The 53,739-nt window shown below is 44.4% G+C and carries 54 protein-coding genes; 9 read left to right on the forward strand and 45 right to left on the reverse strand.

What is annotated here, in order from left to right; translation table 11 throughout:
- Positions 1-246 precede the first annotated feature (246 nt).
- The 20 genes from ftsZ to D4N35_RS11965 all read right to left on the reverse strand — a co-directional run bounded on the left by ftsZ (position 247) and on the right by D4N35_RS11965 (position 23,250).
- Positions 247-1,383 (reverse strand): cell division protein FtsZ, encoded by a 1,137-nt coding sequence (gene ftsZ / locus D4N35_RS11870; protein WP_120073858.1) that lies wholly within the window; start codon positions 1,381-1,383, stop codon positions 247-249.
- 37 nt (positions 1,384-1,420) lie between these two features.
- Complete coding sequence (gene ftsA / locus D4N35_RS11875; protein ID WP_120073860.1) at positions 1,421-2,713, reverse strand: cell division protein FtsA; 1,293 nt, start codon at positions 2,711-2,713, stop codon at positions 1,421-1,423.
- A gap of 383 nt (positions 2,714-3,096) precedes the next feature.
- On the reverse strand, positions 3,097-3,852 hold the full coding sequence (locus D4N35_RS11880; protein ID WP_120073965.1) for a cell division protein FtsQ/DivIB: 756 nt from the start codon (positions 3,850-3,852) through the stop codon (positions 3,097-3,099).
- Between the two features lie 424 nt (positions 3,853-4,276).
- Positions 4,277-5,197: a UDP-N-acetylmuramate dehydrogenase gene (gene murB / locus D4N35_RS11885; RefSeq protein ID WP_120073862.1), complete on the reverse strand. Its 921-nt coding sequence runs from the start codon at positions 5,195-5,197 to the stop codon at positions 4,277-4,279.
- A 13-nt stretch (positions 5,198-5,210) separates the two neighbouring features.
- Positions 5,211-6,314 (reverse strand): undecaprenyldiphospho-muramoylpentapeptide beta-N-acetylglucosaminyltransferase, encoded by a 1,104-nt coding sequence (gene murG / locus D4N35_RS11890; RefSeq protein ID WP_120073864.1) that lies wholly within the window; start codon positions 6,312-6,314, stop codon positions 5,211-5,213.
- Positions 6,315-6,462: 148 nt separating this feature from the next.
- Positions 6,463-7,563, reverse strand: a complete 1,101-nt coding sequence (gene spoVE, locus D4N35_RS11895; protein WP_120073866.1) for a stage V sporulation protein E — start codon at positions 7,561-7,563, stop codon at positions 6,463-6,465.
- Positions 7,564-7,612: 49 nt separating this feature from the next.
- A complete protein-coding gene (gene murD / locus D4N35_RS11900; protein ID WP_120073869.1) occupies positions 7,613-8,974 on the reverse strand; it encodes a UDP-N-acetylmuramoyl-L-alanine--D-glutamate ligase in 1,362 nt (453 codons plus the stop codon).
- 1 nt (position 8,975) lies between these two features.
- On the reverse strand, positions 8,976-9,950 hold the full coding sequence (gene mraY / locus D4N35_RS11905) for a phospho-N-acetylmuramoyl-pentapeptide-transferase (protein WP_120073871.1): 975 nt from the start codon (positions 9,948-9,950) through the stop codon (positions 8,976-8,978).
- Between the two features lie 2 nt (positions 9,951-9,952).
- Complete coding sequence (locus tag D4N35_RS11910) at positions 9,953-10,393, reverse strand: hypothetical protein (RefSeq protein WP_120073873.1); 441 nt, start codon at positions 10,391-10,393, stop codon at positions 9,953-9,955.
- Positions 10,387-11,847 carry a UDP-N-acetylmuramoyl-L-alanyl-D-glutamate--2,6-diaminopimelate ligase gene (locus D4N35_RS11915; RefSeq protein ID WP_120073967.1) on the reverse strand — a complete coding sequence of 487 codons (1,461 nt, stop codon included), beginning with the start codon at positions 11,845-11,847 and terminating at the stop codon, positions 10,387-10,389. The genes D4N35_RS11910 and D4N35_RS11915 overlap by 7 nt, the downstream gene beginning before the upstream one ends.
- A gap of 351 nt (positions 11,848-12,198) precedes the next feature.
- Complete coding sequence (locus tag D4N35_RS11920) at positions 12,199-14,112, reverse strand: stage V sporulation protein D (protein ID WP_120073875.1); 1,914 nt, start codon at positions 14,110-14,112, stop codon at positions 12,199-12,201.
- Positions 14,113-14,194: 82 nt separating this feature from the next.
- Positions 14,195-16,426 (reverse strand): penicillin-binding protein, encoded by a 2,232-nt coding sequence (locus D4N35_RS11925; protein ID WP_120073877.1) that lies wholly within the window; start codon positions 16,424-16,426, stop codon positions 14,195-14,197.
- Positions 16,401-16,757 carry a cell division protein FtsL gene (gene ftsL / locus D4N35_RS11930; protein ID WP_120073879.1) on the reverse strand — a complete coding sequence of 119 codons (357 nt, stop codon included), beginning with the start codon at positions 16,755-16,757 and terminating at the stop codon, positions 16,401-16,403. The genes D4N35_RS11925 and ftsL overlap by 26 nt, the downstream gene beginning before the upstream one ends.
- A 33-nt stretch (positions 16,758-16,790) precedes the next feature.
- Positions 16,791-17,723 (reverse strand): 16S rRNA (cytosine(1402)-N(4))-methyltransferase RsmH, encoded by a 933-nt coding sequence (gene rsmH / locus D4N35_RS11935; protein WP_120073881.1) that lies wholly within the window; start codon positions 17,721-17,723, stop codon positions 16,791-16,793.
- Positions 17,724-17,768: 45 nt separating this feature from the next.
- On the reverse strand, positions 17,769-18,200 hold the full coding sequence (gene mraZ, locus D4N35_RS11940) for a division/cell wall cluster transcriptional repressor MraZ (RefSeq protein ID WP_120073883.1): 432 nt from the start codon (positions 18,198-18,200) through the stop codon (positions 17,769-17,771).
- Between the two features lie 141 nt (positions 18,201-18,341).
- The gene (bshC, locus tag D4N35_RS11945; RefSeq protein ID WP_120073885.1) at positions 18,342-19,970 is read right to left on the reverse strand and encodes a bacillithiol biosynthesis cysteine-adding enzyme BshC; all 1,629 of its coding nucleotides are present in this window, start codon (positions 19,968-19,970) and stop codon (positions 18,342-18,344) included.
- Positions 19,971-20,060: 90 nt separating this feature from the next.
- Complete coding sequence (locus D4N35_RS11950) at positions 20,061-20,504, reverse strand: DUF3397 domain-containing protein (RefSeq protein ID WP_235870378.1); 444 nt, start codon at positions 20,502-20,504, stop codon at positions 20,061-20,063.
- Positions 20,467-21,360, reverse strand: a complete 894-nt coding sequence (locus D4N35_RS11955) for a 2-dehydropantoate 2-reductase (protein ID WP_120073889.1) — start codon at positions 21,358-21,360, stop codon at positions 20,467-20,469. Before D4N35_RS11955 ends, D4N35_RS11950 begins: the two co-directional genes overlap by 38 nt.
- Before the next feature lie 113 nt (positions 21,361-21,473).
- Complete coding sequence (locus tag D4N35_RS11960) at positions 21,474-23,012, reverse strand: acyl-CoA carboxylase subunit beta (RefSeq protein ID WP_120073891.1); 1,539 nt, start codon at positions 23,010-23,012, stop codon at positions 21,474-21,476.
- A 25-nt stretch (positions 23,013-23,037) separates the two neighbouring features.
- The gene (locus D4N35_RS11965; protein ID WP_120073970.1) at positions 23,038-23,250 is read right to left on the reverse strand and encodes an acetyl-CoA carboxylase biotin carboxyl carrier protein subunit; all 213 of its coding nucleotides are present in this window, start codon (positions 23,248-23,250) and stop codon (positions 23,038-23,040) included.
- A 167-nt stretch (positions 23,251-23,417) separates the two neighbouring features.
- Here D4N35_RS11965 and D4N35_RS11970 point away from each other — a divergent pair, with 167 nt between their 5' ends.
- Both D4N35_RS11970 and D4N35_RS11975 read left to right on the forward strand, forming a co-directional pair.
- Positions 23,418-23,897, forward strand: a complete 480-nt coding sequence (locus D4N35_RS11970; protein WP_120073893.1) for an N-acetyltransferase — start codon at positions 23,418-23,420, stop codon at positions 23,895-23,897.
- A 66-nt stretch (positions 23,898-23,963) separates the two neighbouring features.
- The gene (locus D4N35_RS11975; protein WP_120073895.1) at positions 23,964-24,395 is read left to right on the forward strand and encodes a DUF4064 domain-containing protein; all 432 of its coding nucleotides are present in this window, start codon (positions 23,964-23,966) and stop codon (positions 24,393-24,395) included.
- A 173-nt stretch (positions 24,396-24,568) separates the two neighbouring features.
- On the opposite strand, the gene D4N35_RS11980 is transcribed toward D4N35_RS11975, so the two are convergent.
- The 4 genes from D4N35_RS11980 to D4N35_RS11995 form a co-directional block, all read right to left on the reverse strand.
- Positions 24,569-25,135 (reverse strand): RsfA family transcriptional regulator, encoded by a 567-nt coding sequence (locus D4N35_RS11980; protein WP_120073897.1) that lies wholly within the window; start codon positions 25,133-25,135, stop codon positions 24,569-24,571.
- A 74-nt stretch (positions 25,136-25,209) separates the two neighbouring features.
- Positions 25,210-25,968: an enoyl-CoA hydratase/isomerase family protein gene (locus D4N35_RS11985; protein ID WP_120073899.1), complete on the reverse strand. Its 759-nt coding sequence runs from the start codon at positions 25,966-25,968 to the stop codon at positions 25,210-25,212.
- Positions 25,969-26,581: 613 nt separating this feature from the next.
- A complete protein-coding gene (gene rpmF / locus D4N35_RS11990) occupies positions 26,582-26,755 on the reverse strand; it encodes a 50S ribosomal protein L32 (RefSeq protein WP_120073902.1) in 174 nt (57 codons plus the stop codon).
- Positions 26,756-26,785: 30 nt separating this feature from the next.
- Positions 26,786-27,340: a YceD family protein gene (locus D4N35_RS11995; protein ID WP_120073905.1), complete on the reverse strand. Its 555-nt coding sequence runs from the start codon at positions 27,338-27,340 to the stop codon at positions 26,786-26,788.
- Between the two features lie 235 nt (positions 27,341-27,575).
- Here D4N35_RS11995 and D4N35_RS12000 point away from each other — a divergent pair, with 235 nt between their 5' ends.
- A complete protein-coding gene (locus D4N35_RS12000) occupies positions 27,576-27,803 on the forward strand; it encodes a hypothetical protein (RefSeq protein WP_120073907.1) in 228 nt (75 codons plus the stop codon).
- Between the two features lie 91 nt (positions 27,804-27,894).
- A complete protein-coding gene (locus D4N35_RS12005; protein ID WP_120073909.1) occupies positions 27,895-29,106 on the forward strand; it encodes a nucleotidyltransferase in 1,212 nt (403 codons plus the stop codon).
- On the opposite strand, the gene D4N35_RS12010 is transcribed toward D4N35_RS12005, so the two are convergent.
- Positions 29,103-29,894 (reverse strand): patatin-like phospholipase family protein, encoded by a 792-nt coding sequence (locus tag D4N35_RS12010; RefSeq protein WP_120073911.1) that lies wholly within the window; start codon positions 29,892-29,894, stop codon positions 29,103-29,105. The two genes, D4N35_RS12005 and D4N35_RS12010, sit on opposite strands and share 4 nt — an antisense overlap.
- Positions 29,895-29,986: 92 nt before the next feature.
- On the opposite strand from D4N35_RS12010, the gene spoVV reads away from it, so the two are divergent.
- Positions 29,987-31,198, forward strand: coding sequence for a dipicolinic acid transporter SpoVV (gene spoVV, locus D4N35_RS12015; protein ID WP_120073913.1), 1,212 nt, complete (start codon positions 29,987-29,989; stop codon positions 31,196-31,198).
- Position 31,199: 1 nt separating this feature from the next.
- Here spoVV and coaD read toward each other — a convergent pair whose 3' ends face one another.
- The 10 genes from coaD to D4N35_RS12065 form a co-directional block, all read right to left on the reverse strand.
- Positions 31,200-31,685, reverse strand: coding sequence for a pantetheine-phosphate adenylyltransferase (gene coaD / locus D4N35_RS12020; RefSeq protein ID WP_120073915.1), 486 nt, complete (start codon positions 31,683-31,685; stop codon positions 31,200-31,202).
- Positions 31,651-32,253, reverse strand: coding sequence for a 16S rRNA (guanine(966)-N(2))-methyltransferase RsmD (rsmD, locus tag D4N35_RS12025; protein WP_120073917.1), 603 nt, complete (start codon positions 32,251-32,253; stop codon positions 31,651-31,653). Before rsmD ends, coaD begins: the two co-directional genes overlap by 35 nt.
- 288 nt (positions 32,254-32,541) lie before the next feature.
- Positions 32,542-33,939, reverse strand: a complete 1,398-nt coding sequence (locus D4N35_RS12030; protein WP_120073919.1) for a hypothetical protein — start codon at positions 33,937-33,939, stop codon at positions 32,542-32,544.
- Positions 33,940-33,987: 48 nt separating this feature from the next.
- Positions 33,988-34,263, reverse strand: a complete 276-nt coding sequence (locus D4N35_RS12035; protein WP_120073921.1) for a YlbG family protein — start codon at positions 34,261-34,263, stop codon at positions 33,988-33,990.
- A 32-nt stretch (positions 34,264-34,295) separates the two neighbouring features.
- Positions 34,296-34,742 (reverse strand): YlbF/YmcA family competence regulator, encoded by a 447-nt coding sequence (locus D4N35_RS12040; protein WP_120073923.1) that lies wholly within the window; start codon positions 34,740-34,742, stop codon positions 34,296-34,298.
- 51 nt (positions 34,743-34,793) lie between these two features.
- On the reverse strand, positions 34,794-35,177 hold the full coding sequence (locus D4N35_RS12045; RefSeq protein ID WP_120073925.1) for a hypothetical protein: 384 nt from the start codon (positions 35,175-35,177) through the stop codon (positions 34,794-34,796).
- An 89-nt stretch (positions 35,178-35,266) separates the two neighbouring features.
- Complete coding sequence (locus D4N35_RS12050; RefSeq protein ID WP_120073927.1) at positions 35,267-35,500, reverse strand: YlbE-like family protein; 234 nt, start codon at positions 35,498-35,500, stop codon at positions 35,267-35,269.
- An 18-nt stretch (positions 35,501-35,518) separates the two neighbouring features.
- A complete protein-coding gene (locus tag D4N35_RS12055) occupies positions 35,519-35,929 on the reverse strand; it encodes a YlbD family protein (RefSeq protein WP_120073972.1) in 411 nt (136 codons plus the stop codon).
- 75 nt (positions 35,930-36,004) lie between these two features.
- Positions 36,005-37,048, reverse strand: coding sequence for a CAP domain-containing protein (locus D4N35_RS12060; protein ID WP_120073929.1), 1,044 nt, complete (start codon positions 37,046-37,048; stop codon positions 36,005-36,007).
- 465 nt (positions 37,049-37,513) lie between these two features.
- Positions 37,514-37,948: a CBS domain-containing protein gene (locus D4N35_RS12065; protein WP_120073932.1), complete on the reverse strand. Its 435-nt coding sequence runs from the start codon at positions 37,946-37,948 to the stop codon at positions 37,514-37,516.
- Positions 37,949-38,146: 198 nt separating this feature from the next.
- Here D4N35_RS12065 and D4N35_RS12070 point away from each other — a divergent pair, with 198 nt between their 5' ends.
- Together D4N35_RS12070 and ytvI are read left to right on the forward strand one after the other, a co-directional pair.
- Complete coding sequence (locus D4N35_RS12070; RefSeq protein ID WP_120073934.1) at positions 38,147-38,506, forward strand: YugN family protein; 360 nt, start codon at positions 38,147-38,149, stop codon at positions 38,504-38,506.
- Between the two features lie 107 nt (positions 38,507-38,613).
- Entirely contained in the window at positions 38,614-39,669 is a 1,056-nt protein-coding gene (gene ytvI, locus D4N35_RS12075; protein WP_120073937.1) for a sporulation integral membrane protein YtvI, read from the forward strand.
- A gap of 37 nt (positions 39,670-39,706) precedes the next feature.
- On the opposite strand, the gene D4N35_RS12080 is transcribed toward ytvI, so the two are convergent.
- The 7 genes from D4N35_RS12080 to cyoE all read right to left on the reverse strand — a co-directional run bounded on the left by D4N35_RS12080 (position 39,707) and on the right by cyoE (position 46,235).
- Positions 39,707-40,168 carry a DUF420 domain-containing protein gene (locus tag D4N35_RS12080; protein ID WP_120073939.1) on the reverse strand — a complete coding sequence of 154 codons (462 nt, stop codon included), beginning with the start codon at positions 40,166-40,168 and terminating at the stop codon, positions 39,707-39,709.
- Positions 40,169-40,223: 55 nt separating this feature from the next.
- On the reverse strand, positions 40,224-41,132 hold the full coding sequence (ctaG, locus tag D4N35_RS12085; RefSeq protein WP_120073941.1) for a cytochrome c oxidase assembly factor CtaG: 909 nt from the start codon (positions 41,130-41,132) through the stop codon (positions 40,224-40,226).
- A 172-nt stretch (positions 41,133-41,304) separates the two neighbouring features.
- Entirely contained in the window at positions 41,305-41,637 is a 333-nt protein-coding gene (gene ctaF / locus D4N35_RS12090) for a cytochrome c oxidase subunit IVB (protein WP_120073944.1), read from the reverse strand.
- Positions 41,638-41,640: 3 nt separating this feature from the next.
- Positions 41,641-42,270 (reverse strand): cytochrome c oxidase subunit 3, encoded by a 630-nt coding sequence (locus tag D4N35_RS12095; RefSeq protein WP_120073946.1) that lies wholly within the window; start codon positions 42,268-42,270, stop codon positions 41,641-41,643.
- Positions 42,270-44,138, reverse strand: coding sequence for a cytochrome c oxidase subunit I (gene ctaD / locus D4N35_RS12100; protein ID WP_120073948.1), 1,869 nt, complete (start codon positions 44,136-44,138; stop codon positions 42,270-42,272). The genes D4N35_RS12095 and ctaD overlap by 1 nt, the downstream gene beginning before the upstream one ends.
- Positions 44,139-44,166: 28 nt before the next feature.
- A complete protein-coding gene (coxB, locus tag D4N35_RS12105; protein WP_120073951.1) occupies positions 44,167-45,234 on the reverse strand; it encodes a cytochrome c oxidase subunit II in 1,068 nt (355 codons plus the stop codon).
- 95 nt (positions 45,235-45,329) lie between these two features.
- The gene (cyoE, locus tag D4N35_RS12110) at positions 45,330-46,235 is read right to left on the reverse strand and encodes a heme o synthase (RefSeq protein WP_164876357.1); all 906 of its coding nucleotides are present in this window, start codon (positions 46,233-46,235) and stop codon (positions 45,330-45,332) included.
- Between the two features lie 498 nt (positions 46,236-46,733).
- Between cyoE and D4N35_RS12115 the strand changes: the two genes are divergently transcribed.
- A complete protein-coding gene (locus tag D4N35_RS12115) occupies positions 46,734-47,714 on the forward strand; it encodes a COX15/CtaA family protein (RefSeq protein WP_120073955.1) in 981 nt (326 codons plus the stop codon).
- Between the two features lie 45 nt (positions 47,715-47,759).
- Here D4N35_RS12115 and pyc read toward each other — a convergent pair whose 3' ends face one another.
- The 3 genes from pyc to D4N35_RS12130 form a co-directional block, all read right to left on the reverse strand.
- A complete protein-coding gene (gene pyc, locus D4N35_RS12120) occupies positions 47,760-51,197 on the reverse strand; it encodes a pyruvate carboxylase (protein ID WP_120073957.1) in 3,438 nt (1,145 codons plus the stop codon).
- Between the two features lie 28 nt (positions 51,198-51,225).
- On the reverse strand, positions 51,226-52,455 hold the full coding sequence (locus D4N35_RS12125) for an FtsW/RodA/SpoVE family cell cycle protein (protein ID WP_120073959.1): 1,230 nt from the start codon (positions 52,453-52,455) through the stop codon (positions 51,226-51,228).
- 190 nt (positions 52,456-52,645) lie between these two features.
- Complete coding sequence (locus tag D4N35_RS12130; protein WP_390614825.1) at positions 52,646-52,921, reverse strand: Fpa/YlaN family protein; 276 nt, start codon at positions 52,919-52,921, stop codon at positions 52,646-52,648.
- Between the two features lie 252 nt (positions 52,922-53,173).
- Here D4N35_RS12130 and D4N35_RS12135 point away from each other — a divergent pair, with 252 nt between their 5' ends.
- Entirely contained in the window at positions 53,174-53,671 is a 498-nt protein-coding gene (locus D4N35_RS12135; RefSeq protein ID WP_120073963.1) for a molybdopterin-binding protein, read from the forward strand.
- Positions 53,672-53,739: the final 68 nt, after the last annotated feature.

Genomic DNA, 53,739 nt, shown 5'->3' on the forward strand with positions numbered 1-53,739 from the left:
AGCCGGACAACACGCGTAGCGGAACGATGTTGACTTATCGTAGGAAGAAGCGTGAAGTCTGCTAGTCGATAGGCGCTGGCCGCCTTAAAGCGCCACGTCCTGTGGCGCCGGCGGCACTAGGACCTCCTGTCCGTCGGAGCCAGACGCAGGACAAAAAGATAATGAATTATCAACAACCTAAGCGCTTTATAATTTCCTATACCACAAAAAACCAGGTGGGATTCACCTGGTTTAAAAAATGCGAAATTATCTTCTTCTATTTCTATTTCTAAGAAATGTCGGGATATCCAATGTATCTTCAAGAGGTTGCTGTTGGCCGGTTCTTGCCGGTTCTTGCGCCTCTTCCCTTTTTTGCTCACGGTTCGGAACCTGGTTTTGCTGAGTCCTCACTTGGCCGAACAATGGAGTTTGCTGCTTAGGCTGCGCCTGGACTTCATCAAATCCGGTTGCAATGACTGTAACCACGATTTCGTCCTTTAAGTTATCGTTAATAACGGATCCGAAAATCATGTTTACTTCCTGATCGGAAGCTGTTGCAACAATATCAGCAGCTTCCTGAACCTCATAAAGGCTCAAGTTCGTTCCACCGGTAATATTCATCAGGACACCTTGGGCCCCATCAATGGAAGTTTCAAGCAGCGGGGAAGAGATGGCCTTCTTTGCAGCTTCGGCAGCCCTGTTTTCTCCTGTGGCCACACCGATTCCCATCAAAGCGGAACCTTTATTGGTCATGATTGTTTTAACATCGGCAAAATCCAGATTGATCAATCCCGGAACGGCGATTAAGTCGGAGATACCCTGGACACCTTGTCTTAAGACGTTGTCAGCTTCCCTGAATGCTTCCAGCATCGGTGTGCTTTTATCAACGATTTCCAAGAGCCTGTCGTTCGGAATGACGATTAACGTATCAACTGACTCTTTCATGGCTTCAATTCCGCCGCTTGCCTGGGTTGCACGCTTTCGTCCTTCAAAAGTGAACGGCCTTGTTACCACTCCGACCGTCAGCGCCCCCAAGTCCTTTGCGATTTGAGCAATCACCGGTGCAGCACCCGTTCCGGTACCTCCGCCCATTCCAGCCGTGACAAAAACCATGTCGGCTCCTTTTAGGGCCTCTTCAATTTGTTCCTTGCTCTCTTCGGCAGCTTTTTTTCCGACCTCGGGATTGGCACCTGCTCCCAGTCCTCTCGTCAGCTTTGCGCCGATTTGCATTTTTATTTCAGCCTTGGATAAGTTCAAAGCCTGGGCATCTGTATTTACAGCGATAAATTCAACACCCTGCACTTCATGTTCAATCATGCGGTTAACAGCATTGTTTCCGCCGCCGCCAACTCCGATTACCTTTATAGTTGCCAAAGAATCAACACTCGTATCGAAATCCAACATGATATGTCCTCCTGTTCGTTTTATTCAACCGGATGGCCTATTCGAAAAAGTAGCCAAAAAACTTTTTAACTTTAGTGGATATTTTCTTATCCGGGTCTTTTTCAGGCTTTTGCCTTCCCGACTGGTGTGCGTCTGGAGCTGCCCCGTGATCGTGTTCATCTGTTACATGGACCGGGGACGCGCTAACGCTTCTCCCTTGCAATCTGGCATTCTGGTAGGAATACTTGATTAATCCTACAGCAGTCGTATACTGAGGCTCACGGACACCGATATAATCCGGGATGGCTACCCTGACCCGGCTTTGGAAAATCATTTGTGCGAGCTCAACGACACCGGACATGTTTGCCGAGCCCCCGGTCAACACAAAGCCTCCCGGAAGGTCAGTGATTCCCATTCTTTTCAATTCATTCTGGACCAATTCAAAAATCTCTTCCATCCTGGCTTCAATGATATCCGAGAGCTCCAATTGATTGAATTGCTGATGCTGGTCACTGCCAATTATGGGCACACTGAAAACTTCATCTTCCGAAGCATGATCATAAAATGCATGTCCATATGTAATCTTGATTTTCTCTGCATCTTCCGTAGCTGTCCTGAGGCCGATAGAAAGGTCTTTTGTAATATGTTCACCGCCTACCGGGATGACACTCACATCCTTGATGCTGCCGTTTTCGAATATAGAGAGCGTTGTTGATCCGCCACCCATATCAATTAATGCAGTACCAAGCTGCTGCTCATCCTTTGAAAGGGCTGCTGCAGCCGCTGCAAGCGGTTGAAGCACAATATCGGTAATACTCAATCCTGCCCGTTCAACACAGCGCAGCGTATTATGTAAAATGGTCTTGGCCCCGGTGATGATAGTTCCTTCCATTTCAAGCCTGACCCCAATCATTCCGCGGGGATCAGTAATTTCATCCAATCCGTCAACAATAAATTGCCGCGGGATTACATTGATGATTTCTCTTTCCGGCGGGATGGAAATGACTTGTGCCGCATCCATTACCCTGGCTACATCGTCATTCGTAATTTCCCGATTTTGGCTTGATACGGCCACCACTCCATGGCAAGGCTGTAAAGCGACATGGTTGCCGGCAATCCCGACAATCACGTCATTGATTTTCATTCCAATCATTCTCTCTGCCTGCTCGACCGCACTTTTAATCGAATGAACCGTTTCATCTATATCAACTATGGAACCTTTCCGAATTCCTTTGGCACTTACATTTCCAACTCCAATTACGTCCAAGGAATCGCTGCCCATGGAACCTATGATCACCTTTACGGTGGATGTTCCTATATCGAGACTCACATACATCTCGCTATTGTTCATTCCGCGGCACCTCCTTCAACTCTCTCTTTATACTGAACTTGATATATCGAAATTTCATAAATAATCATCCTTGACATGGCAATTACTTTTATGTATTCGGCAAATTCAGGTAATTTCCTTTTAATCTATCGAATTATTTGTGAGTTTCATTCGTTAATTTTCTCCGCCGCCGGCCTCTTCATTCCACAATATTCTATGTTTTACGCTATATTTTTTAAAGAGGCTGTAAAAAAACAGCCACTAAATATAAGTCTACACTAAGATTGCGCCCTAGAAAAGCCAAACTTGCGATAAGGAAAATATTATCGGGCAATTATAATAAAATCATGTAGAACTTTGTCACCAAAATTGAATAAGAATTCTTGCGGCTTCCCTGCCCCTTTCTATTCTTTGGTTTCATATGCTTTGAAGAATGAACCGACTTCCATATCTATGACACCTTTGACCTTTGGGTCCAGCTGGCTGACGATAGACGGGTAATGCACCATCTTTTCTGAGAAAGTCAAAATGGTTGCACTCACTTCGAATCCGTCATTCATAAAAAGAGTGATGTGGTACTTGTCCGTATTTTTCGGTGTATAATGGACTTCAGAGATAATATTTACAATTTCCGGAGGCAGTTCCTTCAATTCCCTTGCCATATTTTCCAAAATCTCATCTTCATTGAAATTGGATAATATTGGCGCATTGACCGGCACTGCGCCTTCTAGGCTATTTTTTACAATCAGCCCGTTCTCCAGTATCGGATGAAAATCCGTTCCTGTGGAGACGTAAGCAATAGTCTCATATTCCTGAATTTGCAATTTCACGGTATTGGGAAAACCGATTTTGACTTTTGCATGTTTCACTTCCTCATGGTTCTCCAGCTTTTGGATCACTTTCTTTTTGTCCAATTTCCAAATGTTGGCCCCCTTCTTAAGACCGCTTTTGTCAATTATTAATTGATCCGGGACCGATTCATTGCCTTGAACTGTAATCTCGTTCACATGGCTTAAAGGGGATTGAAAATAAATCACTAGCATGATCAGGAGAAAAAACAAGGAAATGAGGAAAATAAGCCGCCTGTTCGCTTTCCGCTTTCTATGTTCTTTTATTTTGGGAATCCTGTCTTCCAGGGATAAAACTTTCCTTTGATTCACGGCTTTCCCCCCTTCTCCAATTTTCTCCGGACTTTTCATCGATAAACAGGCGCTTGCGTTTTTCAAATGTCCAGCTCCGGGCTCTAGCGACTAGCAGACTTCCTCCTCTAGGTGCTCCAAGGTATAGTATATTCGAGAAGCTATGTTACCTTGTCGTAAAGCTGCTTGAAGTTTACTCGAGGAAGTTTTACACGATGTTATTGAAGTCAGCAGCTTTCCTACGATAAGTCAACATCGTCTCGCTTTTGGCTTCGCCGTGTTTCCTTTATCTCGTCAGGAGTCGTCCAGTCTAGCTACAGACGGCAGGGGCTCGAGGTCGCTTCGGTCCAACCAATGAAGTCAAAGAACGACTTCACTGGCTGGCCCTCCAGCGCTTGTCGCCCCTAGGCAGCCGCCTTCCGCTTTTCGCTCAGTCTGTACGTCGCTAAGCGTCGCCCTTTGCTTTTCTTTCTACTATCTCGACTTCTGTATGCATTTCAATGCCGTTTCTTTCCAGAACCGTTTCTTTCATATGTCTGATCAGCGCCAAAACATCCGCTGCTTTTGCCGATCCGTTATTGACGATAAAGTTTCCGTGGAGCTCGGATATTTGTGCCCCGCCAATGGAATATCCCTTCAGGCTGGCGTCCTGGATCAGCTTTCCTGCATGCTCCGGCAGCGGATTGCGAAATACACTGCCGCAGCAAGGTTTAACAGGCTGGGTATCGCGGCGGTAGGTCCGGTGCTTTTTCATTTCAGCCGCAATCACCTCGCGGTCTCCTTCCTCAAGGTCAAATACAGCCTCCAGAACAATTCCCGGGCGCTTCTTTTGAAGAACAGAAGTCCGGTATGAATATTCCATTTCTTCATTGGTCAGCCATTCCACAGTCCCATCCGGGAACAGTACCCGCGCTTTTTCCAATATCTTTGAAATATCAGAGCCGTGTGCACCGGCATTCATATATACGGCGCCTCCGACGGATCCCGGTATACCGCCTGCAAACTCAAAGCCGCTTAATCCTTTTCTCCCCAAGGCGTTGGCCAGAACGATGAAGGAATACCCTGCACCGACCCGGACTTTTGTTCCATCTATTTCAAGATGGTCAATGCCTTTTCCAAGTTTGATGACCACTCCCGCAATTCCTTCATCAGATACGAGAAGATTGGACCCTCGGCCGATCACCCTCCAAGGCAATTGATATTTCTGGACAATATCCATTGTCTTTAATAATTTATCTATAGAATCAGGCTCTACAAAAATTTCCGCCGGCCCTCCAACTTTTATCGTTGTATGATTGGATAGCGGTTCATTTTCCTTTACCTTTCCAACACCGTTGGCACGCAGTTCCTCAATAATCTTTTTCATTTTCATGCCCCTTTCAATTCCTGCCGCGTTCAATCATGTCTAAAAGTACATTATATAACCGGTCTGATGCATCGGGCATCCCCAGTTTCATCGAAGCCTCGCCCATGTTTTTCCTTTTTTTATCATCCAAAAGGATATCATCAAGCGCGGCAATCAGCTTTTGGCCGGACAAATCCTTTTCCGGCAGCATGATGGCTGCACCTGCAGACGTAAGCACCGAAGCATTCTTTTCCTGATGATTGTTCGTTACGTACGGACTCGGAATAAGTATTGACGGAAGCCCAAGCGCCGTGATCTCCGCAAGCGACGTAGCTCCAGCCCTTCCTACAACAACATCTATCTCTGCAAGCACTTCTTCCATATTATGAATAAATGGAACGACCGCTACATTCGGAGAGTCTCCGATCAGCGCCACTTCTTTCTTTACATCATCGAAATGAACCTCTCCGGTTATGTATAAAACTTGGTACGGTTTATTGGCAAGCTGTGCCAATGACTTTATTACAGCTTCATTGATCGGCCTCGCGCCTCTGCTTCCTCCCGTTATAAGGGCTGTAGGAATATTTTCCTTTAAGCCCAGCCTGGCCAATTCACCGCGGCCTTCTTTTCCGGCCACTTCCGAAGCGCGCGGATTTCCTGTGAGTATGACTTTTTGAGCAGGGAAAAACTCCTTGGCAGATTCAAAACAGATGGCTACTTTTTGGACATATCTGCTTAAAAATTTATTTGTTAGTCCCGGTACACTGTTTTGTTCGTGAATAACTGCCGGGACCTTCTTTTTTGCTGCTGCATATACGACGGGAGCGGAAACGTAGCCTCCGGTTCCAATTACCACATCCGGCTTAAATTCCTTAATGATTTGTTTGCTCCGTCTGACGCCCTTAAAAAACCGGATGATCGTTTTAATATTTTCAAAGGAAAGCGACCTTTTAAAGCCGGTAATTTCCACTGTTTCAAAAGGTAAATTCTCTCTTCGGATAATATTCGCTTCCAATCCTTTTTCTGTTCCGATATATAGAAACGTTGTATCCGGATGCTTCTCTTTGATTGTGCGGATCAAAGCTAGCGCCGGATAGACATGTCCTCCGGTACCCCCGCCGCTGACAATGATTTTCATGATAACACCTCAGTTAGTGTAATCTAATTAATAGACCAAACTCCTTAATTATCTTATTTTACTATATTTTATACAAGAAAAATGTGTTCAGTGCAGATTGTTGTTATTTTGAAATAAAAAAGAAACCCAAATGATATTGAGTTTCTTTTCAGACACGCGCATAGCGGCTTATATTCAGCAGTACACCCACTGCCATCAGCATGATGGTCAATGATGATCCTCCGTAGCTTAAAAACGGGAGTGTAATTCCAGTTACAGGCATTAATCCTGTCACCACTCCAATGTTGATCATCACCTGGATGGCAATCATGGAAATGATTCCCACTGCCAGGAAACTGCCATATAGGTCAGGCGCCCCAAGGGCAATTTTTATCCCGCGCCACAGCAGAAGGGCAAACAGCAGTATGACAAGACTTCCCCCAATAAAGCCAAGCTCCTCCGACAGGATGGCAAAAATGAAATCGGTCTGCGGCTCGGGCAAATAAAAGAATTTCTGCCTGCTTTCACCAAGCCCCAATCCGAATAATCCGCCCGGCCCGATCGCGTATAACGACTGGATAATTTGAAAGCCGCTGTTTAGCGGATCCTGCCACGGATCGAGAAACGAGGTGATCCTGGCCATCCGGTAAGGTGCGGATAAAATCAGGCCGACAAAGCCGGCAAGCCCGGCCAATCCCAAAATGGCAAAATGAAAAATCCGGGCACCGGCTATAAAAAGCATCACGAAGCAAGTACCGACCATCACTGTTCCCGTCCCGAGATCGGGCTGCAGCATGATCAGCCCGAATGCAAGAAACACCAATGATAAGGAGGGCGCCAGGCCCTTTTTTACCGTAGTAATATACCTTTGCTTTTCTGAGAGGAACTTCGCCAAAAAAGCGATCAGTGCAAGCTTGATGAACTCGGACGGCTGTACGGAAAACGCCCCTACTCCGATCCAGCTCCGGGAACCGTTTCTTTCCATTCCGATACCTGGAATCAAGACCACCAGCAATAATATGAAACAGATGATCAATATGGGCTTGGCCCATTTGCGCCAAGACCAATAATCAATGCTCATCATTAAAAACATGGCGGCAAAGCCCAGTCCTGCAAATAGAAGCTGTCTTTTTGCAAAGAAAAAGGAGTCATTGAATTTATAATCTGCCCATACGGCGCTGGCGCTGTATACCATGATAAGCCCGATGGCCAGCAATGTCATTGTGACAATGATTAAAATAAAGTCGGGTGTAGATTTTTTCAAGGGCAACAGTCAGCACCTCTGCCTCCACTGTAATTAAGCCTGTTCCATACACCTTTTATTGGCTCTCCTTCAGTTTATGCACGGCTTGGGCGAAAATATTACCCCGTATTTCAAATGTCCTATACTGATCCCAGCTTGCGCATGCCGGGGACAATAAAACAATATCGCCGGGTTCTGAAATTTTATATGAAAGCGGAACAGCCTCTTCCACATTATCGACGTGATAAATGGATTGTATTCCCGCTTCTCTGCCTGCTTCTTCCAATTTACCCGCTGTTTCACCGAATAAAATCAGCGCCTTGACGCCGGATAAATACGGAACAAGCTCTGAAAATCCATTCCCCCTGTCCAATCCGCCGGCAAGCAGTACGACAGGCTCCCGGAAAGCCTGCAAAGCACTTTTCGTTGCCAGTATGTTTGTGGCCTTGGAATCATTATAAAACTTTCTTCCGTTAATTTCCGAAATGAGCTGGGTTCTGTGCTCCACCCCTTGGAACGATGTCAGCACCCGTTTAATCGCGCCGTTGCCGACACCGAGGAGTTTCACCGCTGCTATGGCCGCCAAAATATTTTCCTGATTATGCTTTCCCGGAAGGAGGATCTCTTCAAGGTCAATGACCTCTTCACCGAAATAAACGATTTTCCCTTCCCTGATGGAAACGCCTTTTTCCAGATAGCGTTTTGTTGAAAAAGGAATGAGCGCGGCCTTGGAGAAACGAACGAGTTCCAGCAGCTCTTCCTGATCGGCATTGACGATCAAGAAATCATCCTCAGTCTGGTTCAGTGTAATATTCGCTTTGGCCCTCGCATAATTTTCTTTCGTCTGATGATAATCAAGATGCGCTTCATACAAATTCGTGATGACGGCAATATGCGGCCTGAACTGATCCACACCCATCAATTGAAAAGAAGATAATTCCACAACCATCTGATTTTCACGGGTCGCCCTCATGGCCACTTCCGACGCCACTGTCCCGATATTCCCTGCAATCAATGGGTGCCGGGAATCTTCTTCAAGCATGTTGAAAATAAGCGTCGTCGTTGTCGTCTTTCCATTCGATCCGGTAATGCCGATGATGCCGGCTTCTGACACGCGGTAGGCGAGCTCGATCTCCGTAATGACCGGGATCTTCATTTCCATCGCCTTTGAAACTAGCGGGTTTGTATAAGGGATGCCCGGATTTTTAACGATCAATTCGAATCCTTCATCAAGCAATTCGGGCGGATGGCTGCCGCAAATGACCGTAATGCCTTTTTCAAGAAGGCCTTGCGCCGCAGGATTTTCCTCGAAAGGTTTTTGATCATTGACGGTGACAAAAGCCCCCAGCTTATGTAAAAGGGTTGCAGCTGCAATGCCGCTTTTCGCTAATCCTAGCACGAGTATTTTTTTATGCTGGTAGTCCGTAATATTCTTCAATTCACACCCACACCTCTATGTAAATTCCTAAAATGGCAAAAAGCAGACCGACAGCCCAAAACGTGGCGACCACCCGCCACTCTGACCATCCGACCAGCTCATAATGATGATGCAGCGGACTCATTCTAAAAATCCGCTTGCCTGTTAGCTTAAAAGAGATCACCTGCAATATGACAGACAAAGTTTCAATGACGAAAATGCCGCCGATCACCAATAAGATGATTTCTGTCTTGGTCAAAATGGCTACAGCAGCAATCGCTCCTCCCAGAGCGAGAGAGCCGGTATCTCCCATAAACACTTTGGCGGGATGCGCATTAAAGACAAGGAATCCCAATACTGCTCCCACAACAGCAACCGAAAACACTGCCACTTCATACTGCGACTGGCTCCAGGCCAAAATGGCGAATGCCCCAAAGGCGATGGCGGCTGTGCCGGAGACAAGCCCATCGAGGCCGTCAGTCAAATTGACAGCATTGGAGAATCCTACAAGCCAAAATACAATAAAAAAGGCGTACAAAGGCCCAAGTTCAAGAGAGAATTCCGTCAACGGGATTTTAATGGCTGTAGAAAAACCAATTGACTTCAATACAAAATAAAATACAAGAGCAATGATGACCTGGCCAAGCAGTTTTTGCTTGGATGTCAGCCCAAGATTACGCTTAAGGGCGATCTTAATGAAATCATCCAAAAAGCCAAGCAGGCCGTAGCCAAATGTGACCAAAATGAGCAAATATGTATCAGAACCCGGTTCTGTATACTTTCCGGTCATGACCAGTGTTGTGGCAATGATGGATATGATGATCAAAATGCCTCCCATTGTCGGAGTGCCGCTTTTCTTTTGATGCGATTCCGGTCCCTCGTCACGAATGCTTTGGCCAAATTTCAGCCTTCTTAAAAAAGGGATGAAAAGGGGAGATAATAAGACGGTAATAAGAAAAGCCATGATGATTGTAAATAAAACGACTTTTTCCATCATCTTTACCTCACCCCGTTCCCGTCAACGCAATTTTCGCCAGAATGAATCAATTGTCTCGTTGTTTCAATGAAATCATCCGGAACTGCGCTTCCATCTGATTCAGGCAAAATGACCCGCGTCTTATTATCTGTCTTTTCGATGCCCATTTTGCGGCTGTAGTTTTCTAGAATCTGGAGGACAGCAGACAACGGTCCTTCTTGTGCAAGAAAGACCGGGAAATGATTTGGCGTGTAAAAAGGCAGTTCTTTTTCAGAAGGCCAGACGGCAGCCACTGCTCCGTTGGAAATGGCCGCCTGAAGATCTTCATCCTGTCCGGTTTGTACAAATAAGCCTTTTGGCTGTTCTTCATTGCTGGCGAAAGCGATGCAGCCAAAAGAAATGGCGGCATTTTTGACACCTTTTGTCTCAGGTATGATCTTTTCAACATCTTCATATGTCAACATGTTCTTAACTCCTTAATGGCATTGCTCGCAACGAGGCGGTCATCAAAATCAAACACTTTGTCCCCGATGATTTGATACGTCTCGTGCCCCTTCCCTGCTATTAACACTACGTCCCCTTCCCGGGCAGCATGGATAGCTGCAGTAATGGCTTCTTTCCGGTCTGGGATGACTTGATATTGCTTTCCCTCGACGCCCTTTTCCATATCTTTTAAAATGGCAATCGGGTCCTCCGTACGGGGATTGTCGGAAGTGAAAATCGGATCGGTTGCATATTTGCAAGCTGCTTCGGCCATGAGCGGCCGCTTTGTCCTGTCCCTGTCTCCGCCGCATCCGACAACGGCAAAAATTCGTTTTCCGGCAAATTCCCTTATCGTCTTCAACACATTTTCCAAACTGTCGGGTGTGTGGGCATAGTCGACGATAACGGAGAAATCCTGCCCCTCATCTACGCCTTCAAAACGTCCGGGAACTCCTTGGACAGACTCCACCGTACGAATGATGGTTTCAAGCGGGACATTTGAAACATATGCGGCTGCTATTGCGGCAAGTGTATTATAGACGCTGAATTTGCCCATTAATTTCAAAGAGACTTTATTTTTTCCTTCAGGAGAAATCAGTGTAAATGATGTACCGTTTCTTTCCATAACGATATTTTCAGCCATAAAGTCTGCGCGATAATCAATTCCGTATGTGACAACATGCGCAGACGTATCGGCAATATACTGCTTCCCTGCCGGGTCATCTGCATTGATGACGGCAAATTTAGGCTTCGTGTATGTATTTCCGAGCCTTGTAAACAGAAGCCCCTTTGCCTTCTTGTACTCTTCCATCGTCTTGTGATAATCCAAATGATCCTGTGACAGATTGGTAAAGACAGCCACATCAAAGTCACATCCGTCTACCCTTCCCTGTACAAGCGCATGCGAAGAAACCTCCATGACTGCGGCGTCAACACCTTCACTGACCATTTCGGCAAAGGTTTCCTGAAGAACGATCGTGTCGGGAGTCGTGTTCTTTGTCTCTATTATCCTGTTTCCGATTTTCATGCTGATCGTTCCAATCAGGCCTGCCTTAAAGCCTGCTTCCCTAAAAATCTCTTCGATCATGAAGCTTGTCGTCGTCTTCCCATTTGTGCCGGTGATGCCGACCAGGCGAAGCTTTCCGGTCGGATGACCGTAAAATGCATCGGCCAAAACCGCCATCGCATGTTTCGTATCATTGACAACGATTACCGGTACGGAAAGGGGCAGGGCCCTTTCGGATATTATGGCCGCCGCTCCCATATCGGCCGCTTCCTTTGCAAAATCATGACCGTCGGCATGATGTCCTTTAATACAGATGAACATCGAGCCCGGCTCTACTTTTCTATGATCATTTACAATTGCAGTGATTTCCGGATTTTCCAAATCAGGCTTTACCAGCGGCAAAGCTTTTAAAAGTGTATGCAGATTCATCCTTACGATCCTTTCTATATCATTGAAATCCGGTTCGGCAATGTAATTGCCAGGCCGGAAATTCAAAAAATTTCAAACGGGAAAGGCCTCCCGACTTTATTTGCAATCATTTTACCACATCCGGCATTCATAATATACCGCGACGGACAAGCGTATGGAAAGTGAAATCAATATATTTTCGAATGATTTATTTTCATATTTTTTAAAAAAAGCGCCGTTATCATCTTATGCCATTCCGGAAATAAGTTCCCGAATTTTTTTAATCTGAAAAATCTACCCTTAAGTCTAGGGTAGATTTTTGATCGACTCGTTTTTTCCATTTTAATACCCTATTTAAACAGGCGGATTTCATTATTTCATATAAACCCTTATAACTGATCCCTCTTCGACCTTTACTCCCGGATCGGGAGCCTGCTGGACAACTTTCGTTCCATCACCGCTGACTTCAAGCTTCAGATCCAACATTTGCTGAAGCAGTTCTTTCCTTGTGAATCCTTTCAGGTCCGGGACAGTGACCATCTTCGGATCAAGCCAGTTTGTCTTTTTTTCGATCTGATTTTTTCTTGGTTTGACATCAAGGGCACGCAATGAGTCCTCCATGATTTTCCCTACGATAGGTGCTGCAACAGTTCCTCCAAATTGAATTGTTCCTTTTGGATTGTCCACTGCTGCGTATACGACAAGCTGGGGATCATCCGCAGGCGCAAAACCGATGAAAGAAACGATATGATTGTTCTCAAGATACCTTCCGTCTTTGGCTTTTTGGGCGGTTCCCGTCTTGCCCCCGACCCGGTAGGTATCTATAAAAGCATTCCTCCCCGTACCTTGGGCAACGACACTTTCAAGGGCATGGCGGATTTCTTTGGATGTCTTTTCGGATATGACCCGCCTTTTAGCCACAGGAGTCTTCCTCATGGCAACTGTCCCTGTGATGGGATCAACCAATTCTTTCGCAATATACGGCTGGTATAAAGTCCCGCCATTCACCGCAGCAGCCACCGCGGCAACCTGCTGGATGGGCGTGACTGACACTCCCTGCCCGAAAGCGGTTGTTGCCTGTTCGACCGGACCCACCTGGTCCATTTTAAATAATATGCCCGTTCCCTCTCCCGCCAGGTCAATGCCTGTCTTTTGCCCGAAACCGAATCCTTTTATATATTGAAAAAGCTTTTCTTTGCCCAGCCGGTCTCCCAGTTCAACAAATCCCGGGTTGCATGAATTTTGGACAACTTCCAAAAAGCTTTGGCTGCCATGCCCCCCTTTTTTCCAGCACCTGAGATTGGCTCCGCCGACTTTCACCGAACCGCGGTCATAAAAGTGGTCATGCTCCAGGTCGACAAGTCCCTCTTCGAGTGCCGCGGCAAGGGTGATGATCTTAAAAGTGGACCCCGGTTCATAGGTGCTCCAGATCGGTAAATTCCGATTGTAAATTTCCTGGGGCACATCGCGGAAGTCCGCAGGATCAAACGAGGGCCTGCTCGACATGGCCAAAATTTCCCCGTTGTCCGGATCCATGGCTATTGCCACAATTCCGTCCGGCTTAAACTGGGCTTCTGCGTTATCCAATTCTCTTTCCATAATCGTTTGGATTCTCGTATCAATTGTTAATTTCAAATCATATCCGTCAACCGGTGCCTCAAAATCATCCGACATATCCGGCATCCTTCTTCCTTTGGCATCGGAAAAGAATTGAACAGAGCCCCTTTTGCCCCGCAGCTCTTTATCATAATAGAGCTCAAGGCCCATCAATCCCTGATTATCTATGCCTGTAAATCCCAGCACATGGGATAAATAGCGTCCGAACGGATAGTGGCGCTTTGAATCTTCGGCAATGTAAACACCTTTTATATCCAGTGCCCTTACTTCCCGGGCTTTCTCATAGGAAATTTTTCTTCCTTCAGGGATACGCTCGATGGAGGAATTTGCTGTCATGCGTTTGTACAATTTATCTTTTGATACATTCAGGACCGGAGCCAGGCTTTCGGCGGCAGCAGTCGGATTTTCAATTTGCCTCGGTATAATATATACAGTCGGGGCGCTTTTATTTTCGGCAATCGGTACACCGTTGCGGTCGGTAATCTTTCCCCTTTCCGGTTCAAAAGGGATATTTCTGCTCCATGAGTCACGGGCACGGCCCGATAAGTCATCACCCAATACGAATTGTACATATCCCAGCCTTACATCGATGATTAAAAAAACGATAAGTCCAATCAGCAGGAAATAGGACAGTCTTTTTCTCACTGTTACAGTTGAAACCCGCTTCACAAAAGGCCCTCCTCTTTTTACGGCTCGTTCAACTATATGTCTTGTCCTGCTCAATTAGACCAATCGCCAATCCGCCGCCGGATCAGTCCAGCGGCGCTTCTTCATCAGTCTTGTCATTTTCGGATTTCTTTTTTTCCATAATATCAGCTTGGGACGCAAAATTGGCTACAAGCTGGTCACCGGGTGAAACCTGGGATTTAGGCTTTATGTTTTGCTTTGTCAAATAGCCGTTTCCAACCATATTCACCTTTAATTCCGCCAGTTTGGCCACCTTGAGAACGTCTCTTTTCGACCATCCTGCCATATCCGGAATTGAAAGCTTTCCGTCCGTCTTAATGATCACCCTTTCCCCTTCTATGACTGTATCGCCATGTTTGGGAGAATGGGCAAGAACCTTTTCTCCACTGCCAAGAAGCACTGGCACAAGGCCCTTTTCTTTTAAATGTGCTGATGCCTGCCGAGCATTCATTTCGGTCAAATCCGGCAATTCTATGATGACAGCCTCTTTTTTCTTTTCGGGCTCGATGTTCAAATACTGGAGACTGCTTTTCATCACCGGCTTGAATATTTCCGAAACGGGCAATGCTCCATTTTCATCCTGCTTAAGTTTCGGCTTTTCTACAACCACATACATAAGCAGTTTAGGATTGTCTTTCGGAGCCATTCCCAAAAAAGAAAAGATATAGTTCTCCCTTCCCTGCAAATACCCGCCTCCTGGAGCAGCTATTTGTGCAGTTCCGGTTTTCCCTGCCACGGAATATCCATCGAGCTGGTAGAATTGATTTCCGGTACCGTTATCCGATGTTATGACAGTTTCTAGAATATCCCTCACTTCTTTGGCACTTTTTGGGCTCAGCGGCTGTCCGCTCACTTCGGGCTTTGTTTCGGTGACATCCCCGGTAGCCGGATCCACAATTTTATCGACCACATACGGTTTCATCATCTTACCGTCATTGGCGATTGCTGAAGCGGCTTGAATCATCTGCATGGATGTCACTGTCGTCCCCTGCCCAAATACGCTTGTCACTTTTTCAATCGGCCAATCATACAAAATTTTTCCGCTTGCTTCATTCGGAAGGGCAATACCCGTTTTTTGGCCGAATTTAAATTTGTCCATATACTCCCGCCAAGTATCTGTGCCCATTTTTTCCAAAAGGTATGCAAATCCGACGTTTGAGGAGCGCTGGACCCCTTCCAGGTAAGTGATAGGGCCCCAGCCGCGTCCTTGGTTATGATCTTTGATCGGCGGCTGCTTCTTGTTTATATAATATTTTCCGGAAGGGAATGTCGCATTCGGATTGAAGACCCCTTCTTCAACGGATGCTGCCAATGAAAATATTTTCATTGTCGATCCTGGTTCAAAGGAGCTTTCGACCACTTCGTTATGCCATGTTTTTTCTATTCCCTCCCGGGTGACAGGGTGATAGGTGGGGCGCTGTCCCATACCTAGGATTGCTCCCGTCTTCGGATCGGCGACAACTGCAAGGATCCTGTCAGGTGAATATTTCCGATCCACCTTATTCATCGCATCTTCAAGAAACGTCTGGATTTTTTTATCAATAGTCAAATAAATGTCATTGCCGTTTTTCGGCTCTTTGATCTGTTTTTTGGAGTTAGGCAAAATATAGTTCCAGACATCTCCCTTGTATGTAAGGGAACCATCCTTGCCTGTAAGCATTTTATTATAGCTTTGTTCCAATCCCGCTTTCCCGACAATTTCTGAAGGTTTCCCGTCAGCCTGCTCTCTTTGGGCATAGCCAATCAAATGGGAAGCGAAGATGCCGTTCGGATAAAAGCGTTTTGTATCTTTGATGAACCCTATGCCCGGCAATTTCAGCTTTTCAATTTCTTCTTTCACCCGGTGGGAAAGATCTCTTCCTGCCGGGCCAAATTCGACCTGCTTCCGCTCTTTCTTTGTCAGCAGCTCATAGATTTCCTGCTCACTGAGTGGAATATGTTCAGAGAGTTCCCTGGCTGTTTTCTCCGGATCCACTACATGGTTAGGGTGCTCCGGGTCCGCAGTAACCGTCTCATCCAATACAGCGATGAGTGTGTAAGATGCTGAATCTTCGGCGATCACCTCACCTTCTCGGTCATAAATGGTCCCTCTCTTGGCTTTTAACACATCGGTCCTCAAATACATTTGCGAGGCTTTTGCAGCCAGCGCCTGCCCCTTCACCTCACCGGTATACTGGATTGTTATGAAACGTACTGCCAAGACAAAAAAAAGCAGCCCGAATATAAAAAATAACAGCGCCGCTCCTATGTTTCTATTTTTTTTTGAACATTCATTTATTCTCAACAACCTTAACATTATTCTCGTTCAGGTTCAGCCCCAGTTCTTTGGCTTTCTTCCAAACCCGCTCGTATCTGCTGAGCTCGTCAACTTGCATCGCCAGGTCATCGTTGACTTTCTCATGTTTCTGTATGGTTCTTTCCATTTCCTGTACATCTTTATTCACTTCGTAGACCGCCGCCTGAACCGTGACAATTTTCACTGCCATAAAAATTATAAATGCAGCGAGAAGCAAATACAACACTTTTTCCCCCGGGCTTATTTTAACATGCCGCTGGACTTTTGTTATTTGGACTTCCTTTTGCTGGGCACTATTATTTTGTTGAAGTTGGCGTGCCAAGTTGCTCATTAGTTTTCCCCCATTTCTATCTGTTTTTTAGGTCTATAATTTTTCTGCTATTCGTAATTTCGCTGATCTCGAACGATTATTGGCTTCCAACTCAGCCTCTGTTGGAACAATCGGCTTTCTATTTACCAGTTTCAGTACAGGCTTGTACTCTTCAGGAATGACCGGCAATCCCGGCGGAAGATCAGGACCTTCGCTCGCTTCTTTGAATACATGTTTGCAAATCCGGTCTTCCAGTGAATGGAATGTAATTACGCTGATCCTTCCACCGGGATTTAAAAGACGAATAGCCTGTTTCAATGAATCTTCAAAAGCTTTCAATTCATCATTGACGGCGATCCGTATGGCCTGAAAAATCCTTTTGGCCGGATGGCCGCCTTTTCTTCGCGCCGGTGCCGGAATGCTCTCTTTGATAATATCAACCAGCTCGCCTGTTGTCTTAATAGGCTGTTTCCTTCTTGCCGACTCGATATTCCTCGCCACTTGCTTCGAAAACTTTTCTTCCCCGTACCGAAAGAAAATCCGTACCAAATCTTCATATGGCCATTCGTTCACGACATCATAGGCCGAGATCTCCCCGTCCAAGTCCATCCTCATATCTAATGGTGCATCATGGTGATAACTGAAACCCCGTTCGGGAGTATCCAGCTGCGGTGAGGAGACTCCCAGATCATAAAGAATTCCATCCACATGGGTTATGCCCAACTTCTCCAATTCAGCAGCCAGATCCTTAAAATTGCTTTTTACCAATATCAATTTGTCTCTGTAATCTGCGAGCTTTTTTTCTGCATTCGCAATAGCCGTCTCATCCTGATCAAAGGCGATCAGCTTTCCGCCGCCTGATATTTGGGACAAAAGGTATGAGCTGTGTCCTGCACCGCCCAGTGTGCAATCGACATATGTACCGTTTGGCTTTATTTTCAGTCCATCAACTGTCTCTTGTAACAATACTGTCGTATGGGAAAACAATTTTACAATTCACCATCCAAATCATTCAACAAGCTTACGCGACGTTTAAATGTCGAAGTCAATCATATTCTCGGCTATTTCTGCAAAAGATTCTTCAGATGCTAAAGAATAGTCTTCCCATAAATCTTTGCTCCAAATCTCAAAACGGCTGGATACCCCTAAAATGACACATTCTTTTTCCAGTTTCGCATAGCCAAGAAGCGAAGCGGGCAAATTGACCCTGCCCTGCTTGTCCAGTTCACATTCCACGGCTCCCGAGAAAAAAAACCGGGTAAAAGCACGTGCGTCTTTCTTGGTCAGTGGAAGGGCTTTTAATTTTTCTTCGATCTTTTTCCATTCTTCCATCGGGTAACCAAACAAACATTGATCCAGCCCCCGGGTAACGACGAATGAATCCCCCAAGTGCTCCCTATATTTGGCAGGCACGATCAGACGGCCTTTTGCATCAATGTTATGCTGGTATTCACCCATGAACATGGACATTGCCCCCACTTTCTATAATTACTGTACCACAATCCCCCACTTGCCACCACACTTTTTTAATCTATTTTCCCGGGTTTTTATCTTTGCTTTTCGATAAAAAAAAAGCCTGCTCCCGAGGAAGCGGCTTTTTTCCATTTATATCCTTATAATTTTATGTCTGCCGTCAAATTCATATGGCAAGTTTAACAGTTCATCGATAAAATTTTTTCCGTATTCATTGAGATAATAAAAGATGTTCCAGATTCTTTCCTGAGGCTGGCCGTCGGGTTTGAGCATCTGCTCAACACGATGATATTTTTCTAGCACAGCACTGTGCTTCTTTGTCATACTGTCTTCCACTTTTCTTTGCAAAAATTCCAATTGCCTGATTTGCATGGCCAAGTTAGTTTCCGCCAGCTGAACATGCCCCCGGTCAATTTCATTTATTCTTGCAATGATTTTCTTATATTGTCCAGCCAATACCTCTTTCGTACCCTGGATCAGTGACTCAAACCCGTCATCTTTAATGGAAGACATAAAACGGCTTCGGTCGTCGGCTGTTCCTTTTTCCAACACCTCTGCAACGGACAAATTCAATTCATCCAGGTTCCGGTCCGTTGTCTTATCAAGGAGCGTGATATTCAGCCTTGGAACAATGGGCGGCATCTGGCTCCCCATTGCCTGAAATGCGGGAAGCAGCTCTCCCCAGTATGCGATTTCCCCCGGCCCCGCAATAAATGCCAGTGTGGGAAACAGCCACTCCTGCATGAGGGGGCGTGTCACCACATTATTACTGAACCGTTCAGGATATGATTCAAGCAATTCAAAGAGCTCCCCCTCGGTAAATCGCAATTCGTTTGTTTTGCTGACAAATACTTTTTCTTCCGGATCAAACTCCAGCAGATCCCGTTCATTTTCATGATAATAAAAGAGATTCGCGGCATAGCCGTCGATTTCAATTGCTTTTGAAAAACCCATGCCCTGTTTTTTTTCCTGCTGGTTCAGTACGGAATCGGTGATCATTTGTCTATTATTGATGAGGCTGGAGAAAAATGGCTTTTCAAGCTGCCGGAGCATTGGGTCCGCAGAGTCAATGAGCAGCAGGCCGTAATCTTTGAAGAAATACATGATCAAATATGAAAAAAATTCGGTAAAGGTCCTTGTATTTGAGATCGCTTCATCAATGACAGCAAGCATATCCTTTGTATGGGAACGGTCGCCAAAATATGAAAAGATTTGGCGGGTCCATGCTTGCATCTTCTCTTTATCGAACTTCATATGGGAAGCCATCATTTTCCCTGCGAAAGCTTCATTATAATTTTTCTTTTTAAAATTCTCTTTCCCCGGGGCAAATATATGGTTAATCTCCAAATAATCATGATCTTCACCTGCAATCCAAAAAATCGGAATGACAGGCTGCCCCAAATCCCTTTCCTGCTGTTCAGCCAACTTTATGATCGAAATGATTTTATGTATTGTGTATAAAGGCCCTGTCAGTAACCCGGCCTGCTGTCCGCCGATCACTGCAACCGACCGGCGGTCCCTGAAATATTCAAGTGAACGCTTAACGGCGGCAGAAGTTGGAAATTTTTTCATATAATGATCGATGCATTCTGCAATGCCTTCCCGGTTAAATTGGCGTTTCATCAAATCATCATATCGCTGCCGGAAAACTGTTTCTTCTTTTATATTATATTGGAAGAAATCTTTTACAGATTCCATATTTTTAATGTATAGCGAAGCAAAGCGATTCGTTGCCGGTACGGCAGCATTTTCCAATTCCATCTATGTACTTCCTTTCTCCAACTGTTTCAATCACATGAAGTATAGCAAACTATATGAAGAAATGACATTTTCCTGCTTAAAGGCTTCATGCTAGACACTGAAAATCAAGCTTTTTGCTCTCGTTATAATTCCAAATAAAAGAAGGCCGATGTAAAAGACCGAGAACATGAGAAAGTTGAGCCGCAGGTAACCTGCAAACACTTTCCGGTAAATGATCTCTTCCCTTGTTTTCCAATGCAGGAAAGTGAAGAACACGGCCGTGACAAGCATGAATAAGATGATGATAAACAAATAGGAGCTTTCCCATATGGTCATGATTAAAAAATGCACCGAGACAATCAACACGAATGTAGTCGAATAAATGGCGGCATTGAGCGCTTTCCGGTGATTTTTTGTTAATTGTTTGACGACTGTGAATATCAATATATAAAAAAGGAGCGGCAGCGTGATGAATAAAGCTGCTGCTGATGAAAAAAGAGTCCCCACCTTTGATTGCTCATCTCCTCTCCTGTTCGATTCCTTTGACCATGACATAAGCCATCTGAACTGCCTTAAGCTTGGCCCCTTTTTTTTCCGCAATTTTGAGAATGTATCCTAATATGGCATCTATTTCAGTTTTTCTGCCTTCCTGGATATCCTTTAACATGGATGAGGTGTTCTGTTTAGTATTTTTGCAGATACCGACGATGCTATTAAATAATTCTTCCTTATTGCCCAAGGGGAAAATCGAATAAATTTCTTCAAACATTAGTTTTAATAACTCATAATAATACGGATTATCAACAAGCCTTCCGTTCTTTACCTGAAAAATCACAGTCAGCGGATTGATCAACGCATTTGCCATCAGCTTATTGATCAATGTAGTCCGATAATCATCATGAAAGCAAACCGGAAATCTTGGATCGGAACTTTTCGGAAACCTTTCTTCCATATCATAGTTCCCTTTGTAAACAGACACGTTCGTTTGCCCGGCTCCATTATGAGAGACGGTCCGGTCATCCAATCGCTTGGCACCATGCTCTACAGCCGCGACCAGGATTTCCTCCTGCGGCAGTGTGTTCAAAAACTCCAGATGCCCCATTCCGTTTTGGATGAAGCATAACGGAATTTCCTTTGGAATGGACCTAAGCATAGACATTAAATGTGATAAATCATACTGCTTCACAGCAATGATCAGAATATCCTGATCTGAAATTCCTGATTCTCCGATTGCGGCATCCGTTTCAATCACTTTTTCCTCTGCTTCCTGAAAAAAGAGACTGATTCCCATATCCCTGATTTTCTGTGCCTGTTCCTCTCTCCTTGTAAAAACGGTTACCTCATGGCTCTGTCCCAAATACGCTCCGAATAGTAAACCGATGGAACCTCCGCCAATTATACCTACTCGCATCCAATCACCCAATTACTTAATTAAACTTACTATTATTTTAGCAAATGAACGTTCTCCAGCCTATTCCTTTTCCAATAAAAAGTTCCTCTTTCGAAAAAAAGAGGAACTTTTATTCAAACAGGATATACAGGGTGCTTCCTTGTACTGAATACAACATCTTTTGTCTTGTATAAATTGAACCGGTCAATCAGCGTTCTCCGCAAATCTGCCGGCTCGGTTATTTCATCCACGATCAATTCAGACGCAAGCTTATATATATCAATATGTTCCTTATATTCTTCCTGTTTTTCAAAAACGAACGTCCGGCGTTCTTCGGGATCTTCGATAGCCTCGATTTTATTTGAATATACTGCGTTCACCGCCGCCTCCGGCCCCATAACTGCAATTTGTGCTGTTGGAAGGGCTATGCATACATCAGGCTCAAAAGCAGGTCCTGCCATGGCGTAAAGCCCTGCCCCATATGCTTTGCGGACGATGACGGATATTTTTGGCACAGTGGCAGAGCTCATTGCTGCAATGAATTTGGCCCCGTGCCTGATAATCCCTGCCCTTTCAACCTTTGTCCCGATCATGAAGCCTGGGACGTCAGCCAAAAATAGCAACGGAATATGGTAGGCATCGCAAAGCTGGATAAATTTGGCCCCTTTATCAGCAGAATCAACAAACAGGACTCCGCCTTTCACTTTGGGCTGATTTGCAATGATGCCTGCCGTCTGACCGCCGATTCTTGCAAAACCGGTAATGAGTTCTGAAGCAAAAAGTTTCTTGATTTCAAAGAAGCTGCCTTCATCAATGATGGCATCTATTGCCTCATACATGTCAAAAGGCGCATTTTGGTTTTTGGGGATGATCTCTTCAAGCCCTCTTCCCTCTTTAGGGCCTTTTCCTTCATACTCCTTGGGCTTTTCTGTAAAATTGGCTGGAAAATAGGTTAAATATTTCTTGGCTGCTGCTATGGCTTCCTCTTCCGACTGGGCCAAAATATCTCCGCAGCCGCTGACGGAGCAGTGCATTCTCGCACCGCCCATTTCTTCGAGGGTCACTTTCTCGCCAATGACTTTTTCAGCCATTCTTGGAGATCCCAAGTACATAGAAGCATTCTTGTCTACCATGATGACAATATCGCAAAACGCGGGGATATAGGCACCCCCTGCAGCAGATGGCCCGAAAAGAATGCAAACCTGCGGAACCATGCCTGACAATTTCACCTGATTGTGAAAAATTCTTCCGGCACCCCTCCGGTTAGGAAACATTTCCAGCTGATCCGTTATCCTGGCTCCGGCAGAATCAACCAAGTAAAGCAAAGGAACTTTTAACTTTTCCGCAGTTTCCTGCATCCTGATTATTTTTTCAACTGTCTTGGCGCCCCACGAGCCTGCCTTGACTGTTGAGTCATTGGCAATCACCGAGACGGTTTGCCCGTTCACCTTGCCGATTGCTGTGACCACACCGTCAGCCGGCAAATCCCCCGCCTGATAATTGGCAAACAATCCGTCTTCTTCATATCGCCCTTCATCAAAAAGGATGGACAGCCGGTCCCTTACAAACATTTTATTTTGCTGCTTTAATTTTTCATGATATTTTTGGCTGCCTCCTGCCTGGACCGCTTTCTTTCTCTCAAGCAAAATATCTTTGTCTGTCTTATCAGCCATAATGAAAATCTCTCCTTAATGCCTATTATTCCATAATAAAAAGAATATCCCCTTCATTAACAAAGTCACCGGAAGAGACGTTCACTTTTGTTATTTTACCGGCTTCCGGACTTTCGATTGGAATTTCCATTTTCATTGATTCCAAGATCAATACTGTTTGGCCCGGAGATACATCTTCTCCGGCGCCGACTTCAATTTTCCAAACTGTGCCTGCCATGGTCGCCTGAATTTCTTTCATCTCCATTCCTCCGTCTCCTTTTTTTCAAAACCTAAGACACGGACATCACAAGTGATGTAACCGCTTCCTCTTTTCCATTATATCTGAAATTTTTCGGAGTTTGGTATATAATTAGATTTAAATTACATAATTAAAATGAAAATTATTTACAACAAGGGGATGAAAGCATGCCGGAGGAAGTAAAAAAACTTAGAATCAACTACAAAACGATGGAGGAATTTAAAAAATTCAAGGAATATGGAGCCCAGGAACTTTCCATGCTCGAGGATTTGCAGGAAAACATCGTGGAGGATGATCTGGACTCTCCGTTTTACGGGATCTATTTCGGGGATAAACTTGCAGCACGCATGAGCCTGTACAAAAGGGAAGCTAAATTTGACAAATATTTTGATCCGCCGCAGGATTATCTTGAGCTGTGGAAACTGGAGGTCCTCCCGGGCTTTCAAGGAAAAGGGTATGGTAAGAAGCTTGTCGATTATGCAAAAAGCTTTAATATGCCTATTAAGACAAACCCGCGTTTAAACTCCCGGCCATTTTTTGAAAAAATGGGGTTTCAAAACGTCAAATACGATGTCGAAAGGGATCTGGGCGAAAATCCGCTTGTCTGGTATCCTGAAGGCGTAACTGAACAAAAAAATAATGAATAAATGAAACCAAATATGTTCCTGTCCCGTACACTTTAGTATACTTTTACAGCTATAGGAGGTTTTTATTTGAAACGTACAGGGGAACTTGTCCTTGGAATCATCGGCATCATTTCAAGCGCACTGATGTCGTTGTTCGGCATGGTTTTAATATGGGCCAAATCTGATGAAGTTAAATCAATAATGGAAGAGGGAATGGCTGCTGATCCGGACCTTGATCTCAGCCCCGGAGATATCAACATGTTGATGGAAGGATTGGGAAGCTATGGATGGGCCGTAGTAATCGCATCCATTATCGGCATCGTTCTGGGACTGATTGGGGTAATAAGCATAAAAGGAAATAAAAAGCCGAAATTAGCCGGATGGATGTTCATCATAGGTGCTTTGTTGACAGGTATCATTTCCATCGGATTGGGATTTGTACCGGCACTTCTTTATTTGATAGCCGGAATAATGGCTTTTGTCCGCAAGGCTCCGCCCGAACCAGAACCGCCTTACTAGCAGCCACCGGGCCGATCAACGATCGGCCCGGCTTTTTTATTGTTAGGAAATTATAAAGCGCTTAAGTTGTAGATAACTCATTATCTTTTTGTGCTACGTCCGGCTCCAACGCCTTTGTTCTGGGAATTATAAGCGCTTAAGGCAGGGTTAAGCCAAGATCAGCAGGGCACAGTTCAGGTGCCATCCGCCTTTCCTGTAGTTTCATATCCAGCTTCCTTGGCCGCCAGTTTTCGTGCCTTATCCAAGATTGTGAGCAATGTGGAGTACTCCGCTTTCAGATTCCCATATTCTTTTTGCATCTCTTCCATTTTCCCGCTAAATTCCTCGATTTTCTGCCTTAACCTCTGATTTTCCTCTTTCAATGCACTGTATGATTGAATACTCGCTTCCTGATTTTCCTGCAGGCCATTTAAATAACTTATTACATCCCGGATGGATAAATGTGAATCCTCCTTTTCGCGGCTGGCTTCGCTTTCATTTTTTTCATGCATTGACGGTGTTGTGCTGCTTTTTTGAGCGTGTTTTCTCTCTTTTTTTGCAAGCAAAATCTCATTTTGATATGCCTTCCTTACATAGGAATTCCAACGGAATCCGCAGGCCGCGGCAGTCCTCGCCAATTTTGCCCCGGCCTCTTTGAATGCCTTCAGTTGAGTGCTTCCTTCCCTTATATGTGAAAGGACCAATTCAGCAAGTAGTCTATCTTCCTCGGCAGTCCATGCATCCTGTCTTCCAGTCGCCAATCAAATCACTCCTGACTTTTTTAACACATACATATGCACGTAATAGAAAAGATAGACTAACGGGGAAATGATATTTATCGTTTCAGAAACCGGGAAACTGCCTGGTGATGCTCTTCTTTTGCCCAAAGTACTGCACAGCGTCTGATTTCTTGGTCCATCCGTTCCTTTAAATTGCCTGCTGTAACTTTTTCAATCATTGCCTCTTTATACGAATTTAACACACTTGCTTCTTTTGAAAGAATATGTTCCGTGAACTTCTTCAATGCACTAAGTGTATTGCCTTCATAAATTTCGTTTATGAATCCGTATTTAAGTAGTTCTTGTACAGACAATACCCGCCCCTCTGTCAAAAGCTTAAAAGCGAGTGATGCGTTCATCCTTTCATAAAGGAGGCTCGCTCCTCCCCACCCTGTAGTAATGGCAAGGTTCGCCTGAATGAAACCGGCTTTCGTACCTGCTTTGGCTATCCTCATATCACAGGCAGCAGCCAGTTCACACCCGCCTCCCACAGCCGATCCGTTTAAGGCAGCAACGGTGGGTTTGGGCAGAACCGCAAGCCGGTATAACAAATTGCCCATTCTGGACAACATGGCATAGGCTTGCTCCTCTGTTTTTAGATTGTGGAACTCTGCTACATCTCCGCCCGAGCAAAAGGAATATTCTCCTTCACCTGTAATGGCCACCGCCTTTATTAAGGGATCTCTTTCCACCTCATCAAGCATCAGCTCCAGCCCGTCCATTACCTCAAAATTAATGGCATTCCTTTTTGCGGGACGTTTGATTTTCCAAACAAGCAAACCATTCGTGTATACTGTAGAAGAATATGCTTTCACCTTTATCCCCCTGATTTTTTCTCTTATATCACATACATACCATAGAAAATAAGAAAAGCGCAAGGCGCGCAGCCTTAGGCGCCAAGCACAAGACGAATTTTGATGAGGGCGCTTTTCAGCCACCACAGCAAAGCAGCTAATTTAAATCACACCGTGTAAAGCATCACTGAGAGGCTGCGTGCAGCTTTGCGACGAGCTGAACAAGGCTTCCTCGAAAAGGCTATGGCGCAGGAGCACATTCTTCCTGAGTAAGCTTTCTTGCGGCTTGATCCTTGCGCCGATGGCGCCTGGAGCTGGACATTATGTAATCTTTGTTTGAAGAGAAAATTCGGTGAAATTTTGCTTTCTTTAACTACGTGGAAAAACAAAAAAACGTGAAGGATTGAATCTCCTCACGTTTTTTGTATCCGTATTAAAAGTGCAGCTTATAAAGTCTATATAAATCAATAATAATTCGTATTATTCGCCGTCCAGCTTCAGCGCCTATCGACTAGCAGACTTCGCGCTTCTTCCTACGATAAGTCAACATCGGCTCGTTCCTCGCCGTGTTTCCTTTATCTCGTCAGAAGCACTCCAGTCTGTACGTCGATAAACAGGCGCTTGCGCTTTCGAGTTAATCATTAGCAACTGATTTTCCTTTGTATGTTCCGCACTCTTTGCAAACACGATGGGCAAGTTTCATTTCACCGCAATTGGGGCACTCTACCATTCCAGGCACACGCAGTTTGAAGTGAGTACGACGTTGTCTTTTAGCCGTCTTGGACGTTCTTCTTTTTGGTACTGCCATTCTTCCCACCTCCTTAAAAGTTGTAGAATCTTATTTTTGTTTTTCATCTTCGTCTTTTTGAAGCAGTTTTGCCAGATCGGCAAGGCGCGGATCAATTTTTTCCTTTTCACGCTCTCTCGCCTCATATAACTGGTCTTCAGTCATTACTTCCCAATCATGTCCGGATGGCAACGATGCATCTTTTTCAGCCTCAGGCGAAAAAACTTGGATCGGAACTTCAAGAAGCACCAGTTCATAGACGACAGGCTTTAAGTCAATGACTCCGCCTTCGACCTCATGAATCTCTTCATTCTCATCGACCTCATAGTCGAGCGGCTTTAATAAAAAGGTTTCGATAGAATGAATATCAAATGGGTATTCAACATCTGCCAAAGTCCTGGAACACGGCAAAGTGAAAGTCCCGGTAATATGAAGATGGAAAGCCACCTTATGGGAATCGACATCTGCTCTTCCCTGTACCCGGATAGGAGAAACCGCTCTGATCTCCGGATCCGCTTTTTTCAGTTCTTCGGCAAGATCAATCGTCTTGTCGAATGTCATCGCCTTATACTCATACTTATGTAATTCGGCAATGGTCCATTTCATTATCATCACCTCTAGGCAACAAAAGTAATTATAGCTTTGCTCATACTGTTTGTCAATAAAATCTTCTTTACACTTGCTGATTGATAAGCCCATTATTTACTTTTCCCCATAAGGTACAATTGCACTCAGACCGTATGATTTAGTGTATTAAAACAAGTAGGCAGGAGCTTATACAACTTTTAGGATATAAACATAGACTATGTGGAAATGCATTTCAGGAGAGGTGAAACAATTTATGAAGAAGGAAGACAGACAGTTTCCAGGCATGGGCGGCTATCCGGGATATGGCGGAGGTTATCCGGGGTATGGCGGCTATCCAGGGTACGGCGGTTATCCGGGCTACGGCGGCTACCCGGGCTATGGATATCATCACGGCTACCATCATGGGCATCATGGACATCATGGGCATCATGGCTATCCGGGATACGGCCACGGATATTACGGTCATAGAGACGACAAATGAGGATATAAGAGGAGGCTTCTCCTCTTATATTTTAAAATTTAAAAAAATAAAGTATGATAAACAGAAGAAGTTAATGCAAGGAGACGATTATATGAGAAGTGTTGGGATCGTTGCTGAATATAACCCATTTCATAATGGACATTATTTTCATTTGAACCAATCAAAAGAGGTTTCGGAAAGCGAAGTTGCCATTGTTGCAATGAGCGGAAATTTTTTGCAAAGGGGCGAGCCTGCCATCGTTTCAAAGTGGACGAGAACAAAGATGGCTTTGCTCGCGGGGGCGGACATCATAGTAGAAATCCCCTATGCGTTCGCTGTTCAAAAAGCGGAGATTTTCGCTTTTGGATCCGTCTATTTGCTTGATGCATTAAAGTGCAGTTCTATATGCTTTGGAAGCGAATCGGGGAGCATCGATCCGTTTTTTCATACTGTGGAACTGCTTAAGGAGCAGGAAGAGAAGTACAATCAAAAGATAAGATTTTATATAAAACAGGGAGTCAGTTATCCGAAAGCCCTTGCCCTTGCATACGCAGAACTTGAAAAAAATAAAGATTCAGTTGATTTATCAAGGCCAAATAATATTTTGGGTTATCATTACATATCTGCAGCCGACAAATTAAATTCAAACATGCAGTTTTTTACAGTAAAACGCAACACAGCGGAACATGATGATGAAACGATCCATGATGATCAAATTGCAAGTGCCACCTCAATACGAAAGCTGATTAAAGAGGAAGGAAATTTGAATCGGATACGTCCCTATGTTCCTGAAAGTACATTCACTGAAATGGATGGATATTATCATACATACGGGCACTTCCATGACTGGGAGGATTATTGGCCGTATTTGCAGTACCGCCTCGCAACTATGGGGGAAGCGGAACTGAATCAGATGTATGACATTGAAGAAGGGCTTCCTTACCGCCTTCAAAAAGCAGCACAAACTGCCGAAAGCTTCCAATCTTTCATGGAAATGGCCAAAACAAAGCGCTATACATGGACACGATTGCAAAGAATATGTGTCCATGCTTTGACCAATACTTCAAGAGCCGATATACATTCCGCCGGAGAAGCACCGGGATATATACGCCTGCTTGGAATGTCCGCCAAAGGAAGAGAGTATTTGAATAAGGTGAAGAAGGATCTGTCCTTGCCCCTGGTTTCCACGATATCCTCTTTCCCGCAGGACATGCTCGCCCTTGACCGGAAAGCGGCTCTTGTCTACTCACAGGCATTGAAAGAGCCCGCGAGAAAAGATCTGCTATCCTTGGAATATGCCCAGCCGCCTATTATGGCCGATTAATCAGAGTTTTCTTTATGCCACCTTTGGATTGCCGCCTGGATCAACGGCAATTTCAATAAGGTGGCTTCTTCCCCTATTTTTATGATCTCTCCGATATTTTTAAAAGCCTTTGCGCTTACATGCTCTACCGGAGGAAGAATCATAATATCCGACTCCACTTCCCTTGCAGCGGTAATCTCTTGCTGCAGTATATCCAAGCTTTGCATGATCACATCATATACCGTAAGGATCTCCGCACGGCGATTCACTCTTGAAACGTCCACCCCTATGACAATATTTGCCCCCATTTCTTTTACGATCGATACAGGGACCCGGTCCGCAACCCCGCCGTCGACCATCAGCCTCCCATTCACCTTTTCCGGTACAAAAACTCCGGGAATGGAAATGCTTGCCCTCACGATTTCCGGAATCGGCCCTTCCTTGAATACAACCTTTTCACCTGTCTGCAAATCCGTCGCAATGACGGCCACAGGGATATCCAAATCTTCAAGCTTCTTCCCCTGCATAAACAGGTGGATTAAATTTTTCACTCTATTGCCTGCGATAAATCCCATTTTTGGAACTGTAAAATCTATATAGTACTGCCTTTTAAAGGCTTTCGATAATTTAATAAGCTGGCTGATATCATGCCCGAAGCCGTAAAAACACCCTATTAGCGCCCCCATGCTGCTGCCTGCAATCATATCTACGGGGATGGAATGATCTTTAAGGGCTTTTAGTACCCCCAGATGGGCAAAGCCTCTTGCTCCCCCGGATCCGAGTGCAAGGCCGATTTTCGGTCTTTTCACATTCACCGCCCCCTTGCCCCATTTTATGGTCTAAATAAGGCTCCTATGAGTATATTGGTTATGTAGGGTCCCTTGGACAAGGAGGTCAGAACTTGAATTTATCAAAAATAAAAACCATTTTCCTTGCCGCAATGGTCACATTAATGGCCGCTTCCATGGTCCTTCTTCCGGATAAATCTTTTGAGGCATCCGTCCGCGGCCTCAACATGTGGTGGGAGATCGTCTTTCCATCCCTTTTCCCTTTTTTTGTACTTTCCGAATTGCTGATAGGGTTTGGGGTCGTTAAATTTATGGGAGTACTGCTGGAACCGTTGATGAGACCGCTGTTCAGGGTTCCTGGAGTGGGAGGGTTCGCCTGGGCGATGGGAATGGCCTCCGGTTTTCCTGCAGGTGCAAAAATAACCGCACGGCTCCGGCAGGAGGGGCATTTGACGCGCAATGAAGCGGAAAGACTTGTATCCTTTACAAATTGCTCAAGCCCCCTTTTTATTTTCGGTGCGGTATCTGTAGGCTTTTTCCATAATCCCAAATTGGGGTTCCTATTGGCTTTTGCACATTATATCGGCAATTTTTCTGTAGGAATCATGATGAGAAATTTCGGCCAGAGGCAGTCCAAAAGAGATAAAAAGGCATATAAACGCCCCCTTTTGACCGAAGCATTGTCAGCTATGCATCAAACAAGATTAAAAAATAAAAAACCGATCGGAAAGCTGGTGGGGGATGCTGTCATTTCATCCATCCACACATTGCTTATGATCGGAGGTTTCATCATATTGTTTTCTGTTGTTAACAAGCTTTTGTTCCACATGCATATTACAGCATTTCTGGCTGAACTGATAAAAGGTTTCCTGATGATTTTCCAATTGCCGGCGTCTTTAAGCATGCCTTCCATTGCCGGTATTTTTGAAATCACTCTCGGAAGCCAGATGACCAGCCAGGTTCACGAAGCAACCCTGATGCAGCAGGCCATCATGGCAAGCTTTATTCTCGGATTCAGCGGTTTCAGTGTTCAAGCCCAGGTGGCAAGCATACTTGCCCAGACTGATATCCGCTTTCGCCCATTCTTTATCGCCCGCATTCTTCATGGCTTTTTGTCGGGTTTTTTTACATTTCTTTTCTGGAAACCTTTCGAACAAAGGTTTTTAAGCGGCCAGTCCACATCCATTCCGGTATTTTTACAGGAATATGACATCTGGTGGGAAAACTTGTTTCATTGGCTGAAACAGTTTGGACCCCTTTTCACCATTCTTATGTTATTGATTTGCATTGCGTTCTATGTACAGACAATGGTGTCAAAAAATTAGATTAATCATGATGAAACTTTTTCTTTAAAGCTTTTTCCACTTCCCAGGGAACGAGCTCTGATATGTCTGCATTGTATTTTGCAACTTCTTTTACAATACTGGAACTCAAAAATGAATACTGGTTATTGGTCATGATAAAAAATGTTTCAATATTTTCATTCAGGACCCTGTTCATTGAGGTGATCTGCATTTCATATTCGAAATCTGAGACCGCTCTCAATCCTCTTATGATTGCATTGGCATGGATGCTTTTTGCATAATCGACAAGAAGGCCGTTAAACGAATCCACTTTGACATTTTTTATATCTTTCGTCACTTTCCGAATCAATTCCGTTCTTTCATCTGTGGAAAATAACGGCTTCTTGGACGAATTGCTTAAAACCACCACGTACACTTCATCAAAAACCTTTGCTCCACGTCGGATAATGTCCAGATGTCCGTTTGTCACCGGATCAAAGCTTCCCGGGCATACTGCGATGCTCGTCATCAGTGCTCCCCCTCTTTTTCTCATGAATATACATAGCCAAACTGCTCATTCCATAGCTGGCACTTTTCACTTGCTCCAGCCCGCCAATCGTTTCCGGAAGCGCCACTTCCGGATCATGCTCGCATATGATGCAGCCCGATTGTTTTAGTAAAGACTTTTTTTCTATCATCTCAAGCAGTGACTCGAGCTTTTGCCTTTTATAAGGCGGATCTAAAAAAATCAGATCAAATTGCAGCTTTCTTTTGTCTATCGCCCTTAATGCACGTTCTGAGTCATTATTGTAAATCTCGCATTTATCATCCATGCCGCATATGGAAACATTCGTCTTGATTGTATGAATAGCCTGTTTGTTATTGTCCACAAAAATTGCAAAATCCATGCCCCTGCTCAGTGCCTCCAAACCGATGCCGCCGCTGCCTGCGTATAAATCAAGGCAGGAACCGCCGGAAAAATAGGGGCCGATCCAATTAAATATCGTTTCTTTCATTTTATCTGTCGTCGGCCTGGTTGATTTGCCCGGGACCGACTTCAGCTTCCTGCCCTTGCAGTTTCCTGATATTACCCTCATATTCGCCACCATTCGTCCTTATTATCGCTTTTTATACTAACACAAAAGCATTCCACAATCTATATTAATCAAATTCGACTTAAGCCTGCGCTCGTTTGCATAACGCATGTATAAAAGTTCTTTTTCAGGTGATAATATGATTAACAACATCGCAGCAGATGTTGTTGCCAACCGCGGAGAAGACTTACGCTTCCCCATAAGTTCTTCCTCCGGTTTCTCCTCTCCCTTTGCCTTCTATTTCGTTAATGCGGAAAATAGAAGGACCCTGCAGTTTTTCTGCAGGGTTTTTTATTGTATATTAATTTCATCGCTGTTTTCCTTCACTTCCAGGTCAAACAGTCCCTTTAGTGCGGCCGCATCCAAATAAATTTCATTTTGGTCCGTGAAAAACGGGTTCTTCTGAAAACCAAACTGCTGCCCGTTTTTGGCAAACAATTTCTTTGAAAAAACAAAATGGTATTTGTCCCCATTCTTTTCAATCATCATCTCATCAGGCTTGGATGGATCCAGTATACGAAAGCCAAGTTTTTTAATTAACGGAATGAAGGATATATAGGTCCGGTCATTTTGAAACAATATTTTAATATCTTCGGCTTTACGTCCTTCTATGTATATTTTCCGCCTGTCCAAAAAATAGAACGGCTGAAAGGCCTTGCCCATATCCGCGTTTTTTTGGAAAAAATCAGTTTTAATCCCCGCCGTATCTTCCAACAGTTCATCCAGCATTTCACTTGTGATCATTTCAGATCCTGCTGAAAGACTGCTTTCAAGCCAGCGCTCAATTTGGTCTTCTGTCAGTACTGATAGCATCGTTTTCCGCATTTTTTCCACCTTATTGTTATGTGCGGGGGTATCCAACATTACGGAGGCTATCAAATCCGGAATCCACTCATTCCCTTTCCTGAATGAGAGCTTTCTTTCAAGCAGCAGCCTTGCAAGCTCTTCTTCAACATTTTTTTTATTCTTCGGCACAATGATCAGTTTTCCTGTTTCCGCCAGTTCTTTTGCATGGCCGGACATGATGATGAACAATTTTTCGTCCGGAACGAGTTTTTGAAAAACTGATGTGTTTAACGGTGGCTTGCCTTCTGAATAAATGGTAAGATGCTGGTTCATTTCCATTGGAGCGAGGGCATTTTCCTGCCAATATAATGGAGGGACCCTGTCTTCCGTTTCAAATACATAATAATCGATGGCCTCCATTTTTTCCATTCCGGCTAATTCCGCCCCGGCTGCCCAGGTGCCATTACGCCAATTATGTTCAGTCAATTGGATCCGGGTTGTTATATTGGGTGCCTCTTCAATTATGGCTCCCCAATCTTCCAGCAAAAGTCCGGAAACTTTCTTCGGCGCTTTAAGTTTATAGGAAAAGGTCAAAGTCTCATCCTTAGCTTTCAATTTGCTGTTGCTTCCATTCACCCACCTGCAGGCTTTATCCTCTCCTGATTTGCAATCGATTTCCATCGCTTTTGCAGGGAACCGGACGCTATACATTCCCTCAGGAAGATTTGCAATAACCTGCTTAACAGCAAATTCATCATGTGTGTGGCGAACGGAAAACGTTTGCTCAATATTTAATGTGGCCGCATCTTTTACAGAGGTATATCCTTTCCACTGGATGATTAAGATGCACCCGACAACGGACGCAAGAATTAATGAAAAGCGAATAACCCTTTTTGTCAACAAGCGATTCCCTCCATTACCAAAAAACGGCCCTGTTTTGGGCCGCCGCTCTTAAAGACCTAACCTATAATCGTATTCCTTCGCTTTGTCGGGCTTCGCATTTTCAAATTCCGTCTTAAGAAAAGGCTTGTAGGATGGCTCCACTTTTTTCACAAACGGGAGTGATTCCAATTTTTCCGACAAAGCCTCCAATTCGCTTTGATTGCAATAGAGTACGGCATATTTCAACCGTTTGGAGACAAAATGTACATTTCCAAAGCGCCTGAGCATTTTTGTATTTTTTAAATTATACAGCCATATGATTAATCCCTGTCTTTTTGTAAACATATTTGTTCCCCTTTTTATTGCTTTCCTGGTGGTTATGCAGAGCATCCGCAACCGGAGCCGGTTCCGCATCCTCCAGAGCATGATGAACCTTTATCAAAAAAAGGATTGCCGGTATCCACTTTGATATTGGCGGAAACAGCATGGCTGACAATCACACTTATTTGATCCAGCAATGCTTGCAGATCATTCTCCGCCTTCCGGAAGTTTGCAACATTTTCGTCGAGATCCATCTCCCGTTTAAGCTCTCTCGTCTTTCTCATGATTTCTTTATATTCGGGATGGTAGCGCCCGAACCTTTGGACATCTTCGTATAACTCTTTCATTTTGACGAACGCTGCAATTTTCTTTCTTGTATTGGCATCTTCCTGCAATTTATGATAGTAATGCCGATACCGCTCGGCAATATCTGTTTCCCGAATAAGTTCTCCAAGCGCTTCGGCGCTCTCGATGATTTCAATCCTTTCAAGTGTAGCAAGCAAAGAGCTCACCTCCACCACTTATTTTACCATGTTTCCCGTTAGACGGCACCATCAACCGACTGTTGCCGTAAACTTTTTGCTGATCCCAAGCTTCCTATTGTCCTTTCCTACTATTTCAATTTTAAATGTGTGGACACCGCTTGGAATTTCCTTAACAACGAAGGCGGCTGTGTCATATTCATTGTACAATTGTCCGTCAATATATAAAAGGGCTTTCCCTGATTGCCTGTCCTTGGCATCGGAAAAAGAAATGCCGGGAATAAAACATTCAATATATAATGAATTGCCCTGGACACTATGGCGTACCGTCATTTCCTTGCTGCTTACATCATTTGTTTCCATCGCTTTAGCTTTATCGGCTTCAGGATCCGGCAGCCTTTGTGCACATCCGGCAAATATGAGAACAATCAATATATATGCCGTCATTTTTTTCAACGTCATCACCTCTTGCCTTTAGTTTTCTCCCCAAAGGATAAGGTTCATGCAAAAAATAAGAACACATAAATTTTTTATGTGTTCTGAATTCATGATTTCATAGCCTGTAGCATCCCCATCATCATTGAAGCCATTTGGACGCCTCTGGAGAACTTCTCGACCCGGTGAGGAATCGTCTTTTCAAAATAATGGCTGGAGGCAATTTCAAACTGTTCCAATAGCTCGGGCTTGCGGGAAAGTGTCCGGTACCACCGCGGCTGTTCCCGTATAAAACGCTTCAATTCATTATTGGCATATATATATTGCAATACATCCGCCCTCATTCCTCTCACTCCTTTTCCTTAATCTTTCCGGAATGAAAATGGATTTCTCGGGGCTTCATTTTGCGGTGGTATATTTTCTTGGCTGTTTTGGCTGTTTCCTTGGAATTGGGCCAGAACTCCTTGGATCGCTCCTATGGCCTCGCTCAAATTGTTTATATGGTGCTGCATTTGATTGGCATCCATCTTTTTAAACATTCCGGTCAATTGCTGTACCCATTTTTTCTCATCGTTTTTTTGATCAGGTGCCTTGGTTGGGCTTTCTTTTTTATATTGGGTCCATTTCGGATCGTCTTCACCGAGCAAATACCAATCCTCATATAGTTCCTGCCAGGTGTATTCTTCATTTCTTACCAATTTTATGAGGTTTGGATGCTCTTTAATAAATGATTTGAATCGTTCTACCGATGGATGAAGCTTTTTCCCGGCCATCACAATCACCTCAATTTATCCTCCATTTATATTATGATAATGGGGCATGATTGTTCATCGCAAACGGGAAACGCTTCATATTTCGGACGGCCTGACAAAGTTCTGTGTATATTTTTTCTTATAGACCCCCACACCGAGCAAGGTATAGTCCTTATCCAAAAGTGCTTTGCGGTGGTTTTCCGAATTAAGCCAGCCCTCAACCGCAGCAGGCCCGTCAACATAGTCGGCCGCTATATTTTCTCCGGCTGTCTGGAAGGGAACCTTCCCTTTCTTCAACCGTTTTGACAAGTCGCCGAAGGCCGGGGAATCATGCGCAAAATATTCATTTTCACTCATATCCTTACTATGCCCGTATGCCACTTCGGCAACTTCTTCATCCCATTCCAGTTCAGGGAGATCAAAGCGCATGCGGAAGTTGTTCGTCAGATCAAAGATCTGCTTTTCGCTTCCCCTTTCAATGGCTTCCCAGTCATCTTCCCCCGGTTCTTCCGGGCCGATCAAATCACCGCTGTAAATCAGCTCATACGGCCGCTGGCTGATAAGCGTCTTTTTGTCCAAAAATCTGACACTGAACAATGAACCGGTGAACTTATCAATGGACAGCTGGGCAAAAATATCGCCGAGCTGTATGAGCGGCCGGATATTCAAGTCCTCTTCCGATAATTCGAATCGATAACTTCCCTCTTTTGTATTCACTACAATTTCTGTCTCAAGTACAGTTGACCGGTAAATATTCTCAACCGGTTGATCTATTTTAAACGGTGCGATATTCAACTGGCTTCCAACTGCATATATGGTAACAACCTTACCGTCCTGAATACCGGCCTGCATATATGAATCAAGTTCATCATTGTAGACCCACCATTCATACCCGTAGGCAGAAGGATCCTTCCGGTCGGGCTCACCGAAACCTTCAATCAGATCAGTCTCCGGCCTCCCGATAAAGGAACCCAGTCCTTCGGCGGGCTGCTTGTCGGAATCGGTTATGTCGATATGGGGGATCGCCTCGTCATTGTCATGTTTTGGAGGAAGTGAAAAGGTATCATCTTTTATGGGGCCCGTTTCTTCAGGGGAATATATATAAAAGCTTATAACGATCAATGCTGCCGTAAAAAACATGATTCGGAATAAGTTACGCAGTTTTACCCCTTCTCTCTATGGCTCTCATTATTTAGGTTAAATTATACCATTTCCCCGCGTATGAACATATAGCAAAAATAAGAAAAACCCTGATTTACAGGGTTTTTTGATTGTTTAGGAAATAAAGCGCTTAAGTTGTTGATAACCCATTATCTTTTTGTGCTACGTCCGGCTTCAGCGCCTATCGACTAGCAGACTTCACGCTTCTTCCTACGATAAGTCAACATCGCTCCGCTCCGCTGCGCGTGTTGTCCGGCTGCGAGTGCCATCGGCTCGAGGTCATAAGCCAATCGCTGCTGAAGGCAAACTACGCCTTCTACAGCGCTCGTCTTATGCTTGTCGCCGATAAGCAGGCACTCTCCGCACTTCCTTATCCTTTATCTCGTCAGAAGCGCTCCAGTCTGTACGTCGATAAACAGACGCTTCCGCCTTTGTTCATTGGACCTAGTGTATCGCCTGTTCTCCATCATCTTCCGAGATTTCTGACAGTGCATGCTTAGCCTGATTGTCAGTTAAATCCCTGACCGCCAAATCCCCAAGTGCGACGATGCCGACCAATTCTCCATTTTCGACAACCGGCAGGCGGCGAATCTGCTCTTTTGCCATTAACCGTGCTGCTTCCTGCGTTGTCGTATCAGGAGAAACTGTAAACAGGTTTTCGCTCATAATATCTTCCACCTTGGATGAAGGCGGTTGTTTTTCGGCGATACAGCGAAGAACGATATCCCTGTCCGTGATGATTCCCATCAGTCTTTTATTTTCCACAATCGGTATGACACCGACGTCCAGTTCTTTCATTTTCATAGCCACTTCGAAGATATTATCTTTCAGCGAACAAGTTTCGACATCCTTTGTCATAATGTCACCAATATGGGTCATTTCTTATTCCTCCTCAACAATTTTTTCAATTCATACGTTTCCTATCGTCACCAATATTGGCCGGATTATACGTGCATAACGCGGACCGGGAGACGGCAGGCAAATTATATTTGATTTCGTTGCAAGAAGGTGTTTTTTCGACTATTATAAAATATGGGGTAATACTAGCGGCCTGAATTATTAGGAGGGAACTTTAATATGAAGTTTGAAAACATCGGATTAGAATCATTTAAAATTGATTTAAACCGGCTTGACGAAGTAATGAGCAAAAACCGCATGGTGCGTGCAGGTCAATGGGACTATGAAAGAGTGACATACGACCATAAATTTGTTATTCAAGAAGGTACATATTACTTGCGTATTCCAGGTTATGCCATTGAAGGAGATGTAGGAAGCGGCAAAGCTTTGATTCAATTGATGACCCCGCTGCTTGGAAAGCATTATTATCCCCATGGTGTGGAATACGGAGAAGATGAGGTTTTCCCTGCTTCACTTGTAAAACAGTGCAGCCAAATGTTAGAGGCGATCAAGAAAGAAGTTGAAGTATTTGCAGAGTGATACCATCCTGAACACGGAAAATATCCGTGTTCTTTTTTTGTAACCATATAAAAAATTTGATCTCTATACTATAATTTGTATAAAGAATTTTATAAAGGAGGAGAGATTTGTTTGGGATAAAAAGAAAACATGTGACGATCGGTATATTTATTGTTCTTGTTGCACTGGCTTTCTATTTCATCATGCCGGTATCCGTACCTTTGATTGCTGCATTGGTAACCGCCCTTATTCTGGAGCCGCTTGTTAAACTCCTTCAATACAAAATTTCCTTAAAAAGGCATTTTGTAGTAATGATCGTTTTTACTGTATTCACTGTCATTATGGGAATCTGTATTTTCTTTGTTACTACAAAGGTAGTAGGGCAGGCGGTTAAATTAGTTGAGGATTTTCCTCAGTATGTAAATAATGTTTCTGAGATGTGGAGAAATTATGAGGAGCATTTCAAGAATACAGCCCAAGGTCTTCCTGAAGAAGTGGTTCATTCCATAACCGAGGAAGTGAACGGCTTTTTAAATACGATCATCATCAGTATCCGCCAAAATTTAAATATTGAGAATATCAGTGCAGCCTTATCTTATATACCGAATTTTCTTGTCAGCTTCCTGGTATACTTAATTGCTTTATTTTTGTTCATGCTTGATCTGCCAAAAATCCAGTCCGGCATTTACAGACACTTGACTGATGAAACGTCTGAAAAGGTCAAATTTATGACAGGCCGGATTTCACATGTTGTAGTTGGTTTTTTCAAGGCTCAGTTCCTTGTGAGCCTGATTATTTTTGCAGTGTGCCTGATCGGCCTATTATTGATATCACCAAAGGTCGCCATTATTATGTCCCTGGTTATATGGGTCATTGACCTTATTCCCATTATCGGCTCAATCATAGTACTCGGCCCCTGGTCTCTGTATCACCTGCTGTCGGGAAATTTGGTTTTGGGAACAAAACTTGCGATACTGGCCATTGTCCTGCTAGTTATCAGGCGCACCGTGGAGCCGAAGGTGATGGGCACCCATATGGGCCTTTCACCGCTTGCCACATTAATTGCAATGTATTTGGGGCTAAAACTTCTTGGCATACTGGGAATTATTATTGGTCCGCTGCTCCTTATTATATTTAAGACAGCAAGGGAAGCAGGAATCATAAAATTAAATTTTAAAATTTAAAAGCATGCATAGCCCTATTCAGGCCATGCATGCTTTTTCAACCGCCCAGGATCGCTTTGATCAAGGATGTCGTTTCTCCTCCTTCATACAATACATAAAGGAATAGATACACAAAGACACCCGTAATGCCTGTACCAAACCAAACAATGCTCGTAACAGGTCCCAGTTTCTTATGAATATTCAATTTGTCTTTTAAGCCCGACCATAGCGAAATGATTCCGAGAACGGCACCGACGGTTGCCAATGTAATATGGAAAATTAAAAAAATGGTGTAAAAGAGCTTTAGATTCTCCGGTCCCCCAAAAGATGTATTCCCTATGAAAACCGTTCTGCTTGAATAGATGATAAAAAATATTACGGCAAAAACAGCTGCGGCAATCATTGTTTTCTTATGGCTTTCAATTTGGCCATTCCTGATTTTTCCCCAGCCAATGGCCACAAGCAAAGCACTGATAACAATACATGCCGTACTGATAGTCGGTAAGATTGGAACTGACATCTACTTCAATTTCCTTCCTTGTCTGATTTTTAAAAAGGAGGATTTTCTCCCCCTTTTAATCCACAGGATGGGGGTCGCCTTGAATGAGACTCTCATCAATTGGATCAACTTCAGCCGATTCTTTTTTATACCACTCGAAAAAGACTTTTGCCAAAATGGTAGCCAGCACAATCTCCTGGATGATTTTCATTAAGACTCCGCCAAGCTGCTGGTCTTCCCTGGCCGGCATATTCGTAAATAACTCGGGACCGCTTATGCTTAAGCCGGCAAGTGTCGCACCCGGCACACATAGCTCCATTGCCTTCATCCACATCTCGCCATCGGTGTATGTCGCATACATTGCTTCCGGCGCAAAAATGATCAGCCCGCATGCCGGGGTTAAAAGTACACCGTCTCCGAGAATATAGCCGATTTTCTTCAAGCCGTGCAGCTGGTATTGTCCCGGCAATTTGTTGACAAGCGGCCACCAAAGGAAAATGGCAAATATAAACAATACGACTGTATAAAAAGCGTGCAGAAAAATGTTCATTTTAACATAGTCCATCACCATCGGAATATGGTAAATGGAAAACAATCCATTAAACATAACAAGTGCAATCAGCGGTTTTGTAAAAAAACGAAACATCCCATTGAAGAAAGGCATCTCAATGATGTGCTTCCATACCCAGTTTGGTACGCCTGAAATAAGCAACGGGGGTATGACCAAATAAAGAAAAGCCATTTGGACCATGTGAAAAGTAAACATAATATGTGCCATCAGGTCGACAGGCGATCCTTTAATGATATAAAGCAGCAGCATGCTGATCAGGAATAATGCAGCCTGGCTTTTTTTTAAAGGCTCATTGTCTTTAAAAAGATGGCGTTTCTTAACCATCAAATAAAAGTAGCCGGCAACCAGGAGCAAAATGAAGATCATGAAATAAGGACTCCAAAGTGCACGAAAACCAAATATACTTAAAGGCATCCGCCTTCACCTCTTTTGTGGTTTACAATTTCTTCTACCTTCCATTATACTTAGCAGGTTCTCCTACTTCAACGATTCGGGATGACAAGTTGATGACAATCCCGCGTGTCTTTCAATGTCAGCCAAATAAGAAGAAAAGCCAGCCGAAAAATTCGACTGGCTAAAAGTTTACTTACCACCAAACGATGGTCAAGAAGGCCAAAAGGGTAACGAAACCGATAATGACCCCTCCATATATAAACAGCTGGACCGCTTCATGCCCCTTCTCGCTCATATGCATAAAGTAATATAATTGGAAGATTACCTGCACTAATGCGAGCAAAAGGATAAACGGAATAACAAACCATTTATCAAATCCGGCAGCTACTGCGCCGAATGCCACCAGCGTCAAAAAGATTGAGATGACAAATGAGATCACTTGATGGCGCATGTGTTCCTTGTTTCTTCTGCGACGGTATTCATAATCAACACGCGGATTTCCTGAATTTAAGTATTGATCTTCCATACGTTATCCCACCATTCCCATTAAGTAAACGACAGTGAAGATAAATACCCAGACTACGTCGATAAAGTGCCAATAAATACTTGCCAAATAGAACTTTGGCGCATTATAAAGACTTAGTCCTCGTTTTGCGTTACGTACAAGCAATGCCGTGATCCAGCCAAGACCGAAAACAACGTGGCCTCCGTGGAATCCTACCAGGGTATAGAAGGCTGAACTGAAGGCACTGCTTTTAAAACCAAATCCTAATTCTGTCGTGTAGTGATGAAACTCATAAATTTCCAGTACGAAAAACCCAAGACCCAATAATAGTGTAATGATGAACCATAGTTGCATTTTTTTATAATTGAAGTTCCTCAAGTGATAGATCGCATATACACTTGTTACTGAACTTGTCAATAGCAGCATCGTCATGGCGAATGCAAGCGGCAGGCCGAAAACATCGGTTGAGGTCAGGCTGTCGCTGTTTGGAACTTTATCTTTAAGGGCCAGATATGTGGCAAAGAAGGAGGCGAAGAGAACGGTCTCGCCTCCAAGGAAAAACCAGAGACCCAAGAATTTATTTTTTCCTTCCAGAGTGGCCCGCTCTGGTGCCTCCGGCCATGTTTCCGGAGTAAATTGCTGTTCAACTGCCATTATGCTTTAACTCCTTTCTCACTATCATCCATCAATTCTGATTTAGGAATATGATAGCCGTGGTCGTCTTTCAAGGAGCGTACAAGCATTGAACCAAATGCAATGGCTAATCCGATAATCAATACTGGAATTCCCCAAGCATGCTCTTGGTGATAGATAGCTCCGAAAGATGCAACAAAGAAACCGAATGAGATCATGAAAGGAATAAATGATCCGTTTGGCATGTGAATCTCACCGATAGGCTCTGCCGGCGTCATTTCAGTTCTGCCTTCCATTTTTTCCAACCAGAAAGCATCAAGTCCGCGAACTAATGGAAGTTGCTTAAAGTTGTAAAATGGCGGCGGTGAAGGAATAGCCCACTCGATGGAACGTCCATCGCCCCAAGGGTCGTTGGAAACTGCTTCTCCTTTGGCAGCTGTCACTACTATGTTAATGAGCAATACAATTACTGCCACAGCCATCGTCAAAGCACCGATGGAACTGATCAAGTTTCCAGTAGTCAAACCCTGTCCATCAAGGAATGTGAAAACCCTTCTCGGCATTCCCATTAGGCCAAGGAAATGCTGGATAAAGAAAGTTAAATGGAATCCAATAACAAACAATGCCCAAGTGATTTTACCCAATGTTTCATTCAACATTCTTCCGAAAATTTTTGGCCAGTAGTAATGAACAGCTGCAAAGATACCAAACACTACTCCACCTACGATTACATAGTGGAAGTGGGCAACGATAAAGTAAGTGTCATGATACTGATAGTCGGCAGGAGCAGCAGCCTGCATGATACCAGTTACACCGCCCATAACGAATGAAGGGATAAAAGCAGCTGCCCAAAGCATTGGAGTAGTAAATTTGATGCTTCCTCCCCACATCGTTAAGAGCCAGTTAAAGATCTTAATACCAGTCGGTACAGCAATAGCCATTGTTGCAACCGCAAAAATCGCGTTGGCAATGTTGCCGAGCCCTACAGTAAACATGTGGTGAGCCCACACCATGAAGCCAAGGAATCCGATCAATACAGTAGCGAAAACCATTGATGAATATCCAAACAATCTCTTTCTTGAGAAAGTCGAGATGACTTCAGAGAAAATACCAAAGGCAGGCAAAATCAAAATATATACTTCCGGATGTCCGAAAATCCAGAAGAAGTGTTCCCAGATGATAGTGTTTCCTCCATTTGCAACGTTGAAGAAGTTCGCCCCGAACATTCTGTCGAAAGTCAAAAGGAACAATGCAACAGTAAGCGGAGGAAATGCGAACAAAATGAGTGCCGATGTGATGAATGTCGTCCAAGAGAACATAGGCATTCTCATGTAAGTCATTCCTGGTGCACGCATATTAATAATTGTTACAAGGAAATTGATTCCCCCCATGAGTGTACCAAACCCGGAGATTTGAATTCCGGTTACATAGAAATCAACACCATGGCTGGTTGAATTCATTGCAAGCGATGCGTAGGAAGTCCAACCTGCGTCAGGAGCTCCTCCAAGAAACCAAGATACGTTCACCAGCAAGCCCCCGAAGACGAACAGCCAAAGGCCAAGAGCGTTTAAAAATGGAAAGGCAACGTCCCTCGCTCCAATTTGGAGAGGCATAATCGCATTCATAAAACCAATAAGGATCGGCATGGCAGCAAAGAAAATCATTGTTGTTCCATGCATCGTCATCATTTCATTAAACGTACCGGCACTCACAAAGTCATTGTTAGGCACTGCGAGCTGGATACGGATAATCATAGCTTCGATTCCGCCTAGGAGAAAGAAGAAGAACCCTGCGGCGAAGTACAAGATGCCGACTTTTTTATGGTCCACAGTTGTCAAGTAGTCCCATACAGCGGCTCCGAAACTTCTTTTTTGAGCAATAGTACTCACAATTAAACCTCCCTTTGTTATACGTTAATTATTGTTGAACCTTTAATTCCATCAAATACGCAGCCAATGCATCCAATTCCTGATCGGACATTTCCGGATACGTACCTGTCATTTTGTTGCCCGGTTTAATTTTTTCAGGATCTTTGATCCATTTTTTCAATTCTTCTTCATTGTGATCGAGAACCCCTGCAACTCTTTCACGATCGGCAAACCCTGCTAAATTTGGAGCAAGTTCCCCGCTTGGTTTTGCCTCAGGTGTAACAGCGTGACAAGTAATACAGCTTTGGTTGAAGATTTCTTCACCTTGTTTTGCAAGGTCAGAAGTCGGTTTAACAGGCTCTTTTGCATTTTGCATATCGGCAACCCAGTTTTCAAAATCCTTCTGCGGCAATGCTTTTACTTTGAAGTCCATCAACGCATGAGAAGGACCGCACAGCTCAGCACATTTTCCGTAGAAAAGATTGCCTGCTTCCTCAGCTTTGTCACTATCGGCAATCAACCAGAATTTATTGACGTTTTCCGGGTTTGTGTCCAGCTTCCCGCCTAATGGTGGAATCCAGAATGAGTGTTTTACGTCTTTACTTGTTACCTGGAAGTAAACTTTTTCATCTGTTGGAATAACAAGGTCCTGGCTTGTTACAATCCCAAGATCCGGATATTCGAATTCCCACCAGTATAAGTGTGCATTGACGTTCACAACAAGAGCGTCCCGGTTTCCATCGGCGTCTTTTTTATCAATTGCAGAAACATCGCCTTGGCTGAAAGTAACAGCAACTGTCGGTACTGCAAGGATTAGAAGCAAGATGATCGGAATAACAGTCCATACAATCTCAAGCGTATGGCTGCCCTCCACCTGTTTTGGAATTCTGTCATCTTTACGCCGGAATTTAATGATAGCAAAAGTAAAGATAATTACTACAACAATGATTACCAGTGTCATGATCCCTAAACTGAGAAGAATGAGATCATACTGCTGTTTCCCAACTTCTCCTGCGGGAACCAGCCCCGATAGAAAAGGCTCGCCGCAGCCTGAAAGCACGAGCGCCAATATCGCCAAAACTGATAATAGACGCCACTTTTGCAGCCATAGTTTCATAATTCAATCAAACCCCTCTTTCGTAAAATATCTTAGTGGTTGCAAGGACCGGGTCTTTCTATTTGGATTTCTTTAAAAAAGAAAGAATTCCCTAGTTAAATAACTGCGAAAATTACCATTGCAGTAAAAATAATGGTCAAATGGTTCAATGAATAAACAAACATGAGCGTTGCCCATTTTATATCATTTTTCATTTTATAACCAGCAATTCCCATCACTAACCATCCAACATTTAATAGCGTGGCTAATACGACAAATGGTATTCCAAGCATCGTCATAAAAAAAGGAATCGGCAGCAATAAAGCCACCCACATAACGATGCTGCGCTTCGTGGCAGCAAAACCTTTCACGACCGGAAGCATAGGTATGCCGGCTGCTCTGTATTCCTCAGCTCTCCTCATGGCCAGTGCATAAAAATGAGGCGGCTGCCATATGAACATGAGCAGAAATAGCATCCATGCCATCGTTGGCAGGCTCGGATCAATTGCCGCCCAACCGATCAGTGGAGGAACCGCACCTGATAAGCTTCCAATAACAGTGTTGCTTACAAGCTTCCGCTTAGCCCACATGCTGTAAAGCACCACATAGCTGAGTACCCCAACGATACCGATAAAACCGGCTGTTGCATTGGTAAGAAAAATGAGAATCAAGCCCAATATCACGAAGGTGGACCCTACTGTAAGGACTTTTCCGCCGCTGATCCGCCCTGTTACCGTCGGCCTTGATTTTGTCCTCTCCATTATAGGATCAATGTCCCGATCAATATAATTATTGAAAGCACATGATCCGGCCATTATAAAGGCAGACCCGAGCAGCGTAAAAATAACAGTGTCCAAGGATTGGAGAAAATGCTGTCCATTATATATGAGTGCAAGCCATAGCCCCGCAAAAACAGGTATCAGGTTGGAGTTAACAATTCCAATTTTGATCAAGGCCATAAAATCCGACCAGGCTGTCGAAGGAGAGGCTTCCACTTCAGATATGCTCCGGCTGTTTTCCATATCTTTTTCCACTCGTCTCCTTTCCAAAACGTATTTACATATCATTGTTACTATAGGCCATCTTGGAACAGTTTTCCTGCATTATGTAAGATGTTTCAGTATTTGTTCATTTATTTACCTGTTTTTTCAACTTTTCCTGAAAGCATTGGCCCACGCCCGCACATCATATTGTAGCATACAGATGTTGAAAAGCCGAGTGCAGTTGAACAGGATTATGAACATAGGCCTTCAACAATATATTTAATCATATAATCCAACGATTTTTACATTGCATTCAGCCATTATTTTGTCCAAAATGTGTCACCCAAAAAGAATATTATGACGAAAATTCACCAACCTCTATATCATTACTATCAAAATTTATCGTTTTTTTCAAGTTTACACCTTTTTTGGCCGTGTTAACAAATTTGTCGGTTGTATTTTTAAATGTGTTTATGTAGTATCAAAGTTGAAATTAATCATTCCAATAAAATTTAATAAAGATAAGTGGGTGAAATTTTGCACCGGAAGTTAAAATGGTTTGCTGTACTTACAACGGTTGTAATGGTTTTTGTCCTTCTGGGCGGTGCTTTGGTTACAAAGACCGACTCCGGTATGGGCTGTGGAAGGTCATGGCCGCTGTGCAACGGCCAACTGATACCAACCGATATCACTGTTGAACTTGTGATTGAGTTTGCCCACCGGGTTGTTTCCGGAGCCGCCGGTTTGCTCGTTCTGATTCTTTCAATTTGGGCCTGGAAAACGATTGGGGACCAGAGAGAAACTAAAGCTCTTGCCATCCTTTCTGTCTCCTTCATCATTCTCCAAGGGCTGATTGGGGCGGCTGCGGTCGTATGGGGCCAGTCCGATTTTGTTTTGGCACTTCATTTCGGAATCTCGCTTATATCCTTTGCCGCAGTATTTCTTTTGACACTGCTGATTTTCGAAGTTGATAAGAAGCTGGATACATCAAAAATCAAGCTGGATAAAAAAATGAAATACCATACAATCGGAGTTACAGTATATTCCTATATAGTTGTTTACACAGGAGCCCTTGTACGGCATACAGAGGCAAGCCTTGTCTGTAAAGATTGGCCTTTTTGTTTAAACAGCACGCCTTTCTCCTTGCCAACCAATATGTATGAGTGGATCCAAATGGGACATCGTTTTATGGCAGGGCTCATCTTTTTGTGGATAGGCTATATTACATGGATGGCCATCAAAAGGTATAAAGACCAAAAAGTTGTTGTCAACGGCTGGATCACCGCTTTCATTCTTGTTGCAATGCAGGTTGTAGCCGGAGCTGCAGTAGTATTTACAGACTTGAATATTTATGTTGCTTTGGCACATGCACTTTTTATTACATGCCTCTTTGGCCTTCTAAGCTATTTTATCATGCTGATCACCAGAGGCAGCATGGAGTACTCGCCCGTTTCAGAAACGGATGATAATGTAAGTGCCGAGGCTAAAATCAAATCGCCAAATATGATTCCTCAATAAAAAATCTTGCGCTAACTTTGCGCAAGATTTTTTATTGGGTATGATTTATTTTTCCACTTCTATCAACAAATCACCCGGCTGGATGGCGTCTCCCGCCTGCACAAATATATCTTTGACGATTCCGGAAAACGGTGCCTGGACCGTTGTTTCCATTTTCATCGCTTCGGTGAGCACAAGGTGATCACCTTTTTGGACTTTCTCCCCTTTTTCGACGAGGACCTTCAGGACGGTTCCCGGCATCGTGGCTCCGATATGGGCCTGGTTCTTCGGGTCCGCCTTCTGTTTGAGCACAACGGTCGATTTGATGTTTTCATCCTTAATGACGACTTCCCTTGGCTGCCCGTTCAGTTCAAAGTACACAACCCGCGTACCATCCGGCTGCGGCTGGCCGATGGAGACAAGCTTGACGATCAGTGTCTTTCCTGTCTCAATCTCCACTTCGATTTCTTCTCCAAGCCTCATGCCATGGATAAACGTCGGAGTATCAAGCACCGAAATGTCTCCAAATTGATTCAGTGTGGCGATATACTCAAGGAATACTTTCGGATAAAGGGCGTAGGAGATCAAATCTTTCGCTGTTACGTCAGGCCCTATCTCTTCAGCCAGTTCTTTTTTGAGCTGGCCGAAATCCACATCTTCGAGCAGTTCGCCCGGCCGGACAGTGATCGGTTCGCGATTCTTCAGAATCACCCGTTGCAATTCTTCCGGGAATCCTCCGTGCGGCTGGCCGAGATAGCCTTCGAATAGTTCGACTACGGAATCCGGGAAGTCGATGGACCGTCCTCTTTCCAGTACCGTTTCTTCGTTCAGGTCATTTTGCACCATGAACAGTGCCATATCTCCGACCACTTTTGAAGAAGGTGTCACCTTGACGATGTCGCCGAACATGCGGTTGACCCGGCTATACATGTCTTTGACCTCATCCCAGCGGCTTCCCAGCCCCACTGCTTTTGCCTGCTGCTGCAGATTGCTGTACTGCCCGCCGGGCATCTCATGGCTGTACACTTCAGTATGAGGCGCGAGCATCCCGCTTTCAAAGTCGCGATAATACTTGCGGACGTCCTCCCAGTAATAGGAAAGTTTCTCCAGGGAATCGATGTCGACATCAAGCGCCTTGTCCGTCCCTTCGAGTGCATAATATAGTGTGTTCAAGCTTGGCTGGGACGTAAGGCTGGCCATTGAACCGAGTGCCGTATCGATAATATCCACTCCTGCTTCGATCGCCTTCGTATATGTGAGAATGCCGTTGCCGCTCGTATCGTGCATATGCAGATGGATCGGAAGATCGACCGTTTCCTTCAGTTCGGAGATCAGCCGATAGGCAGCTGCCGGCTTCAAGAGTCCTGCCATATCCTTGATCGCCAACATGTGTGCTCCCTGTGCCTGAAGTTCCCTGGCCATGTCTTTGTAATAGTCGATATGGTATTTCGGCCTTTCGGGATCGTTGATATCCCCTGTGTAGCAGATGGCCGCTTCGGCAATCTTGCCCGACTGGCGGACGGAATCAATGGCCACTTCCATGCCTTTAACCCAATTTAAACTGTCAAAGACCCGGAAGACATCAATGCCTGCGTCTGCCGATTCCTGAATAAAAGCCTTGATGACATTATCCGGGTAGTTCGTATAGCCGACGGCGTTTGAACCACGAAACAGCATCTGAAACAGGATGTTCGGCATCTTTTCCCGCAATTTTGCAAGCCTGTCCCATGGATCTTCCTTCAAAAACCGGTAAGCAACGTCAAAGGTCGCGCCTCCCCACATCTCCACGGAAAAGAGTCCTGGCAAGAGATGGGCAGTAGGTTCGGCCGCCTGGACGAGATCGCGGCTCCGGATCCGGGTGGCTAACAGTGATTGATGAGCATCGCGGAAGGTAGTATCCGTGATCAGAACCTTGTCCTGTTGCCTGATCCAGTCTACCAGTCCTTCGGCTCCGTGTTCATCCAAAATCTGTTTAGTGCCCCGCTGCACTTTTTCGCCCGCCGGCACGGAAGGAATCCTCGGATCGGGTTCGACAGGTTTTTTTGTCTTCTCTATGCCGGGAAAGCCATTGACCGTTACTGTCCCTATATAAGTGAGCATTTTGGTGCCGCGGTCCTTGCTCTCAGGAAAAGAGAACAGCTCAGGGGCACTGTCCAAAAAGGATGTGTCGTACTCGCCCGTTATAAACCGCTCGTGCTGCATAACGTTAATCAAAAAGGGAATATTTGTTTTAATTCCACGAATCCTGAATTCCTTCAAGTTTCTGACCATTTTGGCTGCAGCCTGCTCAAAGGTCAATGCCTGAGTGGACAGCTTCACGAGCAGGGAATCGTAATACGGCGTAATGACAGCCCCTTGGAATCCGTTCCCGGCATCCAACCGGACGCCGAATCCCCCGCCTGTCCGGAAAGCCATGATTTTTCCGGTATCCGGCATGAAATCATTCAGCGGATCCTCCGTCGTCACCCTCGACTGGATGGCATATCCGTTTATCTTGATGTTTTCCTGTTTCGGGATTTGGACGATTTCTCCATGGAGCGAATGTCCCTCAGCAATCAAAATTTGTGACTGGACAATATCAATTCCCGTGATCATTTCTGTAATGGTGTGCTCTACCTGAATTCTCGGGTTCACCTCAATGAAATAAAACTGGTCCCCTTCTACAAGGAATTCAACCGTTCCTGCATTGAGATAGCCGACATTTTTCATCAGCTGGACAGCAGCTCCGCAGATCCTCTCCCTCATTTCCTCACTGAGCGACACACATGGGGCTGTCTCCACCACCTTCTGATGGCGCCTCTGGACAGAACAGTCACGCTCAAACAGATGGACGATGTTCCCGTGGGCATCCCCCAGGATCTGCACTTCAATATGCTTCGGATTTTCAATGAACTTTTCAACATAAACCTCGTCATCGCCGAAGGCGGCCTTCGCTTCCGACTTTGCGCGTTCAAATGCTTCCTTCAATTCCCCTTTGCTCCGGACGATGCGCATGCCGCGCCCTCCGCCGCCAAGGGACGCCTTGACCATGATTGGGTAACCGTATTCATTTCCAAAGGCAGCAGCTTCTTCAAGGCTATCCACCGGCCCATCGCTTCCCGGGACGGCCGGAATGCCTGCAAGCACTGCCTGGTGTTTCGCTTTGACCTTGTCCCCAAACATATCCAAATGCCTTATGGCAGGACCGATAAAGGTGATCCCCTCCTCGGCACAGCGTTTCGCCAGCTCAATGTTTTCGGACAAAAACCCGTAGCCCGGATGGATGGCATCTGCCTCCGAACGTTTGGCGATTTCGATGATGCCCTCGATGTCGAGATAAGCATCGATCGGCTTTTTCCCTTCCCCGACCAAATAGGCCTCGTCCGCTTTATAGCGGTGATAGGACCCCGAGTCTTCGCGGGAATAGACGGCTACCGTGCGGATTCCGAGTTCTGTGCAGGCACGGAACACACGGATGGCAATCTCCCCGCGGTTGGCAACTAGTACTTTGTTAATCTTTGTCATAAGCTATCTCCCCTTAATAAACATTTATCTATTTAAGGTTCACCCATGGACGCTTTTCTTGGCTGCCTTCCTGTAATCTGTCAGTCCGGGGAACAGGAACAGTATTTTTTGTTTTGAATTTCTCCTCATATTGATTAAACATCGAAACGTTGGCAAGTATTCCCATCGCTATCGAAAGGACGAGGATGGAGGACCCCCCATAGCTGATAAATGGCAACGGCACACCGGTAATCGGGATAATTCCCGACATGCCCCCTAAATTTATGAATGACTGTATTCCGATCATTCCGGATATGCCGATGGCCAGCATGCTGCCAAATGGGTCGCGGCTTCTTGTACTGATATAAATTCCCCGCAAGACAATGTAGCTTAGGCCCGCCAGTACAAATACGACCCCAAAAACCCCCAGCTCCTCTGCAATAATCGCCATGATAAAGTCGGTATGTGCTTCGGGCAGATACCCAAGTTTTTGGACGCTCTGGCCCAGCCCCAGGCCTTTCAATCCCCCCGAGCCAATGGCCAAAAACGAATTTACCAATTGAAAGCCTTCGTTTTGGCCTGTTCCAAACGGATCCAAAAATCCATAGATTCTTCCAAGCCGGGTGTCGGTAAAGATCTTATCGGATTTTAAAATGACAAACGGAGCCAGAACAGCCGCTAAAAGCAGACCCATCAAGCCAAGTTTGAATATTGTTTTCAAACGCATCCCGGAACACAAAATGATCATCGCGCCGATTAGAAAGGTGATGAGAGCTGTCCCATTATCCGGTTCCATGGCAATGAGAAAGCAAACAAAAATGAGGAACATCAATGGCGGCATGACACCTTTGTCCAGCTGGTTTATGTATGCCTGTTTCTTGGAGTACACAGCTGATAAATAAACGATGACGCTCAGCTTGGCAAATTCCGAAGGCTGGATTTTCCTTGTACCTACGTTAATCCAGCTTTGGGCGTTGTTTGTTGCATGTCCGAAAACATCTACAGCGATCAGCCCAATGATCGCGGCTATTGTAATGAAAACTAGAAATTTTTTACTTTTAAATGCTTTATATGGAAATAGGGCAAAAAACAAAAAAAACAGAAAACCTGCTGCCAAATTGATTTTTTGCTTTTGATAAAAGAAATCTGCCGGATACTCATAATATTGAACGGCCATCACCATACTTGCGCTGTAAATCATGATTAATCCAAAGAAGCAAAGCAGCAAATATACTGTAATGATTGAGTAGTCATATGATTTCAAGATTTTTTTTAACATACTTTCCATCCAATCTATCATTCAGATTTCGCAGGAGCAGGGAATAACAGATTACAAGTTTTCTGTAAAAATCAAGCTTCCTGTCTTTAGAGTTGGATTCGGCCATTCAATTAGACGAAAAAACTCAAACAATTACAAACGAACTGTTTGAGCTTAACTGTTCAGTGAGACGTATGCAGCTTGCACCTTTTTATTTTTCACTTTCAGTAAATGCTTCGTGAAGCGCAGACAGTTTCCTTTCCAATGAAAAAATCAACTCTTTTCCGTCCTTTTCGTCAACCAGGCCAAGGCGGACGGCAAAATCTATCTCACGAGAAAAGCCAAACATTTGAGTATCAAGAACTTCCTCGTATAAAGGACATTGAGGCATTGTTAAGTTGTCCATTTGCACCTGAATCAAACGCAAGATTTTTTCTGCGTCTGCCTTCAAAAGGGCATAGGCTTTTTCCCGATGATTCAGCTTCATATCAGACACCACATTTAATCCCCCTATCTTGCGGCCAAATAGACAATACTATCTGTAAATTTTAACCCTAATACTACGAAATTGCAAGGGATTGTCCGTTAATTTTGTCTTTCTTAAGCTGCAGGCAGTCATCGCTTTCAGTTATCTTTCCGGAATTAGCATTATAAAAGATATATTCAGCTTTTTCGCCCAAACTTTTCATTTCATTTTTTTAGAGTTATACTAACTGGAGTGGAAAAGGAGGTAATATGAATGAATACAATCATGCCCATTAAGGGGAGAGTGAAATTTCCGATTACATTGGACGCCGGAGTATGGATCTTTGATGACCGGCGCATAGATTTGAATACATATTTTACAGAAGAAAAAAATGAAAAAGATCCCGATGAGGTAGAATTTACGGTGGCTTCAAAACACTGGGACCGCGTGATCAAAGAAGGTGCTGTATCACCACCTACACTGAAGTCGGAAAGACAATTTGAGAAGGTGAAAGTATTGACCGGTTCATTCGGCATTGCGCTGAAACCGTTCCTGGAAAATGCCGAGCCGGAGCCTGGGGCTTCGGAGCTTGTCATTGAAACTTCATCCGGCGAATATTCAGTGCCGCTTGAGGAAGCCAAAGATTTGATTCTTGCCTTTTCCAAGAATGGCAAACCCCTCCGCGAAGACGGGCCCGTTCATGTCTTATACCCGGATGGCTCCAATAAAGAAAACCCCATAAAGAATGTAAAGGGGTTTCGAGTGCAATAAAGCGATAGCAGGCGTTTCGGGCGCCTGTTTTTTACTGTTAAACCTGAATCCGTGACGTAGTTTGTTAA

The sequence above is a fragment of the Siminovitchia fortis genome (assembly GCF_003605365.2).
Lineage (GTDB): Bacteria > Bacillota > Bacilli > Bacillales > Bacillaceae_C > Siminovitchia > Siminovitchia fortis.

Excerpts from the sequence above, each read along its gene's own strand:
- ftsZ (WP_120073858.1), bottom strand. The coding sequence starts at position 1,383 with ATGTTGGATTTCGATACGAGTGTTGATTCTTTGGCAACTATAAAGGTA.
- ftsA (WP_120073860.1), bottom strand. The coding sequence starts at position 2,713 with ATGAACAATAGCGAGATGTATGTGAGTCTCGATATAGGAACATCCACC.
- murB (WP_120073862.1), bottom strand. The coding sequence starts at position 5,197 with ATGAAAAAGATTATTGAGGAACTGCGTGCCAACGGTGTTGGAAAGGTA.
- murG (WP_120073864.1), bottom strand. The coding sequence starts at position 6,314 with ATGAAAATCATTGTCAGCGGCGGGGGTACCGGAGGACATGTCTATCCG.
- mraY (WP_120073871.1), bottom strand. The coding sequence starts at position 9,950 with ATGATGGAAAAAGTCGTTTTATTTACAATCATCATGGCTTTTCTTATT.
- D4N35_RS11910 (WP_120073873.1), bottom strand. The coding sequence starts at position 10,393 with ATGTTGACATATGAAGATGTTGAAAAGATCATACCTGAGACAAAAGGT.
- D4N35_RS11915 (WP_120073967.1), bottom strand. The coding sequence starts at position 11,847 with ATGAATCTGCATACACTTTTAAAAGCTTTGCCGCTGGTAAAGCCTGAT.
- D4N35_RS11925 (WP_120073877.1), bottom strand. The coding sequence starts at position 16,426 with ATGTTAAGGTTGTTGAGAATAAATGAATGTTCAAAAAAAAATAGAAAC.
- ftsL (WP_120073879.1), bottom strand. The coding sequence starts at position 16,757 with ATGAGCAACTTGGCACGCCAACTTCAACAAAATAATAGTGCCCAGCAA.
- mraZ (WP_120073883.1), bottom strand. The coding sequence starts at position 18,200 with ATGTTCATGGGTGAATACCAGCATAACATTGATGCAAAAGGCCGTCTG.
- bshC (WP_120073885.1), bottom strand. The coding sequence starts at position 19,970 with ATGGAATTGGAAAATGCTGCCGTACCGGCAACGAATCGCTTTGCTTCG.
- D4N35_RS11950 (WP_235870378.1), bottom strand. The coding sequence starts at position 20,504 with ATGTCATGGTCAAAGGAATCGAACAGGAGAGGAGATGAGCAATCAAAG.
- D4N35_RS11955 (WP_120073889.1), bottom strand. The coding sequence starts at position 21,360 with ATGCGAGTAGGTATAATTGGCGGAGGTTCCATCGGTTTACTATTCGGA.
- D4N35_RS11960 (WP_120073891.1), bottom strand. The coding sequence starts at position 23,012 with ATGGCTGATAAGACAGACAAAGATATTTTGCTTGAGAGAAAGAAAGCG.
- D4N35_RS11965 (WP_120073970.1), bottom strand. The coding sequence starts at position 23,250 with ATGAAAGAAATTCAGGCGACCATGGCAGGCACAGTTTGGAAAATTGAA.
- D4N35_RS11970 (WP_120073893.1), top strand. The coding sequence starts at position 23,418 with ATGCCGGAGGAAGTAAAAAAACTTAGAATCAACTACAAAACGATGGAG.
- rpmF (WP_120073902.1), bottom strand. The coding sequence starts at position 26,755 with ATGGCAGTACCAAAAAGAAGAACGTCCAAGACGGCTAAAAGACAACGT.
- D4N35_RS11995 (WP_120073905.1), bottom strand. The coding sequence starts at position 27,340 with ATGAAATGGACCATTGCCGAATTACATAAGTATGAGTATAAGGCGATG.
- D4N35_RS12000 (WP_120073907.1), top strand. The coding sequence starts at position 27,576 with ATGAAGAAGGAAGACAGACAGTTTCCAGGCATGGGCGGCTATCCGGGA.
- D4N35_RS12005 (WP_120073909.1), top strand. The coding sequence starts at position 27,895 with ATGAGAAGTGTTGGGATCGTTGCTGAATATAACCCATTTCATAATGGA.
- coaD (WP_120073915.1), bottom strand. The coding sequence starts at position 31,685 with ATGACGAGCATCGCAGTATGCCCGGGAAGCTTTGATCCGGTGACAAAC.
- rsmD (WP_120073917.1), bottom strand. The coding sequence starts at position 32,253 with ATGAGGGTAATATCAGGAAACTGCAAGGGCAGGAAGCTGAAGTCGGTC.
- D4N35_RS12035 (WP_120073921.1), bottom strand. The coding sequence starts at position 34,263 with ATGTTTACAAAAAGACAGGGATTAATCATATGGCTGTATAATTTAAAA.
- D4N35_RS12050 (WP_120073927.1), bottom strand. The coding sequence starts at position 35,500 with ATGAGGGCGGATGTATTGCAATATATATATGCCAATAATGAATTGAAG.
- D4N35_RS12055 (WP_120073972.1), bottom strand. The coding sequence starts at position 35,929 with ATGGCCGGGAAAAAGCTTCATCCATCGGTAGAACGATTCAAATCATTT.
- D4N35_RS12060 (WP_120073929.1), bottom strand. The coding sequence starts at position 37,048 with ATGTTTTTTACGGCAGCATTGATCGTTATAAGCTTTTATATATATTCC.
- D4N35_RS12065 (WP_120073932.1), bottom strand. The coding sequence starts at position 37,948 with ATGACCCATATTGGTGACATTATGACAAAGGATGTCGAAACTTGTTCG.
- D4N35_RS12070 (WP_120073934.1), top strand. The coding sequence starts at position 38,147 with ATGAAGTTTGAAAACATCGGATTAGAATCATTTAAAATTGATTTAAAC.
- D4N35_RS12080 (WP_120073939.1), bottom strand. The coding sequence starts at position 40,168 with ATGTCAGTTCCAATCTTACCGACTATCAGTACGGCATGTATTGTTATC.
- ctaG (WP_120073941.1), bottom strand. The coding sequence starts at position 41,132 with ATGCCTTTAAGTATATTTGGTTTTCGTGCACTTTGGAGTCCTTATTTC.
- ctaF (WP_120073944.1), bottom strand. The coding sequence starts at position 41,637 with ATGGAAGATCAATACTTAAATTCAGGAAATCCGCGTGTTGATTATGAA.
- D4N35_RS12095 (WP_120073946.1), bottom strand. The coding sequence starts at position 42,270 with ATGGCAGTTGAACAGCAATTTACTCCGGAAACATGGCCGGAGGCACCA.
- coxB (WP_120073951.1), bottom strand. The coding sequence starts at position 45,234 with ATGAAACTATGGCTGCAAAAGTGGCGTCTATTATCAGTTTTGGCGATA.
- cyoE (WP_164876357.1), bottom strand. The coding sequence starts at position 46,235 with ATGGAAAACAGCCGGAGCATATCTGAAGTGGAAGCCTCTCCTTCGACA.
- pyc (WP_120073957.1), bottom strand. The coding sequence starts at position 51,197 with ATGACAAAGATTAACAAAGTACTAGTTGCCAACCGCGGGGAGATTGCC.
- D4N35_RS12125 (WP_120073959.1), bottom strand. The coding sequence starts at position 52,455 with ATGTTAAAAAAAATCTTGAAATCATATGACTACTCAATCATTACAGTA.
- D4N35_RS12130 (WP_390614825.1), bottom strand. The coding sequence starts at position 52,921 with ATGAAGCTGAATCATCGGGAAAAAGCCTATGCCCTTTTGAAGGCAGAC.
- D4N35_RS12135 (WP_120073963.1), top strand. The coding sequence starts at position 53,174 with ATGAATACAATCATGCCCATTAAGGGGAGAGTGAAATTTCCGATTACA.